46 protein-coding genes (2 of these 46 only partly in view) are annotated in these 57671 nt (G+C 40.2%); 29 read left to right on the top strand and 17 right to left on the bottom strand.

Translation table 11 applies throughout. The features are described 5' to 3' along the window. The 9 genes from MTN96_RS06690 to MTN96_RS06650 form a co-directional block, all read left to right on the top strand. Positions 1 to 25: the final stretch of a hypothetical protein gene (locus MTN96_RS06690; RefSeq protein ID WP_248531030.1), read on the top strand. It extends 119 nt beyond the left edge of the window; only the last 25 of its 144 coding nucleotides appear in the window; its start codon lies beyond the left edge, outside the window; it ends in the stop codon at positions 23 to 25. Between the two features lie 270 nt (positions 26 to 295). Further along, the gene (locus MTN96_RS06685) at positions 296 to 3082 is read left to right on the top strand and encodes a hypothetical protein (RefSeq protein ID WP_248531029.1); all 2787 of its coding nucleotides are present in this window, start codon (positions 296 to 298) and stop codon (positions 3080 to 3082) included. Between the two features lie 15 nt (positions 3083 to 3097). Next, positions 3098 to 3724, top strand: coding sequence for a hypothetical protein (locus MTN96_RS06680; protein ID WP_248531028.1), 627 nt, complete (start codon positions 3098 to 3100; stop codon positions 3722 to 3724). A 1-nt stretch (position 3725) separates the two neighbouring features. Further along, positions 3726 to 5009: a hypothetical protein gene (locus MTN96_RS06675; protein ID WP_248531027.1), complete on the top strand. Its 1284-nt coding sequence runs from the start codon at positions 3726 to 3728 to the stop codon at positions 5007 to 5009. A gap of 15 nt (positions 5010 to 5024) precedes the next feature. Beyond that, positions 5025 to 6728 (top strand): ATP-binding protein, encoded by a 1704-nt coding sequence (locus MTN96_RS06670; RefSeq protein ID WP_248531026.1) that lies wholly within the window; start codon positions 5025 to 5027, stop codon positions 6726 to 6728. A 14-nt stretch (positions 6729 to 6742) separates the two neighbouring features. Beyond that, on the top strand, positions 6743 to 7393 hold the full coding sequence (locus MTN96_RS06665; RefSeq protein WP_248531025.1) for a hypothetical protein: 651 nt from the start codon (positions 6743 to 6745) through the stop codon (positions 7391 to 7393). Next, positions 7394 to 7864, top strand: coding sequence for a hypothetical protein (locus MTN96_RS06660; RefSeq protein WP_248531024.1), 471 nt, complete (start codon positions 7394 to 7396; stop codon positions 7862 to 7864). 2 nt (positions 7865 to 7866) lie between these two features. Beyond that, a complete protein-coding gene (locus tag MTN96_RS06655) occupies positions 7867 to 8682 on the top strand; it encodes a hypothetical protein (protein ID WP_248531023.1) in 816 nt (271 codons plus the stop codon). Positions 8683 to 8745: 63 nt separating this feature from the next. Beyond that, entirely contained in the window at positions 8746 to 9438 is a 693-nt protein-coding gene (locus MTN96_RS06650; RefSeq protein WP_248531022.1) for an amino acid adenylation, read from the top strand. 183 nt (positions 9439 to 9621) lie between these two features. Here MTN96_RS06650 and MTN96_RS06645 read toward each other — a convergent pair whose 3' ends face one another. From MTN96_RS06645 to MTN96_RS06635, 3 genes are read right to left on the bottom strand one after another with little or no spacing between them, the layout of a single operon-like run. Then, complete coding sequence (locus MTN96_RS06645) at positions 9622 to 10689, bottom strand: ABC transporter substrate-binding protein (RefSeq protein WP_248531021.1); 1068 nt, start codon at positions 10687 to 10689, stop codon at positions 9622 to 9624. Next, positions 10686 to 12131 carry a sensor histidine kinase gene (locus MTN96_RS06640; RefSeq protein WP_248531020.1) on the bottom strand — a complete coding sequence of 482 codons (1446 nt, stop codon included), beginning with the start codon at positions 12129 to 12131 and terminating at the stop codon, positions 10686 to 10688. Before MTN96_RS06640 ends, MTN96_RS06645 begins: the two co-directional genes overlap by 4 nt. Next, complete coding sequence (locus MTN96_RS06635) at positions 12124 to 12795, bottom strand: response regulator transcription factor (RefSeq protein WP_029774040.1); 672 nt, start codon at positions 12793 to 12795, stop codon at positions 12124 to 12126. The genes MTN96_RS06640 and MTN96_RS06635 overlap by 8 nt, the downstream gene beginning before the upstream one ends. Positions 12796 to 13067: 272 nt before the next feature. Here MTN96_RS06635 and MTN96_RS06630 point away from each other — a divergent pair, with 272 nt between their 5' ends. The 7 genes from MTN96_RS06630 to MTN96_RS06600 all read left to right on the top strand — a co-directional run bounded on the left by MTN96_RS06630 (position 13068) and on the right by MTN96_RS06600 (position 21362). After that, on the top strand, positions 13068 to 14393 hold the full coding sequence (locus MTN96_RS06630; RefSeq protein ID WP_248531019.1) for an OprD family outer membrane porin: 1326 nt from the start codon (positions 13068 to 13070) through the stop codon (positions 14391 to 14393). 189 nt (positions 14394 to 14582) lie between these two features. Beyond that, positions 14583 to 14765: a hypothetical protein gene (locus MTN96_RS06625; protein WP_121637297.1), complete on the top strand. Its 183-nt coding sequence runs from the start codon at positions 14583 to 14585 to the stop codon at positions 14763 to 14765. 42 nt (positions 14766 to 14807) lie between these two features. After that, a complete protein-coding gene (locus tag MTN96_RS06620) occupies positions 14808 to 15911 on the top strand; it encodes a 4-oxalomesaconate tautomerase (protein WP_031289665.1) in 1104 nt (367 codons plus the stop codon). A 332-nt stretch (positions 15912 to 16243) separates the two neighbouring features. Further along, complete coding sequence (locus tag MTN96_RS06615) at positions 16244 to 17356, top strand: tripartite tricarboxylate transporter substrate binding protein (protein WP_121637298.1); 1113 nt, start codon at positions 16244 to 16246, stop codon at positions 17354 to 17356. Between the two features lie 74 nt (positions 17357 to 17430). Further along, positions 17431 to 19419: a tripartite tricarboxylate transporter permease gene (locus MTN96_RS06610; RefSeq protein WP_248531018.1), complete on the top strand. Its 1989-nt coding sequence runs from the start codon at positions 17431 to 17433 to the stop codon at positions 19417 to 19419. Between the two features lie 84 nt (positions 19420 to 19503). Then, positions 19504 to 20367 carry a universal stress protein gene (locus tag MTN96_RS06605; RefSeq protein WP_248531016.1) on the top strand — a complete coding sequence of 288 codons (864 nt, stop codon included), beginning with the start codon at positions 19504 to 19506 and terminating at the stop codon, positions 20365 to 20367. 125 nt (positions 20368 to 20492) lie between these two features. Continuing rightward, positions 20493 to 21362 (top strand): alpha/beta fold hydrolase, encoded by an 870-nt coding sequence (locus tag MTN96_RS06600; RefSeq protein ID WP_248531015.1) that lies wholly within the window; start codon positions 20493 to 20495, stop codon positions 21360 to 21362. 55 nt (positions 21363 to 21417) lie between these two features. Here the strand turns inward: MTN96_RS06600 and MTN96_RS06595 are convergent, their stop codons facing one another. After that, on the bottom strand, positions 21418 to 21810 hold the full coding sequence (locus MTN96_RS06595) for a DUF2750 domain-containing protein (RefSeq protein WP_004588808.1): 393 nt from the start codon (positions 21808 to 21810) through the stop codon (positions 21418 to 21420). Positions 21811 to 22180: 370 nt separating this feature from the next. Here MTN96_RS06595 and MTN96_RS06590 point away from each other — a divergent pair, with 370 nt between their 5' ends. The 10 genes from MTN96_RS06590 to MTN96_RS06545 all read left to right on the top strand — a co-directional run bounded on the left by MTN96_RS06590 (position 22181) and on the right by MTN96_RS06545 (position 40999). Continuing rightward, positions 22181 to 23224 carry an alkene reductase gene (locus tag MTN96_RS06590; RefSeq protein WP_248531013.1) on the top strand — a complete coding sequence of 348 codons (1044 nt, stop codon included), beginning with the start codon at positions 22181 to 22183 and terminating at the stop codon, positions 23222 to 23224. Between the two features lie 509 nt (positions 23225 to 23733). Then, the gene (locus MTN96_RS06585) at positions 23734 to 26007 is read left to right on the top strand and encodes a TonB-dependent receptor domain-containing protein (protein WP_055255334.1); all 2274 of its coding nucleotides are present in this window, start codon (positions 23734 to 23736) and stop codon (positions 26005 to 26007) included. A gap of 71 nt (positions 26008 to 26078) precedes the next feature. Continuing rightward, the gene (locus tag MTN96_RS06580; protein WP_248531057.1) at positions 26079 to 27206 is read left to right on the top strand and encodes an alkaline phosphatase family protein; all 1128 of its coding nucleotides are present in this window, start codon (positions 26079 to 26081) and stop codon (positions 27204 to 27206) included. After that, a complete protein-coding gene (locus MTN96_RS06575; RefSeq protein ID WP_064386492.1) occupies positions 27203 to 28264 on the top strand; it encodes an alkaline phosphatase D family protein in 1062 nt (353 codons plus the stop codon). The genes MTN96_RS06580 and MTN96_RS06575 overlap by 4 nt, the downstream gene beginning before the upstream one ends. A gap of 160 nt (positions 28265 to 28424) precedes the next feature. Continuing rightward, positions 28425 to 31718 carry an exodeoxyribonuclease V subunit gamma gene (gene recC / locus MTN96_RS06570; protein WP_248531011.1) on the top strand — a complete coding sequence of 1098 codons (3294 nt, stop codon included), beginning with the start codon at positions 28425 to 28427 and terminating at the stop codon, positions 31716 to 31718. Then, positions 31705 to 35268, top strand: a complete 3564-nt coding sequence (gene recB, locus MTN96_RS06565; protein ID WP_248531009.1) for an exodeoxyribonuclease V subunit beta — start codon at positions 31705 to 31707, stop codon at positions 35266 to 35268. The genes recC and recB overlap by 14 nt, the downstream gene beginning before the upstream one ends. After that, positions 35265 to 37223: an exodeoxyribonuclease V subunit alpha gene (gene recD / locus MTN96_RS06560; RefSeq protein WP_248531008.1), complete on the top strand. Its 1959-nt coding sequence runs from the start codon at positions 35265 to 35267 to the stop codon at positions 37221 to 37223. Before recB ends, recD begins: the two co-directional genes overlap by 4 nt. A gap of 695 nt (positions 37224 to 37918) precedes the next feature. After that, a complete protein-coding gene (locus tag MTN96_RS06555; protein ID WP_096042570.1) occupies positions 37919 to 38317 on the top strand; it encodes a hypothetical protein in 399 nt (132 codons plus the stop codon). Between the two features lie 466 nt (positions 38318 to 38783). Continuing rightward, positions 38784 to 39845, top strand: a complete 1062-nt coding sequence (locus MTN96_RS06550; RefSeq protein WP_248531006.1) for a hypothetical protein — start codon at positions 38784 to 38786, stop codon at positions 39843 to 39845. Between the two features lie 86 nt (positions 39846 to 39931). After that, complete coding sequence (locus tag MTN96_RS06545; RefSeq protein ID WP_248531005.1) at positions 39932 to 40999, top strand: hypothetical protein; 1068 nt, start codon at positions 39932 to 39934, stop codon at positions 40997 to 40999. Positions 41000 to 41063: 64 nt separating this feature from the next. On the opposite strand, the gene ttcA is transcribed toward MTN96_RS06545, so the two are convergent. The 11 genes from ttcA to ccoN form a co-directional block, all read right to left on the bottom strand. Then, positions 41064 to 41981 (bottom strand): tRNA 2-thiocytidine(32) synthetase TtcA, encoded by a 918-nt coding sequence (gene ttcA, locus MTN96_RS06540; RefSeq protein WP_096739781.1) that lies wholly within the window; start codon positions 41979 to 41981, stop codon positions 41064 to 41066. A gap of 103 nt (positions 41982 to 42084) precedes the next feature. After that, a complete protein-coding gene (gene uspE / locus MTN96_RS06535) occupies positions 42085 to 43011 on the bottom strand; it encodes a universal stress protein UspE (RefSeq protein ID WP_024032584.1) in 927 nt (308 codons plus the stop codon). A gap of 106 nt (positions 43012 to 43117) precedes the next feature. Further along, positions 43118 to 43855, bottom strand: a complete 738-nt coding sequence (locus MTN96_RS06530; RefSeq protein ID WP_248531003.1) for an FNR family transcription factor — start codon at positions 43853 to 43855, stop codon at positions 43118 to 43120. 68 nt (positions 43856 to 43923) lie between these two features. Then, the gene (locus tag MTN96_RS06525; protein WP_248531002.1) at positions 43924 to 44595 is read right to left on the bottom strand and encodes a sulfite exporter TauE/SafE family protein; all 672 of its coding nucleotides are present in this window, start codon (positions 44593 to 44595) and stop codon (positions 43924 to 43926) included. Next, complete coding sequence (gene ccoS / locus MTN96_RS06520; RefSeq protein WP_002963071.1) at positions 44588 to 44755, bottom strand: cbb3-type cytochrome oxidase assembly protein CcoS; 168 nt, start codon at positions 44753 to 44755, stop codon at positions 44588 to 44590. Before ccoS ends, MTN96_RS06525 begins: the two co-directional genes overlap by 8 nt. Next, positions 44752 to 47127 carry a heavy metal translocating P-type ATPase gene (locus MTN96_RS06515; RefSeq protein ID WP_248531000.1) on the bottom strand — a complete coding sequence of 792 codons (2376 nt, stop codon included), beginning with the start codon at positions 47125 to 47127 and terminating at the stop codon, positions 44752 to 44754. The genes ccoS and MTN96_RS06515 overlap by 4 nt, the downstream gene beginning before the upstream one ends. 8 nt (positions 47128 to 47135) lie before the next feature. Beyond that, positions 47136 to 47627 (bottom strand): FixH family protein, encoded by a 492-nt coding sequence (locus tag MTN96_RS06510; protein ID WP_004588822.1) that lies wholly within the window; start codon positions 47625 to 47627, stop codon positions 47136 to 47138. A 141-nt stretch (positions 47628 to 47768) separates the two neighbouring features. After that, complete coding sequence (gene ccoP / locus MTN96_RS06505; protein WP_248530998.1) at positions 47769 to 48803, bottom strand: cytochrome-c oxidase, cbb3-type subunit III; 1035 nt, start codon at positions 48801 to 48803, stop codon at positions 47769 to 47771. Next, a complete protein-coding gene (locus tag MTN96_RS06500; protein WP_004588824.1) occupies positions 48800 to 48985 on the bottom strand; it encodes a CcoQ/FixQ family Cbb3-type cytochrome c oxidase assembly chaperone in 186 nt (61 codons plus the stop codon). The genes ccoP and MTN96_RS06500 overlap by 4 nt, the downstream gene beginning before the upstream one ends. 5 nt (positions 48986 to 48990) lie before the next feature. Then, complete coding sequence (gene ccoO, locus MTN96_RS06495) at positions 48991 to 49665, bottom strand: cytochrome-c oxidase, cbb3-type subunit II (RefSeq protein ID WP_004588825.1); 675 nt, start codon at positions 49663 to 49665, stop codon at positions 48991 to 48993. Between the two features lie 12 nt (positions 49666 to 49677). Further along, positions 49678 to 51111 (bottom strand): cytochrome-c oxidase, cbb3-type subunit I, encoded by a 1434-nt coding sequence (gene ccoN, locus MTN96_RS06490; RefSeq protein WP_004588826.1) that lies wholly within the window; start codon positions 51109 to 51111, stop codon positions 49678 to 49680. Positions 51112 to 51450: 339 nt separating this feature from the next. Here ccoN and MTN96_RS06485 point away from each other — a divergent pair, with 339 nt between their 5' ends. From MTN96_RS06485 to MTN96_RS06475, 3 genes are all read left to right on the top strand, one after another. Beyond that, positions 51451 to 51876: a hypothetical protein gene (locus MTN96_RS06485; protein ID WP_054982344.1), complete on the top strand. Its 426-nt coding sequence runs from the start codon at positions 51451 to 51453 to the stop codon at positions 51874 to 51876. An 891-nt stretch (positions 51877 to 52767) separates the two neighbouring features. Further along, complete coding sequence (locus tag MTN96_RS06480) at positions 52768 to 55212, top strand: TonB-dependent receptor (protein WP_096041901.1); 2445 nt, start codon at positions 52768 to 52770, stop codon at positions 55210 to 55212. 103 nt (positions 55213 to 55315) lie between these two features. Beyond that, complete coding sequence (locus tag MTN96_RS06475; protein WP_024032591.1) at positions 55316 to 56668, top strand: hypothetical protein; 1353 nt, start codon at positions 55316 to 55318, stop codon at positions 56666 to 56668. Positions 56669 to 56735: 67 nt separating this feature from the next. On the opposite strand, the gene MTN96_RS06470 is transcribed toward MTN96_RS06475, so the two are convergent. Both MTN96_RS06470 and MTN96_RS06465 read right to left on the bottom strand, forming a co-directional pair. Beyond that, positions 56736 to 56987, bottom strand: a complete 252-nt coding sequence (locus MTN96_RS06470) for a hypothetical protein (RefSeq protein WP_004588905.1) — start codon at positions 56985 to 56987, stop codon at positions 56736 to 56738. A 17-nt stretch (positions 56988 to 57004) separates the two neighbouring features. Next, positions 57005 to 57671, bottom strand: partial view of a peptidoglycan binding protein CsiV gene (locus MTN96_RS06465; RefSeq protein ID WP_096739777.1) — the 3' portion only. It continues 170 nt past the right edge of the window; 667 of the gene's 837 nt are visible here — the last part of the coding sequence; the start codon falls outside the window, past its right edge; its stop codon occupies positions 57005 to 57007.

Here is a 57671-nt window from a genome sequence, read left to right as displayed (position 1 = left end):
AGCGTCGGGGATTACACGCGGTTAACGTTTTTACTGTGTAAACAAATAACTAATAACGCGACCTTCAATAATAAGTATTAGTGTACTGGGTTTAGTTTGTTGAGCGTAGAGTGGTATAGGCAAATGGCTAATGCTTAATGCCATAATAGAGTTGTAAAAGGAGTTTGATTTACAAGCTTGTGAAAATAAACTCACATTAAAAGTTTAGTAATCTATTTAGTTTTCTTAAACTGCTGCAATATGTAACTGTTAAATAGGTCATTTTCAGAATAAAAAATTTAGTCAAGGATAAACAATGGATACAAAAATAATTTCTCAATGGACATTGTCGAATAAAGAAGCACAGCAAAGAGGGTTAGATGGGTCATTTGACAATATGGTGGCAAACCTAGATGAAACAATACAAGCAGAAATCGCTGCATTTATTAATAATGGTCAAGCTAATAAAAATAAGCCATTACTTAACGCTTTAAATTCATGTTTTTCGACTGTTGAGAGTGAATTTAAGGCAGCCCGCTGGATAAGCTTTGAAGGTGATATTTTCTTTGATAAGGATGCCAAAGGTTTTTGGATGCTTTGCGAAGATAAGATAAAAAACTTCAATAAAAATAATGGCTTTACTTCTGGGGAGCTTTGTGCAGATGTTGTTGAAATTATAAATTCAGAGCTTGAAGATGCGTTTAATGAATGGGGTGTGCCAAGCTTATCAATTTTAAAGTGTTTAACTAATTTATCTAATACACCTTTTAAAATTTCTAACGGTCGCTATAGCTTTTCCGCCTATAGTTTATATAAAAATGAAAATAAGGTGCAAGGATTTGATTGTGATCGCTCAATACTTAAAGTTTCTAGCTTTGGCCGTTGTTTACCGTATTTACCTCAGAGTGATGTAGCTGAGCTAGGCGATAAAGGGGTGTTTATTAATGCTATATACAGCGGCTTTATTCCACCTAAACTCAAAGATAATGAATTGTATAAATCTTTAATTGTTGCATTAAATTACAGCAAAAAAGCGGCGATTGAAGGGTTTAAAGATAAAACACAGGTTTTAGAACAACTTATACAGCAAAAAATATTTAACATATTGCTTTTAGAGGATTTTATTCGTGCTGATATTGCCCCTTATCAAGAAAAAATACTCGAAGATACTGAGCTTGGTCATTGGTCTTTATGGACCGAGGAGCTAGATAGTGATGCTGAGCAAGTTATTGACTTACCCACCCCGATGGTCGCGCGAGATCCAAAGTCGAGTATTAATGATGGTGTGGTGGCAATCGACTTTGGCACAAAAAGTACTGTTGTGGTGTATCAAAAAGATAATGTGAATATACATCCAATGCGTATTGGAACAGGCGATTTAAGCAAAGATATACAAGCTCATCATTATGAAAATCCAACTATTATGGAATTCAGAGATCTTGACGCCTTTATAAGTGCTTATAGTGCAAAAGCCAACAAGCCTTATACACGCTGGCAAGATTTAACCATTTCACATACAGCAAAAAATGCATTGGAAGGAACGGATTCTAGTAAATTCAATACATTTTTAGATGAAATAAAACAGTGGGCAGGTGATAAAAACAGAAAACTAAAAGTAGTTGGTCAACAAGGTAAAGTGATTGACTTACCTCCGTTTTTAGAACTCACAAAGGACGACTTTAACCCCATTGAAATTTATGCCTACTTTTTAGGTTTGTATATTAACAACTTAAATAATGGCATTTTTATGGATTACATTCTTTCATTTCCTGTTACTTACGAAATGCCAGTGCGCGATAAAATAATCGAAAGCTTTGAAAGAGGCATTAAAAAATCCCTCCCGAGTGAGCTAGGCGCTGATACTATTGAGCACTTAACAGTAACAAAAGGGGCGAGCGAACCGGCAGCCTATGCACTAACAGCATTTAAATCACACAACTTTGACCCCGTAGACGATGAACATATTTTTTATGGTGTATTTGATTTTGGTGGTGGTACCACTGACTTTGATTTTGGTGTTTTTAGAGAAGCGCAAGGTGCCAAAGAGCGCCGTTTTGACTATGTTATAGAGCATTTTGGGGCGGGTGGAGACAAATTTTTAGGCGGTGAAAATTTACTTGAACTTTTGGCGTTTGAAGTGTTTAAGAAAAATAGAGTAGCACTATTAGAAGCCGGTATTCAATTTGAAAAGCACCCTGAAAAAGATGCGTTTGCAGGTAGTGAGCAGTTATTAAGTTATTCCCAAGAAGCCAAAAACAATACAAAGAAGCTGTGTATTGCGTTACGTCCATTTTGGGAGGAGCATGACGATTTTAGTATTGATTCATCGAGCTCTTTAAGTATTACACTAACTGATAGTCGTGGTATTCAGCATTCAGCTTTTAGCTTAGATGTTGATGAAGAAGAGTTAAGGCAATTACTTTCAGATCGAATTGAACGAGGGGTCGAAAACTTTTTTGATGCTTTGCGTTTGGCATTTAGCCACAGTGAAGCGCAGCTTAGTGGCATAGAAAATGTAAATATATTTTTGGCTGGTAATTCAAGTCAATCAAGCTATGTGACAGCGTTATTTGAAAAGCATATTGCGCTGCAAGATGAAGAAATTGGATCTGAGGGGCAAAGTCATTTTAAATTATTTGCACCACTTGGTGCAGATAAAACGAATATAGAAAAGCCTACGGGCAAAACTGGCGTTGCCTTTGGCTTAATTGAATCACGAGAAGGCGGCAATATTAAAGTTATTGATCGTAATGTTAGTGGTGAGGATATTCGTTTTAAATATTATTTAGGAGAAAATAGGAAGGGTAAATTTAAACCTATTGTTGACCGCGAAAATAAGTTTAATGAATGGGTAGAGTTTATTGATGCGGGGTATCAAAAATTTGAACTTTATTACTCAGAACAACCTACATCAAGTACTGGTAAGGTACTTGCCTCAGATGACAGTATTAAAAAGAAGAGTATTAAACTTGATTTAACTGATGATGAAGCAATGGTCTACATAAAAATTATATCACCTACTCAGATTGAGTACGTGATAGCAGATGAGCAGGGTATTAAAAATAACATTTATCTAAATGAACCTCAAAGCATAGAACTATAATATTTAAGGAAGATTATGTTAGCACCCACACTTATCCCTACAATAATAACAGCGGTTAGTAAATTAGCTTCAACTTTAGGGCCAATGATAGCTAGAACCGCACCTATGGTATTAAAAACAGTAGGTGAAAACTTACCTAAAGTGATTCAAGCCATTGAGCAGTTGAGCATTGCATCGAGCGTTCTTAAACCGAATGAAAGCGTTAATGAGCTGGGCGCTAAAGCTATCGCTGCTGATAAAACACCTGAAGACTTTAATGAAATTAATGATTATATCGAGTATTTACGAAATGATGTAGCAGAAGTAACTCTATCTGATGAACCAACAAGTGTTTTAGCTCGTCAGGCGATAGGGAGTGCCATTTTACTGCAAGGTTTGAACACGGAATTGAGTACCAACATTTCTTTACCATTTTTAAATAAAGTAGCAGAGATAGGTGTAGGCTCGAAAGTGGTTTTCGAGATTATTAAAGCGTATTCAGACAGTGGCTTAAATATAGAGCAAATAGAAGCTTACAGTGACGGGCAGTTATCATTGAATGAAACTAAATGCCATAGTGATTGCTTGGTTAGCGCTTATCAAAATGCTGAACCAACAATGACTCAACAAGAAGCCGAACAAGCTGTAATGAAGGACTTTTAAAATGGCAAGGATAAAAAAATCGCTAGTTGAGCTTTTAAAAGCAAATAGTGTAGATGGAAAAGTGCAAGTACCAGCAATTGAAAAGCCCTTTTTATTAGCTGAGCATGAATTTTCACTTTACCATATTAAAGAAGTAACCTTTGATGAAGAACTTCCTCGAAAAGAGGGGTTTGAGAATGTGTTAAATTCGTTAAATATTGAAGGTATTCTCTTTCTTTATTTACTCATTGGCGATGGAGAAAGCGTTAAGTTTTTATTTGGTATTGCAAAAGATAAGCGCTATAAGGGAGATTTATTGCTTGATGTTGACGATATAGGCGAAAGTATTTTAAAACCCTCTTTAGAGGGGAATTTTAGAGGAAGCATAGTTAAAAAGCTTGATAAATATGAACGCAAGCAAGTTAAAAGCGATGTGGATGCTTTTTCTAAAGTCTCTAAGCTTGAAGGTGTGCCAAGCGTTCATGAAGATAACGAACAGTTTCAAGGTGTTGACCGTTTGGTTGATATAATGAGTGGCGATAAGTTTTGCTTAGCTGTTTTGGCTGATCCTCTTTCACTGACTGAGGTAAACGAACTTGAAGGGCAATTACATGAAATTTATGACAAATTACTGCCCTTATCTAAAAAAAGCATTCAAGACGGAACAAATAAGGCTAAGACAGAAGGAGCCTCTGAAGGTTCTAGTACCACTAAAACAACGAGTGAAAATGACGGAAAATCTATAACAACGAATACAGGCAAATCGGTTAGTACGACAAAAGGGACAAATGACACTGGAGGTAGTAAGCAGTCATCATCAGGTTTTTCTGAGACCGACCATAATCGTCATATAAATGGAAATGAAAGTACAACGAAAGGCACTTCAGAGTCAACGGCTACAGGCAGTAACCGAGGTACAAATACATCGGAGCAGACAGGTAGTTCATCGAGTGAATCTCGAGAGTTTTCTGATAAAACATTACAGGATTGGGTAAATTATATTGATGAGGTATTATTAAAGCGTATTCAAATAGGCAAAAATAAAGGACTTTACCTATCTAATATCTACTTATTATCGAATTCTGAGGCTAGTGTTTTAAAGCTAGGAAATACAGCAAAATCAATATTTTCGGGTGAAGAAGCAAATAAGTCACCTTTACAACTTAAAAAATTAACGATTAAAAATGAGATTTCTACATTAAAGAACTTTCAATTGCCTGCTTTGCAAGCATCAAGTGCTGATGTTGCGAAAAGTGATAATACTCACCAGTTAAATTTGTTGCTTTCTAAAAATCCTTTTAATTGATACTTATGTAATTGGTTGTCTACTAATGAATTGAGTGTTGTTGCTGGCTTACCTCAAAAAGAAGTCGTGGGATTAACTTTAAAAGAAGAAGTTGAATTTGGCTTGAATATGACGCAACAGGCCAGTGATGAAAACAAACTCTTTTTGGGTAACTTAGTTAAAAGTGGTTTAAAGCAAAAAACAGAGGTGAGTATAGATAAGCGTGATCTAGACAAACATACGTTTATAGCAGGTGTTACAGGCAGTGGTAAAACGACAACCTGCCATCGATTATTACACTCAGCTCAAATGCCATTTTTAGTTATTGAGCCAGCTAAAACAGAATATCGAGTACTAACAAAAAAAGATAATAGCATCTTAATTTTTACCTTGGGTAATGACAATGTTGCTCCTTTTAGGCTCAACCCTTTTGAATTTTTCCCGCATGAAAATATCACCTCTAGAGTCGATATGATAAAGGCGAGCATAGAGTCGGCATTTGATATGGAAGCTGCAATACCACAGTTAATAGAAGCAGCTATTTATAGGTGCTACGAAGCTAAAGGTTGGAATATTGCTAACTCTAAAAATAGCTATTACGAAAACCCATTCGCGCCTGGGGTGTATGCGTTTCCTACACTTGCAGAATTGATTGATATGACAGAGGTTGTTGTAAACGATCAAGGTTTTGATGATAGGTTGAAACAGGATTATGTAGGGTCAATAAAAGCCCGCTTACAAGGATTATTAATTGGCTCTAAAGGCCAAATGTTAAATACACCACGGTCTATAAACTTTAAAGATTTAGCTAAACGCAATGTAATTTTAGAACTTGAAGAGATACGCAACCCAAGTGAAAAGTCTCTAATAATGGGGTTTGTTTTAGCTAATCTAAATGAAGCTATACGTGCTAATTACGAAGAGTATCGTAAACGTGGTGAAAAGTTTAGACACATTACACTAATTGAAGAAGCGCATAGGTTATTATCTAAATTTGAGGCTGGGGATAGCTCGAATAAAAAACAGGGGGTTGAAACCTTCTCTGATATGTTGGCAGAAGTGCGTAAATATGGAGAGTCGCTAATCATTGTTGATCAAATTCCAAATAAGCTAACGGCAGAAGTTTTAAAAAACACGAATACAAAAATTATTCATAAACTTTTTGCTCAAGATGATAAAGAAGCAGTTGGGAATACTATGGCTTTATCTGATGAGCAAAAAGACTTTTTATCTAACCTTGAACCAGGGCGCGTAATTCTATCGAGTTCGGGAACGACAAAACCCTTGCAGGTACAAGTTAAAGAGTTTGTTAGTACAACAGAGGAAGCAGATGTCGATCCCGATAATATTAGAAAAATAGCACTTCAATATTACGCAGATAATTACAAATCGGGTTTGATAAAAGGTTTAGAATTACTTGAGAGCCCTCCTTCAGGTGATGTTATTGAGGATATTCTTCAGGGGAATCCGCTATTAGCTTGGGTTGAAACATTAAAGAAACGTAAATCAAATAAAGCGCTACATAACTGTATACAAAGTTATGGCGTTGGGTTTATGCACCAATATATTCTTGCCTCTTGTTATAAACCTCTTGCTGAGTCAAAAGAAAATATAAAAGAGCTAGATTTTAGAAGTAATTGTTTAGGTCACTACTTATCTGAGGTCAAGCTAAACCCTGATGTAGCATTTACTTTGGAGCAGAAAAATGCCCTTTCAACTAACAAAAGTATAAATGTTTAACTAAGGAAAATTTTATGGGACTTTGGAGTAGTGTGTGTAGCGTTGTTAGCAGTGCATGTAGTGCTATTGGTAGCGCTGTATCACGTATCGGTAATAGCATTGCAAGTACAGCAACGAGTATTGCTAGTTTGGGTGTTTCCCTTGCGGCTAAAGTGACAGATGCAATAAGAAGTGTAGGTGTTTCGTTAGGTATTATTAGACCAGAAGATAATCTCGAAGAGTTAGGTGAAAAGGCCATTTTAAGTGAAAAAAAGCCTGAAGATTTTGACTCAATCAATGAATATATTAATCACCTAAACAATAACGTTACCTTTGATAAGGACAAATTTGACAGATTAGATGAAAAAGAACTTTTAGCTCGCTCTTCAATAGGGGCTTCAATAACCTTAAAGGGAATTAACGAAAAATTAGATTCAGTAGTAACGCCTGAATTTATGGCTACGGTGGCTTCGCAAGAGCTTGAAACGAAAGAAATAGTTAGCACTATTAAAGCCTACAAAGAGAACGACTTAAAACTAGAAGATTATGATCTTTATTTAAACGATGAGCTTACTCTTGATGAAACAACTAAACATAGTTCAGCTTTGGTAGAAGCGTACCAGAAGTTGGAGCCAGAGTTATCTATAGAAGAAATTGAAAATAAAGTAATGGGACTAAGTAATTAAATGACAGACTTTTACGTTGAAAATAAAAATTGCAAAATTAGAACGTGCAGAGTTATTGAAGGTGAGTTAGAGGATGTTCGGTTTTCAGGTGAATTATGGATTGATAGTGCTGACTTTTGGGAACAATTTAAACGTAAAGTTGAGTACATTCAGAATGAGCGTTTAGCATTTATTGTTGTTTCTGATGACGAAGAATTTGATGTTGATCCTGATATATTTATTGCTGACGATTTTGCAACTGATAAAAGTGAATTAAATAGGCTATTAGCGCGAGTAAAAGCTAGTTTGTTTTTTGTTAAATTTCATCCAAATGTACCTGAATTACAAAAGTTTAACGAAAATACTGAAGATCATAATGTCCTTGAGGGTAGTATGAGTTGCGAGGCGAAAAACACTTCGATAGAAGGCAGTTCAAATGGTTTACAAGCTCATTACCGTAAAAAGACTAATGAGCTAAAAAAGGAAGGTTAGTTATGGAGAATAGTAGTTTAAAAACAGAGATCTTAATTCTTCTAGAAGATGAAGACATTAGAAGTAAAGTTTGTGAAATAGCATTCGAGCATTCAGAGAAACACTTAACTACTTTGTCGCCAAATAAGATTGAAGAATCAAGCCAAAATGAGTGTCATGGTCTACAAGCTGAAAAGGATACGTTAAAAGAAGAAAATGCAAAACTTAGGTCTATGCTGGGACTAAAAGAATCTGCTTTAGTGGAAAGTGAAAATTTAATTCAGTCTTTAAATGTTGAAAAATCAGGTCTTGAGGAAAATTTATCTGTAGTTCTGAGTGATGTCGAAAAAAGTGAAAAAACACTTACAGAAACTTTAAGTTTATATGAAGAGCTAAAGAGAAAAATTACATTTTACAGAGATAACTTTGAGGAAGACCTAAGGATTAAAGAGGTTTATGAGGATCTCTCATCACAAACTAAAGTATCAATTAAAAATATTTTTAAAGATACAACACCAAAAGGGTTGGTTGTTTGCGGGACTCAAGAAAAGTTTATATTTAGCTTCTGGGACTATATTAAAGCTGAAATAAACAATAGTAACAATCAAGACGATAAAAAATTAGTTTGTTTATTTGAGTTATTGTTTGCTCGTTTCAAGTTAGCCTTTCCTATGTTTGAGCTACAAAAAGTTAAAGTGGGTGATATGTTTGATAATCAAAAATTTGTAAAACATCACAGTAGCCAAAATATGAGTGGGTCGATACAAGCATTATTATTCCGAGGCTGTGTAAATAACCAAACTGGAAAAGTAGTTAAGCAATCTATAGTAGTACTTTAGCTGCCAGATTATATGCTCATCAAAGCGGTTATTTAATGTGTTTTAGCAGAATAAGTTTAGTTTATGAAATTTCAACTTTGTGCCTCAAACGCACTTAATAAATACCTAAAAGTTGATTTACCTCGTTTGCCACATGAACCCGGTAAACAAGCGGGGGTAAATACCCTTATTAGTGACGGCGATAATTTTAACTGGCAATTACAGATTATTGATAACAGCTATAAATCTCGTGAAAAAACAATCATTGTTTGTGAAGCGAATAGCCGTTTTACGTTTTTTATACCGGTTAGTTTAAAGCTATCGCAAGAAGAGTTAACCCAACGTTTGCAGTACGAATGGCAATTAATAATGGCTGAAACGCTTGAGGTGTATCAGTTAATACCACGCAGCGATATTGCGGTGCTGTTAAGTGAGCTATCTAAAATAGAGTTTATGCCGCACTGGGTTAAAAATACCGATTTAAGTATAAGCGGGCATATTAGCGATGCCGCACTTTGGGTTACTCAAACACTACAAGAAGAGGGGCTTTATGATTTACCTAAAGACCTTGCCATTGAGTTAGCTATTTATTTAAACACCCAACCTAAACGTATTACTAATAAAACAACTGGCCGCAAAGAGAAGTTTATACCCATAGAGCGTTTATTACATTATTGCCAATCACTTATCACTGCACGTAAGCTTGATGATGGCTCATCAAACGAAATAATCGATAAAAGTAATATCATTAACTTTAGTGATTATAAAAAAGATTAAAGCCAGCTAGATTAAATTTTCACAAGCTTGTGAAATTATATTTTTGTATAGCATTACAAAAAATAAAGCAGTAATAACAAACACCTAATTATTAGTTAAATTCTTTAGGAACCCTATAGGGAGCGAAAAGTCTTAGACTTAAATATTAACAATTAGCCAGACGTACTTTTTAAGCACATTGGATTATTGGTACTCAAATAACGCGTTTTCCCATTCTTGAATGATTATTTGGCGCTTCATCTGATCGTCTATCACTAATATTTCTATGCCAAGGGGGACGGGGCGCAGCTGACCTTCTGATATATCAAGTAAATGTTTTTGTTTAATTCTTACTTCGTTATTTATAGGCTCAAAATTAGTGAAGTTGGCCATGTCTGTTTGTCCTTGTACAGACACTAAGTAATCAATAAACAGCTGTGCACCAATGACATTTTTAGCATGTTTAGGAATAATGGCGCTGCGCATAATAACCGAGGTGTAGTCTTTAGGTTGCACCACAATAATATTAGGGTGCTGCGCCGCCCATGTGCGCGCATAAGAGCTTAATATGTTATAGCCAACAGTGAGCTCGCCCGTTGAAAGTGCTTTAAGTATGTCGGCGCTGCGTCTAAATACACGTGTGCTGTGATAGCCAAACGATTCTAGCATTCGGCCATAGCTTGAGCTTTGCTCGCGGTCATGAGCCCACAGCAAATAGCCTATGCCCACTTGAGTAATATCGTAAATGCCAACGCGGCCTTTAATTTGCTCACTGCGCCGGCGAATTAGCTCTAATAATTCGTTGCGGCTACTTGGTGCGACCTCTTCGCCTAAAAATTCTTTATTAAATGCAATTACTGCTGTTTCATAGGTAAAGCCAAATACTTCATTTCGCCATTTAGCCCATGCAGGAAGCTTATTTGTTTGCTCAGAGCTATAAGGCTGTGCGTAACCGTCGTTAACTAACTTTACCTGCAAGTTCATTGCTGAACTTAATAATACGTCGGGCGGGTTTTTAACGTCGGCTAAAAATTCGCTATACACTTCGAAAGTACTCAGCTCGTAGTAGTCAATTTGTACAAAAGGGTATTTTTTTTGAAAGGCCGATAAAAAAGGGGCAATTTCCATTTTATCAGCGCCGCCATATATTTTAAGCACGGATTTATTTTCGCTTTGTGCCGGAAATACTAAAGGAGTTTTTGCAGCAACGAATGGCGAGCCTACAAAGCACGTTAAAACAACGGCAATATAAATCAGCGATAAAAGTTTCAATGTTCGTCCTCGGTCAGCATTAACGGAAAGTTTATTTCAAAAATAAGCCCCGACGGGCTGTTATCAAGCAGCTTGATAGCAGCGTTATGATGCTCTGCTACCTCTTTAGCAATGCTTAAGCCTAGGCCGCTGCCGGCACGTGGGTCGCCTTTGCTTTTGTAAAACCGCTCAAACACATGTTGCTTTTGCGCATCGGGTACACCTACGCCTTGATCAGCCACGCATAATCGAGCTATGTAACCACTGTCTGTACTGTGAAGCTCGGTAGAGACATTAACTTCTTTATTTTGCGGGCTAAATTTAATCGCGTTTTCTAAAATGTTGCGTAGCATTTGGCTAAGTGCAAACGAATCGCCATTGATCATTAAATTATCGTCACCTTGATATGTGATGATCACGCCGCGTTGAATCGCCGATACCGCAACATCTCTACACACAGACTTTACCAGCTCCGGTAACGAAAGCGTTATTAAAGGCTGGCTATGAAAACGGTGCGCAAGAGTGGCTTGGTTTAACAGTTGCGTAACGGTGCTGTCGAGTAAATCTGTTGAATATAAAACACGATTTAACTGCTCTGTTCTTATTTTTTCATCGGTTTCTTCAATGGCATTTTGCGCCTGGCTTTTAAGGCCTGCAAGGGGCGTTCTTATTTGATGGGCCACTTCGCCAGTAAAGCGCTTTAAATGATTAAGCGAGACTTCTAATTGCGATATAAAATGGTTAATGGTTGAAATTAAGTCGGCCATTTCTTTGGGAACCGACATATCAATAGGGCGTAGATCAGTGGGGGAGCGCCGACGTATTTTTTTATTTATGCTGTAAATAGGGCGCAAAATTTGATTCACTCCTAGTAATATAAGCACAATAGCTATTACAAACGTTAAAATAACCATTTGTATTACATTCAAATTCATTTCATAGGCGAGCTGATCGCGAGCTTGGGTGGTTTGGCCTATTAAAATATTTACATCAAACGATTCACCCACTTCATAAAGCTTATCTGAGAGTAAAATAAAGCGGTAGTTTTCGCCTTTGTAATCACCTTCCCAAAACTGTATCAGTAGGTTATCTCGTGGGTCATACTCTGCACGTTGCCACTGAGTGTCGGCTTTTTGCAAAATGTGTTGATATAAGCCATTGTAGCCAGTTAAGTGCTCGCCTTGATTTTGTGTTATTTGATACACCAATCTGTCATTTGAGGCCATCGAGAGAGTTTCGAATGTAGCGCTGGGTAAATCAACAATAATTTCGTGGTAATCAATGTGGGTATTTTCAAAAATTTGTAAAGCAGCACTGGCAAGTAGTCTATCGTATGAAATTTGGGCGGCGTTTTTACTGTAATTATTAGCCATAAAATAGGTTATAAGTGTAATTATAACCATTAAAGCAATGGTTATTGTAAGCAGCTGCCGGCGAATTGAGGGGAGGGTTTTGCTACTCATTAGGCTCTGCTAAAAGATAGCCTAAACCACGCAGTGTTTTTATATCAACACTGCTATTTACCAGCTTTTTACGAAGCCTTGCTACGTAGGTTTCTATGGCGTTGGGGCTGGGTGAGTCGTCAAACGAATATAAGTGATCGAGTAACTCATCTTTATTAAGCACTTTACCTTGATGCGTTAAAAATATTTCTAGCAACCTAAATTCTCGTTGTTTTAAATCAATAAGTTCTTTAGCAATAGTGACCGTGCATGATTTTCGGTCAAAATCGAGGTTGCCATAACTAATAATGTCTTTACCAAGGCCTTGGTTACGCCTAAGTAGGGCGCGGCAACGGGCTTCTAATTCGCCAAAATCAAAGGGTTTAGTGAGGTAATCGTCGGCGCCTAAGTCGAGTAATTCTATACGGTGCTCTACTTGAGCGCGTGCCGTTAAAATTAATACAGGCGTATTTGATGAGCGAGCCCTGAGCTTTTTTAATATTTGCTCACCGTTTAAATTGGGCAAGTTTAAATCAAGTAAAATAAGGTCGTACTCATGGCGTTTTAACAGCGAATTAGCCACATCACCACTGGTTACAAGGTCTATACCTTGGCCCATTTTGGTGAAGCGTTGGCAAATTGCTTCTCCTAACACTTCGTCGTCTTCAACTGCTAAAATTCTCATTAAGCACACCCGCAAAGTCGCAATTAAAAAATATAATTTTAAGTTGTGCAAGACACTAAACAATTACTGCAACGTTTACAATACGCAAATGCCTTCGTTTATAGCAAGATAAGCTATAGTTTTAATTTAATAGCTAAAAAATACAATTGCCTAAAATGTAATTATCTTGTGACAGGTTTGTGACAGCTTTGCCGTGTAAATTGCAACATGAATAAACTTATACACACTACACACAACTATAAATTTAATTAAACAAGGTAGCGGAGACAACTATGGCTCAACAGTTCTCTAAAATATTTGCAGTAACAGGCGCAGTATTAACTTGTGTTTCTATTCCTTCGTATGCTTCTTTTAATGGGCTTACAGAGCAAGACGAATTTAATATTAAGCTAAGGTCAATTTACTTTGACCGCGATTACGATAACGACGCCAGCGACGACTCAACGTTTGCACAAGGCATAGAGCTCAATTATCAATCGGGCTATTTTAATGACTTAATTAGCATGGGTGTCTCTACTTATACGGTACTTAATTACAACTCAACCGGCAGCGCACAAAATAATATTTTACCCGCAGGGGATGAAAAAGGCGGCGTTGACGATAGTTTTTCTAAATTTGGTCAATATTTTATCGACGTTAAACTTGGCGACAATGGCCATGTAAAAATAGGCGGGCAAAAAACCAAAAGCATGTTGTTAAAAAGCTCAGGTAGCCGCGCAATTCCCAATACTTTTAGAGGTGTATTTGGTGACTACAAGTTTGGCAATACCAAAGTATATGGTTACGCCTACGATAAATGGAGCCGCCGCCACGATGACAAGTGGGAAGATTTTTCTACCGACCAGTCAGATAACGGCGCAATTAGTGTTGTTTGGGGTGTGGGCGCAAGCTACAAAAAAGACGCGCTAAAAATAGACGCAGAATATTTAAACTCTCATGACTACTTATCAAAGCTTGGGCTTAAAGGCAGCTACGCTATAAAGCTCGATCAAAGTAAGTTAACCCTTTCAAGTGGCGTATTTACCTCACAAGACGATGGCGATTTATTTGTAACCGGCGCAGAGGGTGGCGATTTAGATGATGAAGATGCACTCGGTGCGGTTTCAGGCGTTACTAAAAGTGAAAACGATGGTTTTGCCTATTACCTAGATGCTAATTGGAAAAAAGATATTTGGACACTGGGCGCCGCATTTACCAAAGTGAACGATGCTTGGATTGAAGATAACTTTAGTGGCGATCACGGGACTAACCCGTTTCCCACGCGCTCATTAATTGGTGCCGATTTAACAAACCAAAATGAGGCAACCTGGCAGGCTCGCTTAGGCATTGATCTAAAAGCAGTGGCACCGGGTTTAACCACAAAATTTTATTACACCAGCGGCAGCGATGCAGAAAATTCAAGCTTAGGTAAAGCAGGTGGCACAGCCGATGAAAAATATTGGGCCATTGATACACGCTACAAAGTAGCGGCTGTAAAAGGCTTAAGCCTACGTTGGTTATTTTTAGATTACACCACAGATGAAACCGGCAGTGTTGATGGTGTAAAAGGAGATAGAGCAGATCACCGTGTATATGTAGATTACACCATTAAGTTTTAAACGCCCCTTCGATTGGCTTTTAACGCGCAGCATGAAAATGCTGCGCGTTTTTTAATGTTTAAAAGTTATTTTTTAATCAATTTTTATTTCGTGACAGGTTAGTGACAGTTTGGCTCCTTACTCTTAAAAAAAGGGCAACGTTTTGATAACGACGTTACTTGTTTTTAATTGCATTGAAAGGGCGAAACGATGAACTCAACACACGCTACACCTCAGTTAAAACCTACGCCGAGAGCCATTCACTTTCGTGCAAATAGCCACCAAACGGCCATGGCTGCTAGTGCAACAAGTAATACTAATTTTGCCCCTCAATCTTTGCAAAGTAAGCAAGAGCAAGTACAAGAGTGCGTGGTTATTTTAAGTAATAACTAACCCGTTACTGCTCATTTAAATTGATTTAGAAGCTGGATTATTATGACTATTCAAAAAAAAATACCTTGTGTCATTATGCGCGGCGGAACGTCTCGCGGGACTTATTTTTTAGCCAACGATTTACCGAGAGAGTGGGATAAACGCAAAGAAATTTTAACTGCAGCTATGGGCTCAGGCGATCCGCTGCAAGTAAACGGCGTAGGTGGAGGAAACTCACTAACCAGTAAAGCGGCCATTATTTCACGCTCAACTGACCCCGATGCAGACATTGATTACTTATTTGCGCAAGTTGCTATTGAGCAAAATGAAGTCGATATAACCCCTTCGTGTGGCAATATTTTATCTGGTGCAGCACCACTGGCAATTGAATACGGATTGGTTACTGCAAATGACGGTGAAACAACGGTACGGGTTAAAAATGTAAATACCAATACCCTGATTGAAGTTGTGGTACAAACGCCTAACGGCTTTGTAGAGTACGAAGGCGATGCCACCATTGATGGCGTACCAGGCTCTGGGGCGCCTATTTTACTTAAGTTTTTTGATGTGTGTGGCACTAAAACCGGTGAATTACTGCCTACTGGCTCTGTACGCGATACCTTTGATGGCGTAGAGGTAAGTTGTGTAGATGCTGCCATGCCAATGGTACTAATACCTGCTCCATCACTGGGTGTAAAAGGCTCTGAAACTAAACAAGAGCTTGATGCAAATACAGAGTTACTGCAAAAAATAGAAAGCATTCGCCTGCAGGCGTCACTAAAAATGGGCCTTGGCGATGCAACCGGAAAAGTCATTCCTAAAGTCGGTTTACTGTCGGTGCCGCAATTTGGCGGTACGATAACTTCGCGCTACTTTGTGCCGCAAAACTGCCATACCAGCCATTCTGTTACTGGGGCAATTTGCGTGAGTGTTAGTTGCATGTTGCCAGGCAGTGTGGCGTACGACTTAATTACCCCACAAAGCTCAGAGCAGCAAAATATAGTAGTTGAACACCCCAGCGGTAAAATAGATTTACTACTTGAGGGGCGCTTTGAAAACGACACGCTAGATATAAAGTCGGCGGGGTTAATGCGCACCGCCAGAATGTTATTTAAAGGTGAAGTACACATACCTGCAAAAGTATGGGATGAAAGCAAAATAGCTTAACTTATACCAATGGGCAAAATAGCTCACTTAATTAAGCGAATTGGCGTTAAGCCTTAGTAAACCAACCGAAAATGCGATAGCAGATTGTCTGTTATCGCTTTTTTTATGCTTTAAATAAATAAAACTAAATATATTTTTATTTAAAAACAACGCCTTATAAATAATTTTAAATTAATGGATAGTTTGGCATCGATGACAGGTAGATGACAGTTTCGGCTATTAGTCTAGCTGTTGTTAACTTCTTTTAACGAAATACTTTCATCTACGTAATAGATGCAATGACGTTATTAGGACCTATTTAAATAATTGCAGCGAATAACAGAGGTCAAATTATGAAGATTAAATTAAGTACTTTTGCACCTAATCGACTAAAAGCAATGCTTGTTGTGTTAGCAGCAAGCACTTGTATCAGCTCAGCTTATGCAAACAATAACGACGAAGTAAGCTTTGATGGTGAGCGAGTAGAGTGGGTTGTGCCTTTTAAAGAAGGTGGCGGCTCTGACACATGGGCACGTTTTTTTGGTCCACGTTTTTCTCAGCATTTAAATGGTAAACCTGTGGTTGTAGTTAAAAACATTCCAGGTGGTGGCTCTACCAAAGGCGCTAACCGCTTTGAACGCCGCGCTAAAGCAAATGGTTTAAATGTATTTAGTACTTCTGCCTCTACACAAATCCCTTACTTACTTGGCGACTCACGCGTTAGATACGAAGTAAAACGTTGGAACGTGATTATGGCCACACCGACAGGTGCGGTGGTATATGTGCGCCCAGAGCTGGGTATTAAAAACGCATCAGAGCTTGCCAAATTGCAGGGTCAAAAACTTAAATTTGGTAGCCAACGCGCCGCGTCAATGGACTTGGTTGGGTTATTAGCCTTCGACATGCTTGATTTAGACATTCATGCCATTTTTGGTATGAAAGGCCGTGGCAGTGCGCGTTTATCGTTTGAGCGTGGCGAGGTGGATATCGACTTTCAAACTACCTCTGCCTACTTAAAAAAAGTACAGCCGCTAGTTGATGAAGGTAAAGCGATTCCGCTTATGTCGTTTGGCGTACTTAATAAAGAAGGCAAAATTGTACGCGACCCAACGTTTCCTGACTTACCACACGTAGGCGAAGTATACGAAATGATCCACGGTAAAAAGCCAACAGGCGTTGAATACAACGTATGGAAAACCTTTTTTGTAGCCGGTTTTGCCGCGCAAAAAGGACTGTTTTTACCTAAAGGCACCCCTGATGCCGTTATTGCAGAGTGGCGCAATGCAGCACAGCGCGTCATTGATCAAGACAACTTTAAAGAAGAGTCTGAATTAGTACTTGGCCAATACCCACAACTTGTAAACGAAGATGCAGTAAACACACTGAGCTCAGCACTGACAATTTCTGAAACTGACAAACAATGGGTAAGAAATTACCTAACCGAAAACTACAACGCGCGTTTTTAAAAACCCATGTTGATTTGTTGTACACACAGTGGCTCGCATTTAGTGAGCCACTTTTTTAATCTAAGGAGAGCAGTATGTTAGATGCATTTTTAATTGCGCTACAAACTATTCTTACCCCCACACACTTAATGTATTTATGCGGCGGCGTTTTTTTAGGCTTGCTGATTGGTATTTTTCCGGGTTTAGGCGGCATAGCGGGTTTATCGTTATTACTGCCATTTTTATATGGTATGGACCCAATTTCAGCGCTTGCTATGCTTATTGGCCTAGTGGCGGTTATTCCAACCTCTGACACCTTCACCTCTGTATTAATGGGTATTCCAGGCTCCAGTGGCTCACAAGCCACAGTGCTTGACGGCTTCCCACTGTCTAAAAAGGGTCAAGCAGCGCGTGCGCTTTCAGCAGCGTTTGCTTCGTCATTATTTGGTGGCCTTTTTGGCGCCATTATTTTAACGCTGTTTGTACTGATTGCCCGCCCCGTTATTTTAGCGTTTGGCTCGGCCGAATTATTTATGCTTACTTTGCTAGGTTTAAGCATGGTGGGTGTATTGGCCGGTAATAGCCTAGTAAAAGGCTTAAGCGCATGTGGCTTAGGTTTATGTTTAGGCTCACTTGGCGGTGCTCCTGCAACCGGTGAATACCGTATGGTATTTGATAACGGTTACCTTATGGATGGTATTCCGTTAGTGGTTGTTGGTTTAGGTATATTTGCGTTACCTGAAATTATCGATTTACTGCGTCAAAACCGCTCTATTTCAGAAGCTTCTGAGCTGGGTCGTGGGTGGTTTGAAGGCGTAAAAGATGTTGTTAAAAATAAATGGCTAGCTACGCGCTGTGCTGCCATTGGCTGTGTTGTTGGCGCACTACCTGGCCTTGGTGGCAGCGTAGTTGATTGGATCTCTTATGGTCATGCGGTACAAACCTCTAAAGACACCGAAAACTTTGGTAAAGGCGACATACGCGGTGTTATTGCCCCTGAGTCATCAAATAATGCCAAAGAAGGCGGTGGCTTAATTCCAACTTTATTATTTGGTATTCCAGGTTCTGGCAGCATGGCTGTATTTTTAGGTGGTATGGTATTAATTGGTTTAGAGCCAGGCCCTGCGATGATCACCACTGACCTTGATGTTACTTACACCATTGTATGGTCACTGGCGCTTGCTAATGTAATTGGCGCGGGCGCGTGTTTACTTATTTCTAAAAGGGTAGCAAAGGTAACAACTATTCCTTACACGCTCATGGCACCATTTATGGTTATGGTGATCTTTTTTGCGGCGTTTCAGGCAACCCGTGATTTAGGTGATTTAGTCGCACTTATTGGTATTGGTATTTTAGGCATATTAATGAAGCGCTTTGGATGGCCGCGTCCGGCATTTTTAATTGGCTTTGTACTAGCAAGCGGCATGGAAACTTACCTTTATCAAGCTATTCAGTTTGACGGCATAGAGTTTTTATTAAAACCGGGTGTGATGATTATTGGTGCATTAACCGCGCTTTCTATTTTCTTTGCAGCACGCCACTCTATTAAAGCTGCTAAAAAAGAAAAAGCCAATAAAAACACAGCTAATGCTGAGGTAAAACCAACTAACCTTAAACCACAAATCGCATTTTCTGGCTTTGTTTGTTTAGTGTTTGCATACGGTTTGTATGACTCGTTCCAACGCACATTCTTAGGTGGAGTATTTCCTGCTGTGGTGTGCTCGTTCATGTTAATACTCTCTGCGGTTGTGCTGATCAAGCTGCTACTTAATAAAGTAGACGATGCTGTAAATTACGATAATGAGGTCTCTGCGGGGTATGTAAACGACTCAAGCGTGACTGGCCTTTGGCATTATGTATTTTGGCTGTGTGGCTTATTAGCTGGGTGTTTTTTACTGGGCTATGTGATTTCGATAGCGTTGTTTTTCATAATATTTTTACTTGTAAAAGCACGTATATCAATTGCTAGAACATTAACACTGACAGTGTGTGCGTTAGCATTCTTACTTACTTTAACGCACTTTATGGTATTAGACTTACCAAGCGGTTACCTACAGGAAGTGGCAAGCTTTACGCAGCTGTAAACGCCGCCGTGCTAAGCAAAACAAGCAGCGCTTAGCACGGTTTACATTCGCTCTAAAAGGCACTGGCTTAAGAAGGATATAATTATGATTTCACCTAAGCTTATTTTAATGCCGCTTTCTACAAGTGGGCATGTAACAGAGCGCTTAAAAGGGGGCTTAGCCGTTGCTAAGTATTTTAATGCGCACCTTGATGTTTATCACACGCACTTAGACCCAAAGCGCTTTTTGCCAACAGGGCAGCTGGGCTTACCAACTAAATTGGTAAAAGAGTTAGACTCTGTAGCAGGGCGCTTTGCAACAACCGAATCGGCAAATTTAAAAACCGAATTTGTTAGTTTATGTGCCCAGCAGCAAGTTAAATACACTGACGACAGCGCAGAGCATCCCACGCACCCAAGCGCTTCATGGCATATTAATATAGGTGTGCGCAGCGAAATAATTGCAGAGCAAGGCAAAGTTGCTGATTTAATTATTATTCCGCAGTCTAAAAGTGGTAAATCAACCTCGACCTTTGAGGCATCGGTAATGCGAAGTGGTAAACCTATATTATTGGTACCACGGCAAATGATCCACTTTGATATAAAAACAGTGGTGATTGGCTGGAACGCCAGTACCGAGGTATCGCGCGCGCTCACTTATAGTTTACCGCTTTTAAAACAAGCTAAAAAGGTTGTTATTTGCACCAGCGCAAGCAGCGCCGATAAAATGCCAAACGGCCATGAAGTGGTTAAATATTTAGCTCAGCACGATATTAAAAGTGAGTTTGTAACATTTAATAATGGCAGGCAATCGACCGCTAAAGCGTTTATGTCGGTAGCGCAAATGCATAACGCTGATCTAGTGGTGATGGGCGCATTTACTCACAGGCGAATCCATGAGCAAATTTTTGGTGGTATGACTAACTACATGCTAGCAAACACCACCTTGCCAATACTTATGGCGCGATAACACTTAAAGCTTAAAAACTAAATTTTACCCAAAAGCCGATATTTACGTTCAATATCGGCTTTTTATTAAAGCTCAATGTGATAAAACTAACCATTACAATAATAAAAGTTAATGGGTAGCAGCCTATGTATACGCTTTCGCAGTGGCAATCAAGCGGGCAGTTTATTGATATAAATGCCAAGCAAATTTTTACTCAAACAGCGGGGGATGCTAATAACCCCGCGCTCCTTTTGATACACGGCTTTCCTAGTGCAAGCTGGGACTGGGAAGGTATGTGGGATGAGCTCAAAAAACACTACTTTTTAATTACACTTGATATGCTGGGGTTTGGCCTTTCGGATAAACCAATAAATGCGGCTTATAACATTACAGAGCAAGCTGATTTATACACGCAATTTTTAAAGCGTTTAGATATTACCAATGTACACCTATTAGCCCATGATTATGGTGATACCGTGGCTCAAGAGCTATTAGCAAGGCAAGTTGCTGCTCAAAGCGACATACGCATACACAGTGTATGCTTTTTAAATGGCGGGTTATTTCCACACATACATAAACCTTTATTTATCCAAAAGCTGCTACTTTCAAAACTTGGTTGGCTAGTACCTAAGCTAATGAGCAAACAAAAGTTTGCTAAAAATTTAATCACTATTTTTGGCAAAAACACGCCACCAGCCCCTATGGTAATTGATACCCTTTGGGCGTTGTTAATTTATAACAAGGGTTTACGTGTAATGCCCAAGCTAATTAAATATATTACACAGCGAAAACAAAACGAGCAGCGCTGGGTTGGGGCAATGATTAATAGCGATATACCGCTTACGTTTATTGCAGGTGAGCAAGACCCAATATCGGGTAAGCACATGCTTGAGCACTATAAAAAAACAATACCTAATGCGCGCGTACAAGGGTTTGTTGAGCTTGGACACTACCCACAAATAGAAGATGCCAAGGCTATAACCGAGGCTTATTTAAAATTTAGAAAGCAGATATAAAAAACGCGGCTATTTTAGGCCGCGTTTATAAACTAAATAACGTGATGCTGGCTACTTAGTACTTTCTTTTTTTAGGAATTTTTAACTGGCTTTCAAATTCATCAGGAAAAAGCACCGTGCCGTCGTCCTCTTCGGTAGGGAACACCGCAATCAGTAAGTCGTCTTCTTCAAGGCCGGGTGTCCAGCGGCTAAACCAATCTTTAGTCGGAATGGCTTTTGGTGTACAGCCTTCCCATTCGCCCGTGGCCCAAGCTTGTGCAAAATCGCGGGTTGGCCACACTGGTACACAGTCGTCATCTTCGTTGGCAAGCATTACGCAGCCATCATCGTCGTTTAAAATCCATACTTGTTTGTACTGTTGTACGGTTTCAAACATAAAAGCGAGTCGTTTTTTTGCCCCTAGCCCTAAAATTACGGTTTGTTCTTCAGTCGCATTTGCAGTTGTCATAATTGGCTCACTCTTTATTGCTTCAAATTTGAATTTTACTGCTACAAGTATATCGAGTTATGTGACAGTGTGTTGAAAAATTATTATTTAACCTGAACTCTGGATAATAAATCTATCTCTAGCAGCTATTTTAAGCGCTAACTGCGTGGAATTTACTGAAAATCTCTGGCTAGAGACAAAATAAGCTTAACCATCATCATGATAAAATATGTTAGTAAATCTCTTAACCAGAGTTCAGGTTATTTTATTTTGTAATTCAGATCTGTTTTGGTACTCCCTAAGTATATTTTGAGCGAGCATTCAAAATTGCCCTTGAATGTTGTTAAAAAGGCCGCATCTCATATGCATACTCTTAATGAAGGATTTAACAATGACCACAGATTTACTGGCACCGTATAAATTAAACGACTCACTTGAACTTAAAAATCGCGTTTTTATGGCGCCTTTAACCCGTTGTATGGCTGATGATAATTTAGTACCTACGCAAGATATGGTCGAATATTATGCGCGCCGTGCCGATGCCGGTTTAATTATTAGCGAAGCCACTATTATTCGCCCAGATGCACAAGGCTACCCAAATACACCGGGGTTATTTACCAGCGAGCAAATTCAAGGCTGGAAAAAAGTAACCGACGCCGTACATGCAAACGGCGGTAAAATGTTTGCACAGCTTTGGCATGTTGGCCGTGTTGCTCACCCTCACTTTTTTGACGGCGAAGTATTAGCGCCATCGGCAATTGGTGTTGAAGGCTCTGTACCACGTATGCGCGAGCTAACATACATTACGCCAAAAGCGGCCACTAAAGAGGATATTAATTCACTGATAGCCGACTTTGCTAAAGCGGCCGAAAACGCCATTGAAGCTGGTTTTGATGGTGTAGAAATTCATGGCGCAAATGGTTATTTAATTGATCAGTTTTTACATTACGCTGCAAATGAGCGCACAGATGAATATGGCCAAACACCTGAAAATATGGCGCGTTTTGCAATAGAAGTGACCGATGCGGTTATTAATGCAGTAGGTAATGAGCGTACGGCAATTAGGTTATCGCCAGGTGCTTATTTTAATATGGAAGAAGATAAGCGTGATAAAGCGGTATTTGATTATTTATTAGCGCAGCTAGATGACAAAAAACTGGCTTACATTCATGGCGGTATTTTTGATGACAGCACTCAATTTGACTCTTTAGAAGGTAAAACAACCTCGCAGTATTTGCGCGCTAACACTCAAACCAGCCTTGTAGGGGTAGGTAGCTATAGTTTTGATGATGCAAAACAAGCAATAAACAATGACCAGTTTGATTTAATTGCGATTGGTCGTCCATTTATTGCTAATCCAGATTACATTAGTAAAGTGGCTAATAATGAAGAACTTGTTGCTTATAGTGACGAGATGTTAGCTAAACTATTCTAATTAATTAGGGCGTGTTGACCTTTGGCGTTTGAATTTGCAGCAGTATGTTTGGTTTTTAGGCAAGGCAGAGCCTATGAAGTGTGGTTACTCCCCATAAATAGGCGATAACGCAGCATAAATGCCAAACATGCGCTGCCCTTCGGGTTCTGCCTAGGGGCGATAAACTCTTTGTTGCCTACATGGATGTAGGTAAGGGGCGTGAGCAGGACGCGGAAGCTTTACTCGGTTTTTACTTAGCCCACTAGGTTACAAACCTCGTGCCGCGATTTAATCACCCCTAGATTGAACAAATTTCAATCCGCAAAGATCAACACGCCCTAGTATTTATATATAATTCAGCCTAGGTTTTTGTGCTTAGGCTGACTTACAAATGACATAACAAAGCCATAAAAACCCCACATTTTTTTAACACCCCTGTAAATAAACTTCATTTTTGTTGTCATAATTCGAAATCATACTGTGCCCGCTTTCATAATTACTTTAGATAATTAAAACCAAACGGGATCACAATGTACGCTTTAACTAATAAATCGATTTTGAGCATGGCAATTGCTATGGCTGTATCAACGTCAGCTTATGCAAATGACAACGAAATAGAAGAAATAACCGTTACTGCAAAACCAACCAGTTACGCAAATAATGTGATTGAGCCTGCAATGCTTGATCAACAAACAACGGTTTCGAGTGTGTTATCGGTTATCGATAACTTACCTGGCATTAGCATAAACGAAGGCGATGCATTTGGTGGCGATGACTGGTCTACCACAATTACTATGCGTGGTTTTAGTATTGACTCGAACCAGCAGCAATTAGGGATGACCGTTGATGGTATTCCTAACGGTGGCTCAAACTATGGTGGTGGCGCTAAAGCAAACCGTTACCTAGACACTGAAAATTTAGCCACTGTAGAAGTAGGCCAAGGCACCTCAGATATTAAATCGGCATCGCTTGAGGCACTAGGCGGTACATTTAACTTTGTAAGTAAAGCGCCAAGCCTTGATAGCAGCACCACTTTTGCTTACACCTCGGGTAGTCACGATGCGACCCGCTTTTACGTTAAGCACGAAACGGGTACTTTATTTGATAATACACAAGCGTATGTAAGTTACTCGCAAACTGATACTAGCCGCTGGATTGGCTCGGGTAGCAATGGCGGAAAAGATAATCAACACGCAGAGCTTAAATTTGTAACAACGCTTGCTGATTTAACAATTACAGGGCGTTTATCTTACGATGATGTAAGCGAGACTAACTACAACAGTGTAAGTCTTGCGCAATTTGAACAAACGCCAGAGTGGGATCAGCTAACGTGGAACTGGACAGGCGTTCCACATTACGACCAAATGTTTGCTGAGGGCTGGGGTACACTGCGTGAAAATACGTTAGCGTATTTAAAGTTTGAATATGCGCTTTCGCCAACATCGCTTATTACAGTGAGCCCTTATTATCATAAAAACTCGGGCCGTGGCGATTGGATCCCACCGTATTTAACAACTCCAGTAGATGAAAACGGCAACCCAACTACAGAGGGCGGCACTAACGCAGGCTCTTACGGTTTTGTAGATAGCGCAGGTAACGCACTGGCACCAAACGAAGGTTGTACGGCAAGTTTAAGCTGGCCGTGGGAGTCGGGCCCTGGTTTAAATCCAGCATGTTACGATGATACGGCAATACCTGTAATGTCGTATCGTCATACGCATTACAAAAAAGACCGCTTAGGGGTTACTGCCAACTACCAAGCTACGTTTGGCATGCACGACATAGAAGCCGGTTTTTGGTATGAGCAAAGCGACCGTGACGAGTCTCGCGATTGGCACAAAGTAATTAATGCCAGCATTTACCACCACTTTGATAGCACGCCATACTGGACCCAGTATAAAAACACCTTTGAGACCGACACACTTAAATGGTACGCGCAGGATTCAATGGCCCTTGGCGATTTCACGCTTAACGTAGGTGTTAAAAAGTACCTTGTTGATATTGAAAAGTACGACCATTATCAAAATGCCACAACCGCTAAAGTTAATAGCGACTCTGATGTGTTATTTAGTGGTGGTATTTTGTATCAATTAAATAACTCAACCGAGCTATTTACCAGCTACAGCGAAAACTTTGCAGCTATTAAAGACGGGGTGCTTGAGCGCGACAGCTCTGATTTATCAGCCATTGAAGCTGAAACCGCTGAAAACATCGATTTAGGTGTACGTTATCAAAATAACGCGTTAAACCTGACCGCAACAGCGTATTCAATTGAATTTGATAACCGTATTACGTTTATTGCCCCAGGTAGTGACACCGGCGGTATTGATTACACCATAGGTACAAATGGCTCTTACTTAAATGTAGGGGGTATTGAATCGCAAGGTTTAGAGCTATCGGCAAGTTACATGCTAAGCCCACAATGGAGTGTATATAGCTCGTACACGAATAATGACTCAGAGTACAAAGGCGATGCACCCGGGTTTGAAGCCGGTGAAAAAGTAATAGACTCAGTAGATGACTTATTTGTCCTATCGACCGATTACTTTAGCGGTGATTTCCGCTTTGGTTTATCGGCTAAATACACCGGTGAGCGTGGCGAAGTTGATGGCTATACCGTGGTTGATTTAAACGCAGGTTACGCAACCGATATAAACGCAGGACCATTTAAAGCTATTGATGTTGCCTTTGTTGTTTATAACGTTACCGATAAAAGTTATTTAGCGGGTGGTACGGGCAATGGCAGCACTTACTTTATTGGTGCACCACGTACAGCAGCACTGACGTTATCGGCTACGTTTTAATAGCAATAATGTACAGTAAATAATTAAAAGCCCATCTTTGATGGGCTTTTTGTTAAAGGTACACAGTAATGATGAACTCAATTATAAAAGCCACGGTATTTAGCATCATTGTATTAATCAGCAATACCGCAAGCGCAGCGCAAAATGTAGTGCTAGTGACCCTTGATGGTGTGCGCTGGCAAGAGGTGTTTAGCGGCGCAGATAAAAACCTCATTAATAATGCCGATTTTGTTAAAAACCCAACGCAATTAAATAAGCAATTTTGGGCGCCTACCGCCAATGAGCGCCAGCAATTACTCATGCCATTTTTAACTCAGCATGTGGCTAAAAAGGGCGTAATTGTAGGTGATAGAGCAAAGGGCTCTAATATGTCGGTGAGCAACCCTTGGTATTTTTCATACCCTGGGTATAACGAAATTCTCACCGGCGAAGTAGATGAAAAAATTAATAGCAACAATAAAGTATTAAACGCGAATAAAACCATTTTAGAGCGCCTAGATGAGCGTGCAGACTTTAAAGGTAAAACCGCTTTGTTTGGGAGCTGGGATGTATTTCCTTACATTGTGAATACTCAGCGTAGTAACGTGTATGTGAATGCGGGTTTTATGCCCATAGAAAACGATTTATTTGCCGATGCTAAGCTTTTAAACGCGTTGCAAAATGAAATTCCAAGCCCATGGGAAAACGTACGCTTAGACAGTTTTACTTACCGATTTGCTAAAGCGTATATGCTGGCAAAAACGCCGCGCTTATTAGTTATTAGCTTAGGTGAAACCGATGACTTTGCGCACGATGGCCATTACGACCAGTATTTAAAATCTGCAAGGCAAAGCGATGCGTTTTTAAAAGACTTATGGAACACAATTCAAACTACACCGGGCTATAAAAACAATACAACGCTTATTGTTACCACCGACCACGGCCGCGGGGGCAGTGCAAGTGACTGGCAACATCATAGCTCTAAACGTGCGTTGGCTGAGCTGCATTTAGCAGGTAATAAATTTCCTGAGGGCATTGTCGGCTCTGAGCATATTTGGCTTGCTGCCATTGGCCCTGCAATAAAAGGGCACGGCTTAATTAAAACACAAAATGAGCTTAAACAAGCACAGGTTGCAGCCACTGTTTTAAGCGCATTGGGTATAAACCCTAAACACCTAAATTCAAACATGGCATCGCCAATAAGTGAGATTTTAAAATGAAGCAGTTAGTAAAACCTATTACACACGCCGTATTAGCATTAGGGTTAGCGTTTAGCGCAAATACTATGGCAGCCCCTTCAAAAATTTTATTTGGCTCGTGTGGGCATCAAGATAAAGACATCCCAATATTTGACACCATAAATAAAGAGCAGGGCGATTTATTTATATTTTTAGGTGACAATATTTACGGCGACACCAACGATATGACGGTACTTGCCAATAAATACCAAAAATTAGGTGCAAAACCAGGCTTTAAAACACTAAAAGCGAATACGCCAATCATTGCGATGTGGGACGATCACGACTTTGGTCAAAACGATATTGGTAAAGACTACCCACATAAAGAGCAGTCTCGCCAAATTATGCTCGATTTTTGGGGTGAGCCTAAAAGCTCACCCAGACGCACCCGCACGGATGGCATTTACACGTCGTATATGTATGGTGAGGATGAGCAAACCGTACACGTAATAATGCCCGATTTACGCTGGAACCGTGATGCACTTAACCACGTAAGCGAGCTTGAATATTACACTAAGCGTAAGCTTAATAACCAAGGCCCGTATAGCCCAACAGAGGTGAAAGGCGCGTCTATGCTAGGTGAGGCGCAGTGGCAATGGCTTGAGCAAGAGCTTAAAAAGCCTGCGGCTATAAAGCTAATTGCCTCAAGCTTGCAGTTATTACCCGATTTTACAGGGTGGGAGTCGTGGGCTAATTTCCCAGAGGATCGTAACCGTTTATTTGCGTTAATTAAAAAGCATCAAGTGAATGGGGTTATTATCATCAGTGGCGATACGCACTGGGGCGAAATATCAAAGTATCAACAAAACCTTGATTACCCTTTAATAGAAATGACCAGCTCAGGCCTCACTGAAAAGTGGAAAGACGTAAGCCCAAATAAACACCGTGTAGGTGATTACACCCACAATGTTAATTACGGCGATTTAAGCATAGATTGGCAACAAGCAGATCCGGCCATCTCACTTAAGCTTAAAGGGATAGATGGTAAAGTGATTATGCAAAGCGCATTTAGCTTATCAAGCATTAGCCCTTATAAATAAAATGGCCTGAGCAATAAAACGCACAGTGATTAAAATTAACGCTGTGCGTTTAAACTCCCTGCTAACCCGCTGATTTATTAGTGCCAATTTGCTGATTGCGCTACCCCTATAAATGAAAATATCTTAAACTGGTTTTACTTCAAGTAAGGACTCCAGTTGTATGCTCAATATTATTCAATCAAACCGTATGGAAGCGCTGCAGGCTCAGTTTAATCAGCTATTAAAAGTAAACCCATTGCAAAGCCCATTCGATAAAGAAGTGGTATTAGTGCAGTCGCCGGGTATGTCGCAGTGGCTTAAAATTGGTTTAAGCGAAAACCTAGGGTTAGCCGCGCAGGTCGATTTTCCGCTGCCATCGAGCTTTATATGGCAGTTGTATCAGCAGTTACTGCCCAATGTACCTAAAGAGTCGGCATTTAATAAGCCTAACCTTGCTTGGAAATTATTTGCAATACTGCCCAGCTGTATTGATGAACCGCTTTATTTGCCCTTAAAAACCTATTTAGAGGGCGACCTAGACGGGCAAAAAACCTTTGCCCTGTGTGAAAAAATTGCCGATGTGTACGACCAATATTTAATGTACCGCCCGCATTGGATTGCCACTTGGGATAGCGGCAAAGACGAACTTGACGATGTTGATGTAAGCATTGCTCCGTGGCAAAGCGATTTATGGCGAAAGCTGGTGGCGCACAGTAAAGCGCTTGGGCAAAGCCAATTCCATCGTGCCAATATGCAAGGGCAGCTACTCGCCGCCCTTGAGAATATGGATAATAGCTTACTACCTAAGCGCATTAGTTTATTTGGTATATCGGCGATTGCGAGCTCGCAGCTTGAGGTGTTTGAAGCGCTGAGCAAAAAAACAGAGGTGTTTTTATTCTTTTTTAATCCTAGCGAGCATTATTGGGGCGATGTGGTTGATGAAAAAACAGCAGCCAAAATAAATGCCAAATACGCCAAAATGCCGCTTTTAGAAGCGCAGCAAAAAAAACAAACTAACCCTGATGAAGAATACTACTTTATAGGTAATCCGCTTTTATCGTCATGGGGAAAACTAGGGCGCGATTATTTTGAGCAACTCGTACAACTTGATGCGCGTTGGATTGATGGCTTTATAGATGCGTTTGACGATAGCCTACTGGGTCAAATTCAAAGCGAGATTTACCAACTGGCATTTAAAGGTGAGTCACTTACCGATAACAAGCAGTGGTTTATAAATGATGAGGGCAAATTGCCCATTAGCGACAGCGACACCAGCATTACTTTAAGCGATTGCCACACACCGCTTAGAGAAGTTGAGCGCTTACACGACTATTTGCTTACTTTGTTTAATCAAAACCCGTCGCTCACTCCTAAAGACATTATTGTAATGATGCCTGATGTAGGTACGTACAGCCCGTATATTGAAGCGGTATTTGGCGGCGCGCAAAACACCAGTCGCTTTATTCCTTATGCATTGGCCGATTTAGCCATAGAGCAAGAAAAACCGGTGCTGAGCTCGTTTGCCAGCTTAGCCAATTTGCCGTTTTCGCGTTTTGGTGTTTCGGATATTCTTGATTTATTGCAAGTAACACAAATTGCCGAAAAATTTGCGCTAGAGGCGCACGAGTACGAACAAATTCAATATTGGCTTGAGCGTGTAGGGGTTAAATGGGGTATAAATGCTGAGCACAAAAGCAGCTTTGACTTACCCGCAATAGATTTAAATACCTGGCAGCATGGTTTAAACCGTTTACTGCTAGGCATAGCCCAGCGCGATGAGCAATGCCCGTTTAACGGCATTTATAGTGCCGATGAAGTAGAGGGCATGGCGCTTGATACCCTTAATAAATTGGTGCATTTTATTGATGTACTGCAGCGCTTTAAAGATGAGCTAACCCCTGATGATACCCTTAGCAATAAAGCGGATATTTTATCTGAGCTAATAAATGCTATTTATTTCAATGAAGGCGAAGACAGCTGGGATTTACTGGTACTGCAAAATGTTTTAGAGGAGCTTAAAAAGCACCACGATAATGGTGATTACGATAAACATGTATCGCAACGAATTGTAAGCTACCTGATAAAACAAGGCATTCAAGAAAAAGGGGTAGGGCAGCGCTTTTTAGTGGGGCAAGTTAACTTTTGTACACTAATGCCTATGCGCGCCGTGCCGTTTAAAGTGGTGTGTATGCTTGGCTTAAACGATGCCGATTACCCACGTACGGTGCAGCCAATAGGGTTTGACTTAGTGCCGTATTCTAAAAAACAAAAAGGTGACCGTTCACGTAAATTAGATGATCGTTACTTATTTTTAGAAGCCCTCCTGAGTGCCCGCGAAAATTTATACATAAGTTACATTGGCCGCTCGTGTTTTGACAATCAACCGCGTATGCCATCGACCTTAGTAAGCGAGCTTTTAGAGTACATAGGCCGCAGCTTTACGTTAGCAAATGAAAGCGAAAAAACGCTGCCTGAGTGTTTAATTAATCAACAGCACTTACAGCCTTTTAATCGTGCGTATTACACAGCAGCTGATGAAAAACTGAGTAATCACAGTTTTAATCCTATTTGGCTGCCAAGCGAGCGCATAGACGCGCAGCCGCTAACAGCCATTGATGTAACAGCGCCCGCGCAATTAGAGCTTGATGTATTTATTCGCAGTGTGTGCAACGCCCAAGAGAGCTTTTACCAGCAAACATTAGGTTTACGCCTTCCTGAATTTAACGAAGTAGCAAAAGATGAAGAGCCTTTTAGCCTAGATGCGCTGCGCCGCTACTTTTATTTAGACGAAATACTGCAAGCTAACATTAATGAGCAACCTTTAAGTACAGAGCAAATATTGCAACGGGGGGAGCTGCCACAAGCCAATGTGGGCAATTTAGTGTATGAGAGCATGGCGCACCGAGTAGATGCACTAGCCGGGCAAGTAAAAGAGCATATTAAAAGCGGCAAAACCGACCCGCTTGAGGTGTCTTTACGCATAGAGAACACCACCATTGAGGGCTGGCTTAATCATATTTACCTTCAAAAACAAGTGTTTTACCGAAGTGCCAGTATAAAGGCCAAAGATTTAATTAAGGGCTTTATATATCACCTTGTTGCACAAAGTATGGAGCAAAATGTTGAAACCCTTTTACTGGGGCTCGATAAGCAAATTAGCTTTGCACCGCTGAGTAAAAATGAGGCTGATGCCTTGCTCAGTGATTGGTTTTCGTTATACCAAGCCTTGCGCAAAGAGCCTGTGGCATTTTATCCGGTAAGTGGCTATGAATACGTTAAAAGTGGTGGCGATATTGGCAAAGCCATTAGCAAGTTTAACCCACAATACATAGGGCGCGGCGAGGGCGAAAACCCGTATATTCGTTTAACGGTGCAATCGCTCAATGACTGCCAAGAAGAATTTATTAAGTGGAGCGAAAAATTACTCTCCCCATTACATGCACATGCAAAGGAGAGTGACCATGCAAGCGCTTAACCCGCTAACAATGCCGTTAAAAGGGCAAAGTTTAATAGAAGCCAGTGCGGGTACAGGTAAAACCTACACCATTACAGGGCTTTATTTACGTTATTTATTAGGCTTGCAAATACCAGGGGAGATAAACACCCCGTTAAGCGTTGAGCAAATACTTGTGGTGACATTTACCGATGCTGCAACGCAAGAAATAAAAGACCGCGTACGCAGCCGTATTATTGCTGCGCGCGATGCATTACTTGGCCAAAACCCAAATGATGAATTAATAGAAGGCGTAATAGCCGCAGTAGATGATAAACACCGTGCCTTTGATTTACTCGATGCCGCCGCTAAATCTATGGACGAAGCCGCTATATTTACCATTCATGGTTTTTGCCAACGCATGTTAAAGCAGCATGCGTTTGAATCGGGCGTTGCTTTTAATCTTGAATTTATTTTAGATGAGCGCGACATACTGCTCGACACAATTAAGGATTTTTGGCGCGCCTTTGTATACCCACTTAATAAAGAACGCACTGATGCTATTTTAGAGGTGTTTGCAGCCCCTGAATCGCTATTTAGCCAAGTTAGTAGTGTGCTAAATAAAGCCAATGCGAACATAGTGCCGCAAATAAACTTAGATGACGTATTTAAAGCTCGCGATGAGTACATTGCTAAAGTACCCGCTTTTAAAAAAGCAGTGCTGGAGCAAGAGTTTATAGCTGCAATAAAGGGCTCGGGTTTAAGTGGCTCTAAAACACCCGGGCGAAAAGGCAGTTTAACGGCCCTTGAAGCATTTTGTTTAGGTGATGAGTTATTTTTTGAATTTGGCACCAATAAATACTCGTTTGAGGTGTGGAGCAGCGAAAACTTAAGTGATGCCAGTAATTATAAAAAAAATCAGCCATTATTTAGCCACCCTCTGCTTAGCCTGTTTGATGAGCTTAGCGCACTTAATACTAAAATTAATCAGGGCCTTAAAATTGCCGTTGTACAAACCGCAGCTCGGTGGGTTAAACAGGCAATTGTAAAACGCAAGCAAGAGCAAAGTGTGATCACCCCAGATGATTTACTGACTAATTTACACAGTGCTTTAAATGCCGAGCAGGGCGAGGCTTTATCGCAAAAAATAGCGCAGCTATTTCCTGTTGCCATGATTGATGAGTTTCAAGATACCGATCCGATTCAGTACGGAATTTTTAGCAAAATATACGGCCAAGAAAAAACGACGCTTGCCATGATAGGCGACCCAAAACAGGCTATTTATGGCTTTAGGGGCGCAGATATTTTTACCTATATTGGCGCAAAAGAGTCGGTAGAGCCTGAGCAGCAATTTACTTTAGGTACTAATTTTCGCTCAAGCACCGATATAGTAAGCAGTGTAAACAGTTTGTTTTCTAAACATGCTAATAGCTTTATTTATAACGATGCCATACCGTTTAACGCAGTAACAGCAAAAGGCAAAAAAGCCGATGAAACATTTACAATAGATGGCAAACCTGCCACCGCGTTTGAATTTAATGTATTTGTAGATGAAGCTGCAGATGAAAAAAACAAACCCACCAGCAAAGGCGTTGGGCAAGGGCATTTGGCCAGTTATTTTGCCAATAAAATAGTGACATTGCTTGAGCAAGCCGAGCAAGGGCGAGCGTGCATTGGTAACCATAAGGTGACCGCTGCCGATATTTGTATATTGGTGCGCGACCGTGTAGAAGCGCAAATAATGAAAAAAGCACTGAGCAATGCCAATATTGCTAGCGTGTATTTATCGCGCGACAGTGTTTTTAGCCAAGAGCTTAGCCACCATTTACTTAATTTTTTAACGGCATTGCATGGGCAATACAACGAGTCGTTACTGCGCGGCGTATTAGCTGGGCCGTTATTTTGTTTAAGCTACAACGAAATTTACGCCCTTGCTGATGATGAAAATAAATGGCAAGAGCACTTAAACTTTTTTGCTCAACTTAGCCATATTTGGAACAAGCAAGGCGCAATGGCGATGCTTGAACGTTTGTTAAGCCATAATCAGCTGAGCGCTAAGTGGCAAGGCCTTGGCTATAACGTTGAGCGCTGGTTAACCGACTTTAGACACTTAGGTGAAATACTGCAGCAAAAGCAAATAGAGCTAGAAGGCACTTTGCGCTTGCTACGTTGGTATGCACAAAAAGTAAGCCAGCAAGATGGCGAAACCGTGCAAGTACGCCTAGAGAGTGACGCCAACTTAGTTAAAATTGTGACTATGCATGCCTCAAAAGGGCTCGAGTATCCGCTGGTATTTATGCCTTTCGCCAGTGGCTATCGCGAAACAAAAGAAGCGCTTTATCACCAAAACGGCCAGCTAGTTTACGATTTAAGTAAAAACGAAGACGCCTTAGCACAAGCCGAGCAAGAACGCCTAGCTGAAGACTTACGCTTACTTTATGTTGCCCTTACCCGCGCGGTACATTTTTGTGCACTTGGGGTGTATAACATAGGGCAAGGGCAAAGTAGCCGTTTGGCTATACAAAGTAGTGCATTAGGGCATGTGTTATTTGCAGGGCTTGAGCTTACAAGTAGCCAAACGTGGCGCACCCACTTAAGTGAATTTTGCGACGCTCACACCGAAATGCACTATCAGCAATTTACGGCTGAGCAATTGGCCGAACAAGGCCAATTAACACTTAATAGCGCAGTGCAGCAAAGCCAAGCGTTAAGAGTTAATACGGTTACAGCTAACATAGAGCGAGATTGGCGAGCAACCAGCTTTAGTGCGCTGAGCTTTAAAAAGCACACCGATCATATTGAGCCTGGGCGCAGCGATGAAGATCATGAAAAAGATGAATTTGCTAACAGCCAAGATGAAATACCATCGCCTTACAGTTTCCCCAAGGGGGCGAAGCCTGGAAGCTGTTTGCATGAAATATTTGAGCAAATAGACTTTACCAGTGCGCAAGTACACCCTACAAATCCAGAGCAAAATTTAGCAGAGGTAGTTAAACATGCACTGGATAAATACCATATTAGCGAAAGCTGGCAACACGTGACCGAGCAATGGGTGCTTGATTCGTTAACCTGCCCTTTAAACAATGAGGGGTTAAGCTTAAGTCAATTAGCCCCGACAGATTGCCTAGTCGAAATGGAATTTAACTTACCTTTAGATAGTTTAAGCGCGCCTAAATTAAACGAAATACTGGTTAAGCATTTTGGTTTTACCCAAAGCAAACTCGAGTTTTCTCATGTAAAAGGCCTGTTAAAGGGATTTATAGATTTAATTTTTTGCTATCAAGGGAAGTATTATATTTTAGATTATAAGTCTAATTACTTAGGTAATACGCCCGCTGACTATGAAAGCGACCTGCTAGAGCAAGCCATGAATAGCCATCAGTATCATTTACAGTATTTAATTTATAGCGTTGCGCTGCACCGATTACTCAAACAACGCATTAGTGATTATGCAATAGAAACCCATTTAGGCGGGGTTTATTATACGTTTTTACGCGCCATGCCGGCGGGCAAAGGAGTGTATTTTAATAAGCTTAGCGCAGAGCAAATCACACTATTAGATGGCTTATTTAGCCAAGGAGCCATGTTATGAGTGACTACCCTATGCAGCAAAGCCTGTTTGATGAGCCGCCAGCACCTGCCCAACCGTTAAATACGGTGGAGCTGCTTGACTACTTATTAGATGAAAAACGCATAAGAATGGTAGATGTAAAGCTTGCCTTAATGCTGTGTGATAACCAGCAAAACGACGTGTTTTATATAGTGTTATTGCTGTGTTTAGCACAGCAAAGCCAGCATAGCTGTTTAACATTAAAAGAAGTCGACTGGCAAAACCCGTTTAATTTACGCCAAAGCGACTTTACTAAAACCGAGGGCAATGTACCAAATATTACATCGCCTTTTAACGAAGCCTTTAACTACCTCGATGCGCTTAGCTGTTTAAGTGCCCATAACAGTGTGGGCGAGGCCAAACCCTTACAGTTATTTAACGAACGGCTTTATTTTGCGCGCCTAGCTGATTATGAGCACACCTTAGCTACACGTTTACTTGCGATGAGTGAGCGCCATTTAAATATAAATACACAGTTACTCAGCCAGTTGTTAAATGACTACTTTGTTGATAATTCAGCGCTTGCGATTGATTGGCAAAAAGTAGCTTGTGCTATCGCCGCAACAAAAGGCTTTAGCGTTATTACGGGCGGGCCAGGGACCGGTAAAACCACCACCGTGACTAAGCTATTAGCTATTTTACAGTCGCTTTATAAAAGCGCACCTTTAAGCATTAAACTGGTGGCGCCTACAGGTAAAGCCGCAGCCCGTTTAAGTGAATCAATTTTAGGGGCAAAAGAGCAACTTAAAAATATTCCTGAGGATATAAAGGCCTTAATTCCCGATAGCGCGCAAACTATTCACCGGCTTTTAGGGGTTAAACCCTTTACTAATAAATTTAAGCATAACAGCACCAATCCGCTGCATTTAGATGTACTTATTATTGATGAAGCCAGCATGGTTGATTTATCGCTCATGGCTAAATTAATAGAAGCACTGCCTGCGCATGCGCGTTTAATATTGCTTGGCGATAAAGACCAACTTGCCTCGGTAGATACCGGCAGTGTAATGAGTGATTTATGCCAAGGGTTAGCATTGGGTGAAACGCCTAATTACTCGCAAGCACGATGTGATGAGCTCAATGCTTTATGTTTTAAAGGAGAGGCTAAATTAGCGGCGCCTGGGCATAGCGAATTTAAACTAGCCGATTGCATTGCGTTTTTACAACACAGCTACCGGTTTGATACACAAAGTGGCATTGGCCAGCTTGCGCTGGCGGTTAATACTAACCATAACGGTATTTTAAAATACGTAGAGCAGCAAAGTACCCAAGGGAAATTTAACGATGTTATTTTAGATTATGACTTTGTTGCAAAACCCATAGAAAAATTAATAAACAGTGCTGCTAAGCACTACGCTCATTATTTAAATTTAATCGCCCAAGGGGCAAGTGTTGCAGATGTTCACGCGGCGTTTTCTCAATATCAACTATTAGCGGCCGTGCGTGAGGGGGATTACGGCGTAAATAGCTTAAACAGCCGCATTGAGCGCGCACTTGTGCAACAAGGGTTAATATCGGTAAGCCCAAATCAGCGCCATTACAGTGGTATGCCCATTATGGTGAGCCAAAACGATTATCAACTTAAGTTGTTTAATGGTGATATTGGTATCTTAATGCCCGATGAAAGCGGGCAGTTAAAAGCGTTATTTATTGATGAGCAAAACACGGTACGGGCGTTTTCACCCGCGCGCCTGCCTGCTCACGATAAAGTGTATGTAATGACCATACATAAATCGCAGGGCTCGGAGTTTAGTTATACAGCTATGGTTTTACCGCCGCTTAAACACGCCAGTATGGGCGTAAATAGGCAGCTGGTGTACACAGGCATAACACGTGCTAAAAACACCTTTGAGCTGGTGGCCGATAAAAAAGTACTGCAATTGGCCATGAGCAAAAGCGTATCAAGAGCCTCAGGATTGTATGAAAGACTAAAGTAGTTAACCTACTTTACTGATGATTATTTATTCTAATTACCTTTTATAATGTGGGTTAATGCTTTAAAAAATGTAGTAGTAAATTTAATGTTTCTCGGAATCAGAAAAATAGCGACTTCTGTACTTTAATCTTCATAACAGTTTGATGGGCTTAAAATCATTCAAAAATACTGTAGTAATGATTGGTTTGGTTATAAGCGAAGCTACTAACGAATTATAATTAACTTAGAAAAAAGGGGTTACGATAAATTATAACTTTGGTGATTTTTAAAAGCGAAATATGAGTTGCATCTAATAAGCTGTATAGGGAAACATCTACGGCAATATGTATAACTAACCCGCAGCACTCATTGGAGGCATCTCTAGCTGTGTAAAACTCTTATTTAGAACAAATTTTTGTCTGACTATTAACGCAATCACCCTAGCCCAGCATAGCTTACTTAATTAGCAAGTTAGTATAAGTTTATACTGAACTTACTCTTTTTATAAAGCCGGTTTATTTATAAAATTTTTAAGAAAAGTTAGTTTTATACTGCTGTAAGTTTAAAGCAGAGAGAAAATTATTTTATTAATGGCTCTCAAGGTTGTTTATTGTTATGTTTATATATAATAAATAATAAGAAAAGACTCTATTGAAAGTTAATATTCATTAGGGTATATTTTTCGCTCATTTAATTTATATGGAAATTTATTCAGTTATGCTAAAAAAAATTATTATCAGTGTTTTACCCGTACTTGCTCTAGCTGGTTGTGGGTCAACACCGCCGATTCAAGCACAAGAAAAAACTATTGCATATCAAGGACAAACTTATGTGTTTGGTGGTCAGTATGATGAGAATCGCAACGAATTACAACTTACTGTAAATGGAGATCCTTTATTGAAAGGGCGCTTTCCCCCATATACTCCTACACTAAACTTAGCAAGTGACTATCAAGATGTACATATTTCTAGTTATTGTTACTTTGGCTCAGTTTTGAGTAGCAAAGGAGGGGTTTTTGGTGCAGTGGCTGGTGCAATTCAGTCATCAAACTCAAAGTCTGGCGATAAGTGTGATATTAAAATCGGTGGTGAAACAATAGAAAGCCTATATTTTTAGTTCAGCTTAAGAATTATCATCTTAGATCAAGTGTTCTGCTTGATCTATCAACTTAGCACTTCCACTTCGATATTTCCTTCAAAATACAATTTAGATAGCTTTTATTAATGTAAGCTTCTCTTAAAAGAGTAGATTTATTAGTGACTTAGATTACTAGTAAATATTAGTCATTTTAAAAAAGAAAAATATATTTAAGTATACATTAATTCATTCACCAAAGTGTTAAAAATAGATGGTAATTCTATTATTATAGAATCGTTACAGTCCTAAATATTGCAATTATTTAAATTTAAGTAATTGAATATACGGTCAATATAGATTTAGTAGAATTTAAATGATAATAAATTGTTGCATTTTTGAGCGTTGTTCCTAATACTGGTCAATGCGTGTGCGCCTGCACATGTGTAAATGAATACCTTAAGTACATAGGCATAAAAATAAAACACTGAACACATTAAGGATTTATATGAACAACTCTAAACGAACACACACACTTAAATATCTACTTTTTGCCAGCGCTGCGTTTTTAATGAGCTTTTCTGCACTGAGTAAAGATCACAAAATTATACTGATCCACGGCTTGCAGGTATCGCAAATAACCAATAAGTCGGGCAGCGATGTAATACACGACGGTGAAACCTATTGGCAAACCTATTGGAATAACCGTGCTGATGAACGTATTGATTGGCCTGCCTATGAGCGCATTGAAGGTAAAATTGCGACCGATTGGGTATGGCCTAAATTAAAGCAAATATCGCGTTCTAACTTATGTGCTGATGGCTGTGTGTTAGTGACGCATTCAACAGGCGATTTAGTTGCTCGCCATATTATTGATAACCAAGCTAATTGGCTTGAAAATGCAGGCCTGACACCACTTAATATTGTGGCGACCTTTGATTTAGCGGGAGCAGGGGGCGGCAGCGAGCTTGCCGATATTGCTGTAAGTGCTTTAACTGGCGCAGCATGGAACTTTGCAGTGGATGCTGCACTCAAATGGTGGTTAGGCAGCGATGTAACAGAAGCGGTGGGCGTATTACACGATTTAAAAGTAAATAACGCACGCAAAATTTCGCCGTTTCCAGATGCGCGTACGCCGCGTTTACGTTTTGTAGCCGATGGTAATGAGTACCTAGGTTTAACGGGCGGGTTTTTAAAAGGTAATGATGATTCGGTGGTGGCATCGCATTCATCGTGTGGAGCAAGCGCAGCTAAATCGTTTGGTAGTTGTAGTAGCAGTATTGATACTAACGGCCAGTTAAAATCGCAAGGCGATGCCGTTAATAGCTTTATGCCGAACCATTACCCAATGATGATGAGCGACAGCTACAGCCACAACGAGATCCACAATGCGCAGCGCAAAGGGAATGTCACAATTGCCATGAACAATATAAATGTAGATGGTCAAAATGTTGGCTTTAACACATTTGATAAAACAACGGGTACTTGGTTTTGGAAAAAGCACTACCGCTATATTAAGGATTCAAACACGCAAAGTGCCTCGGCACTTATTTATAACGTGATCCCTTAATAAGTACTTAAATTTATAAACGCGTTAGGTATTAAACGCTAGAGCGTGTAGTTATTTGCTGCACGCTTTGAAAGGATTGATGCAACATGAAAAAGTTTTACATTGGTGCCGCTGTAGTCAGTATTGCGATGTTTTTACTGTGGTTTACAAATAAAAATGAAGTTAAAACGCTTGAGCCTCCCGCTGCGCTGGCAATAAAAAACAAGACAGATCCAGCAAGCCCAGATAAAAACACCGTAATAACCATTGATGTGCCAAAACAAAAACAGGTAAAAAGCCCTCCCAAAATACATTATGATCAGCACTTGGCCAGTGCCGCTGAGCATGTGGCAATGCAATACCAAAGCGCACTAAAATACCCGCCTTATTCGCAGCCTTTAAGCGCACTTGATGAAGACCGTTTAAAGCCCAATCAGTTTTACCCAGTTACAAGCCCCATTGACGATGCGGGCAATGCCCTCGTAGTTAGTTTAGATAAATATCGGTTTGTATACCCGCAAGAAATAACCGTTAATATTGCTGCGCAAAACCTAGCAGAGGTAAATGTAGCGCTAAGCAATACCGATACTAAAGCGTCAATCAGTTCAAAAAACACCACAGCACAACAGGGCGAAGCCACAGTGCGCTTTAAAGCCAGTGAAGACTATCCGCGAAATTTACAGCTATTTGTAGAGGCAAATATTGCAGGTAAAAAGGTGCCTGCAGTTGCGCAAATACAGTATATGCCACCCAGTGCGACGCTTATTGATTTTGATAGTGCCTATGCACAAAACGAAAACATGATAGCTACAGCTCATTTAAAAGTGCTTAAAAGTGGCTTATATAGAATTAGAGCTAATTTATACAGTGATACGAGCCCACTTGCACATTTGGTGACTAAAAAGAAACTTTCACAAGGCAGTCAAACGGTGGATTTAAAGGCGCATTGGTCGGTATTACCACAAGGGGTGGTTAACATGCGTTTAAGTGACTTTGTGATAGAGCGCATGTCGCCAAGCCCAGGTGAGCGTAATAGTTTTGGTAGCAGTGAGATTACTGAGTTTGAAATTACAGATTTTGCCTACGATAGTTTGCAACAGTTGCCTTATCAAGCAAACGAGCAAGAGAGAATGAGTTTAGAGTTTTTAAAAGGGTTAGCTGATAAAGGCGCTTAGCAGGATTAATGAGTATAAAAAAAGGGGCGAGTAGCCCCTTAACTGTATTTTTAAAACCGTTAGCTTAGCTTAGGTTAATAGTAACCACATCAGCTTGTTGCTGTTGGTTTTCATCTTCATCGCTGACAGGCGCGTTAGGTATATCTGGTTTATCGAGTGCTATATCGCCGCCATCAATAACGTCGCCGGTTTTTAGGTTTTCAAAGTCAAATAGTTCTGTATCGGCTAAATGCGAAGGCACCACATTTTGCATTGCAGTAAAAATACTCTCAATACGCCCAGGGTGGTCTTTATTCCATTGCGCTAGCATGTTTTTAGTGTGTTTACGTTGCAGGTTTTCTTGTGAGCCACATAAGTTACACGGAATAATAGGGTAGCCTTGGCTAAATGCGTATTTACTTATATCGGCTTCTTTGCAATAAGCGAGCGGACGAATAACCATATGCTCGCCGTTATCGCTCATTAGCTTAGCCGGCATGCTTTTAAGTTTACCGCCGTAAAACATGTTTAAAAAGAGTGTTTCGATCATGTCATCGCGATGATGGCCAAGGGCAATTTTAGTTGCGCCCATTTCTTTGGCTGTACGGTACAAAATACCACGACGTAGGCGTGAGCAAAGCGAACACGTGGTTTTACCCTCAGTAATGATATCGGTAACAATGCTGTAGGTGTCTTCTTCTACAATTTTGTATTCAATATCTTGTTTATCAAGGTACTCAGGTAAAACGTGTTCAGGAAAGCCTGGTTGTTTTTGATCGAGATTAACAACAAATAAATCAAATTTAATGGGCGCCACACGCTTTAAATGTTTAAGCATATCAAGCATGGTGTAACTGTCTTTACCACCCGATAGGCATACCATTATACGGTCGCCTTCTTCTATCATGTTAAAGTCCATGACGGCTTGGCCTGTAAGACGGCGTAAACGCTTTTGTAGCTTATTTAAGTTGTATTGAGCTTTGGCTTGAGCTGAGTGAGACACTACGCCCCCTTATAAAACAATGCGGCAAATTATTTGCTGAAAATAAAGGGGCGTATTATATACCCAAGTACTATGGGTATTAAAGCGCTAGTTAAGGCTTTGTTTAACTTTTGGCAAGCGGGCTTACGTAGCCATCAGGTTTTAATGCCAAGACATCGCAATCAAGGCTATCAATTACGTGCTCGGCAGTGTTGCCAACCAATGCGGCACTGAGCCCCGTGCGCCCTACGGTGCCAATCACCACCAGTTCGCTATTTAAGCGATTTGCTACATCGGGGATCACATCCTCCGGTAGGCCTTCTTCTATAAAGCATTGCTCATTAGTTAAACTAAAAGTTTTAGCAAGCTCGTTGGTGGATTCTATGTGGTGTTTTTTTACAGATTCGTTATAAAGGCCTGGGTTAAATTCTGGTATCTCTATGGCAATATTAATGGGTGTAGCAGGGTAGGCATTAACTAAGTTAAGTTTAGCGTTGGCAAGTTCACATAAAAATTGTGCATCTTTAATAATGCGTTTATTAAGGGCTACATGCTCATCGTTTTCACTAACCGCATTGACCGCGGCTAAAATATTACCTTGCTCAGGCCAGGCCATTTCTTTTACAAATAAAACAGGTGTGGGGCATTTACGTACTAAGTGCCAGTCGGTAGGGGTAAAAATAACCGATTTTAGCGCACCATGCTGATGGGTACTTTTAACAACTAAATCGTATTCTTGTTCAATCACGGTATTAATAATGGCTTCAAAAGGGCGGTTATGCCAGACCACTTGGGTGGTGATATTTACATCTGGGTAGGTAGAAATTATATCCTTAAGCCATAATTCTCTATCGTTTATAACGGCTTTTCGCATTGCTTCGCGCTCTTCAAACGACAACATAGTGGTCATTTCGTAAGAAAAGTCGTAAACAGTCATAAAGGCGGTAATACTGGCGCCTGACTTTTTGGCTAAATCAATCGAGCGAGCTAAACCGTGATGGTCATCCTTAGTGGGATCAATAACGGCTAAAATACGTTTAATAGTGTTCATATGCTACTCCCTTTTTAACTTACTTTCAGTGTAACGTAAATACACAGTAGTTAAAGGGGTAGCACACAAATTGTTGTTCTAAATCAAAGTTACAACACCTATTAGCTTAGCTAGGCTTAATTATTGCTGCCGTTTTGGCGAGTGCGTCGCTGTCTAAAATAGTAATAAATTTACCTTCTACCTTTATTAAGTCCGCTTTTTGAAAACGACTTAATAAGCGGCTGATGGTCTCAACGGTTAGGCCTAAGTAGTTACCTATTTCACCACGAGTCATGGTAAATCTAAACTCTTTACGCGAGAATCCGCGCTCGCCAAAGCGCTCCGAAAGGTTATAAATAAAGCTCGCTAGGCGCTCTTCTGCCGATTTTTTATTAAGAAGTAGCAGCATTTCTTGATCGTAGGTAATTTCGCTACTCATTAAACGCATAATTTGTTGGCGAAGTTTGGGTAATTTACCTGCTAACTCATCGAGTGTATCAAACGGGATTTCGCAGACCATTGACGTTTCTAGTGCTTGCGAAAAGCTCTGATGAGCCATTTTACTAATAGCATCAAAGCCGACTAAATCGCCGGCTAAGTGAAAACCGGTAATTTGCTCATCACCTTGTTCAGACAATGTGTACGATTTAAATGAGCCTGAGCGTACTGCATAAATTGCATTAAGCGCAGCACCGGATTCAAACAAGTAGTCGCCTTTGTGCAGGGGCTTTTTGCGTTCAATGATTTCGTCAAGTTTATCCATTTCTTGGCCATTTAACGAAAACGGCAAACACAATTGGCTGATGCTGCAGTTGTTACAGCTAATTGCACAATTACTTTTAGCGCGACTTTGAGAGAAATCCATAATTTAATCCGTTTTAATTTTTATACACAGCAGTGAAAATAAACCGAGTGGCTTAATGCCGCTGACGATTAATGTACTAGTTTGTCGATGGCAATGATCAACAGGTACATACCATACCAAATTATAATACTGCCTAACACAATTCGCGTCCATGGGTGGTTAATAACACTATTAAGTTTTTGGGCGGCCAGGCCTAAGGTGATCATGGCCGGAAAGGTGCCAAGCGCAAAACAAAGCATCACTAGGGCACCATCAAATGCGCTAGGGCTGGTCATTGCCCATGTTAGCGCTGAATAAACCAAACCACAGGGTAGCCACCCCCACAAAGCGCCGTAACCCAATGCTTTAGCCGTTGAATCTACTGGCATTAAATATTTATTAAGCTTAACTATATGCTGCCAAATAAGTGTTTTGCCTATTTTTTCAAGCCATTGCAGAGTGGGGCCTAAGCGCATTATATACACGCCTACCAGCAGCATAAAAATAGCCGCAATGAATGAAAGGGTTACAGAAAAAAACGTATTTTGCTTTGCAAATTGGCTACTTATACCCGCAACGAGTGCGCCAGCCAGCATGTAGCTACAGGCTCGGCCAAGGTTATAAGCAAGTGAATAAATAACAGATTGGCGTTTGTTACTGGCCAATTGCAATGAGCTGGCAATACCACCGCACATGGCAAGGCAATGCCCGCTACCAATTAAGCCCATTAAAAAGGCGCTGGTGTAAAGTGGGTCAATCATTACTTTTGTTGTGTTGTTCTTTATCATCTTCAAACAAAATACTATGACCTTGTTTGTTTAAATCAGAGAATTGCTCGCTTTTAACGGCCCAAAAAAACACGCCAATGGCAATAATCACAAATAATATGGCAATCGGGATTAAAATATAAATTATGCTCATAACTTTAAAAGCCTTAGTGAATTACTAATCACAATAATTGAGCTGGCAGACATACCAATAACGGCCATCCACGGGGCAACAAGCCCAAGCGCTGCAAGCGGTAAAATAGAAGCATTATACAACAAAGACAGCGTCAGGTTTTGCTTAATGATTCGCCTGGTTTGCTTAGCAACATTGAGTAGGTGCGCAATTGAGGCTAAATCACTGTTTAACAGCACTACATCGGCACTGTTTTTAGAAATATCAGCGCCGGTTTCCATTGCAATGGATAAATGAGCACTGGCAAATACTGGGCTGTCGTTAATGCCATCGCCTACCATGGCAACTACTTCGTTTTGTGATGACCATTGCTCTACGGCGGTTTGTTTATCTTTAGGCGACAGGGCGCTTTGGCTGCTGTTGAGCTTTAATTGTTTTGCTATTTTTTGTCCGGCGTCTGATGCATCGCCTGTGAGCATATGACAGCTTAAGTTTTGTGCTTGTAAGGTACTTATAAGCTCATTGGCACCGGGTTTTACTTTATCTATAAAGTAAAAACGAGCAACTACGCGTTTATTTATAAATAGGCTTGCTTGGGCATTTGTTTTTTTACTGTCAAACCAGCCGCTTTTACCAATAGCGTAATGTTCATCCGCGCTTTGTGCACTAATGCCCATACCTGGGTGTACAGTAATGTTTGTAAGGGCAAGCTCGGTGGTGGCGTATTTATTAAATGCACTGGCTATGGGGTGCTCAGAATAACGCTCTAACTGGGCTGCAATATTAAGCGCTTGCTCTTTAGAGATTGTGTCATCGAGTATATCAATGGCATCTAAGCTAAATTTACCTTGTGTGAGGGTGCCTGTTTTATCAAAGGCAAACAGTGTTAATTGCGAGAGGGTTTCGAGCACATGTGCTTGTTTAATTAACACCCCTTTGCGGGTGAGCGTGGCTACAGCGCATGTTAATGCGGTAGGTATAGCAAGGCTAAGCGCGCAAGGGCAAGTGGCAACCAATACAGAAATAGTGATCCAAAACGCGTGCTCTGGGTCAATTTGGTACCAGCCAATGGCCGTTATAGAGGCAAAAACTAGCAAGCAGGCAATAAACCACTGGGCAACTTTATCGGTAATTTCTACCAGTTTAGGGCGCTTGGTAAGCGCAGTGTGTTGTAAGTGTATAATTTGGTTTAGTAGGGTGTTTTGGCCAATTTTATTTATTTTTATTTCTATTACGCCATCATGATTAACACACCCGGCATACACATTGTGGCCAATAAACTTATTAACGGGCTGATGCTCACCGGTCATCATCGACTCATCAACGCTTGTTTGCCCCTTGATAAGCTCTCCGTCAGCGGGAATAGTTTCGCCAGCTTTTATGAGTACAACATCATTCAGCTTAAGTTTTTTTGCAGCAATAATATGCTCTTGGCCGTTATCATCAAGGGTGCGGGCGGTTAAAGGTAGCAGCTTTTGTAAGTTGGCGGTAAACTCGCTGGCTTTTAATCGGGCCCTAAACTCAAGGTATTTACCTAATAATAATAAAAAGGTAAACATACATACCGATTCAAAATACACTTCGCCTACTTGCATAAATGTGGCATAACAGCTGGCGCTATACGCACCAAAAATAGCCAGCGAAACAGGTAAGTCCATATTTAACTGTTTTGCTTTTAAGCCATTAATAGCATTAGTTAAAAAGGGTAATGCGCTGTATAAAATAACGGGGGAGGCAAGCACTAGGCTTATCCACCTAAAGTATTGCTCAAAGTTATTATCCATACCCGAGAACATGCCAAAGTACATGGCAAAGGCAAACATCATCACTTGCATGGTCATTAGCCCTGCAACACCTAAGCGGCGTATATAGGCTTTTGCTGTTTGTTGCTTTTGTTGGGCTTCGTCATCGGCTTGAAACGGGTAAGCTTTATAGCCAATTTTGGCTAAGGAAGTAATAATTTCGCTCAGCGGGGTTTGGGTTTTATCCCATTGGATCATGGCACGGTTAGTTGAGGTATTAACATCAACGCGCTTTACCGTTTTTAAGCTAAGTAATTGCTTTTCGATAAGCCATGCACACGCGGCGCAGGTAATGCCTTCAACACTTAAAAGTACTTGGGATAAGTTATCGGTTGTGGCTATAAACTCATCTTGTATGTCTTCGTTGTCGTAGCTTTTAATAAACGCGAGTTGCTCAGGGACTAACTGCTCTACTTTACCAGCGCGTACGGTGCGGTATTTGTAATAGTCGGTCATGCCTTGGTCAACAATGTTTTGCGCAACCGCTTGGCAGCCAATACAGCACATAGGCTGTGGCGTGTTATCTATTGTTACGGTTGCGCGAAATCCATTTGGCACACTTTCAAGGCAATGAAAGCAAGAAACGCTCATAGTGGTGGCTACTTATAATTTGGGGTAACTAACAAAGGCTGCTCTGTAGGAAGAGTAATGTTTTCTTTTAACTTCCAACTACCATCCACCGGCTCTATAAATACAGAGTAAGCACCTGGTGTGTAGTTATCTAAAAGGGCAGTAAATTCTTTATTTGCATTAGGGGTAAGCGTTGCTTCAAAGTCATGCGCTTTGATGGTGCGATGATAAAAAGACAGCTTTAAAGCGTGTACGTTACTATAATCGCCTTTGGTAAAGGCAAAACTGGCACGCTCGTTTGTAACATTAAGCTTGCCATGTAAAAACAGTGCTTTGGCTTTTTCAAACTTAGTAAGTTCTAAGTTTATTGCTTTGCCTTTTTTATAGTAATCATCAACCACCATATCTGGGCCGTTGCCCACAGCAGTAATAATTAAGGTTATGCACCCGATAATGGCCGCTAGCGGAAAAAAGATTAAAAACCAAGGCCAAAAATTTTTATACCACGGAGTAGGTTGCATAGTTGCTCTAAAATTAGTTTAGGTAGGGCTATTTTATAGCAAATATTTGTAAAAGACTAAAAAAAAGCCTCCGACTGGAGGCTTTTTTGATCTGGATTAATCTGTTGAAATAAAAAGATTAATTAATAGTTAACTCGGTGTTTATTTATCTTGCGATAAACTGTAAACATAGGCAGTTAACAGGTGAATTTTTTCTTCACCTAAAATGTCTTTCCATGCTGGCATTACACCAGCGCGGCCATGGTTAAGGGTTTCTTCAACAGCGCGTTGAGAGCCACCGTATAACCAAATGTTATCTGTAAGATTTGGTGCACCAAACGGTAGGTTATGTGCAACAGAGCCTTTACCATCTGCACCGTGACACGCGGCGCACATCGCAAACTTAGCGGCACCCGCAGCGGCATCTTTTTGGTTAACAGTACGACCAGACAAGCTAAGTACGTGCGCTGTCATTTCTTTAACGCCTTGCTCACCAAGTGCTGCACTCCAAGAAGGCATTGCGGCTACACGACCATAAAGAAGCGTTTCTTTAATTTTGTCTGGTGAGCCACCGTATAACCAATCTTTGTCAGTTAGGTTAGGGAAGCCAGTTGCACCACGTGCATCTGAACCATGACATTGCGCACAGTTTTGCGAGAATAAACGCTGACCAATTTCAAGTGCTAACTGGCCGTCTGTTTGTTCATGCTTTTCGCCATTTTCAAGGGCTACTTGCTGCGCTGCATCACCTTCAAATTTAGAGTTAACTAAATCTAATACTGGTACTTGTGCAAGCTTGTTAAAAATAGGACCAAAGCGCTCTTGTGCTGCTTCGTATTCTTTATCAAGCTTTACATAGCGGCCTTCTTCTTTTGCTTTAGCCGTGGCTTCTTTAGATTCCGCTAAAGAGGTAATACCTTGGTTAGAGCTTGTCCATTTACCTAAGCCTTCCCAGTTACCTAAACCTGGATAAGCTGCTAAGTAATATACCGACCAAATAAATGTTGCGAAGAACATGTACGTCCACCATTTTGGGAGTGGATTATTTAGTTCGGTAATGCCGTCATATTCATGTCCGCAGTCTTCACCTTCTTTTACGCCAGCATAGTTTTTAAGGTTCCAAACTAATAAGCTAAAAATGATGATTAAGCAGGCTAGGGTTAATACAATAACCCAAATACTCCAAAAGCTAGTCATTTTTCAGACTCCTTTTCCTCGTTAGAGAGTGTGTTGTTATGTTTTTTTTCATCTTCGAAAATGGCATTAGCAGCGTCATCAAAACGATTTTTGCTACGCTTGCTGTATGCCCATACAACAATCACAATAAACAATACTAAAATTACCAGAGTCAAAATGCCTCTGTATGTTCCGTAATCCATAATAATTACTTCAAGTGGGTGCCAAGTTGCTGTAAATACGCGATTAGGGCTTGCATTTCTGTTGCGCCTTCGCCGTTATTCATAGCGTTAACTTTATCAACATCTGCTTGTAGCTCTTCGTCGCTGCCATAACCTAAACCCGGGTGTTTAGGGTTTTCTGGGTTAATAGCAAAAGTATCACGGAAAATTTGTAGTTTTTTCAGAGTCAGGCTGGTATCAACCTTTGTCTCTGCTAACCAAGGAAAACCTGGCATGTTCGACTCAGGAACCACGGCGCGTGGGTCAACTAAGTGTGCATAATGCCAATCGTCCGAGTAACGGTTACCTACACGTGCAAGGTCAGGACCAGTACGTTTAGAACCCCATTGGAAAGGGTGATCCCATACTGATTCGCCCGCTACAGAGTAGTGACCGTAACGCTCAACTTCATCACGAAAAGGACGAATCATTTGTGAGTGACAGTTATAACAACCTTCACGTACATAAATGTCACGACCTTCCATTTCAAGCGCGTTAAGTGGGCGCAAACCTTCTACAGGTTTTGTTGTATCGTCTTGGAACATTAGCGGAGTAATTTCAACTAATGCACCAAAACTAATAGCAAAAACAGTCAGAATAGCCATTAGGCCAACGTTCTTTTCTACTATTTCATGTTTGTTTTGTGAATTTTTATTGCTCATCATCTCACTCCGTTATGCTAATTGTGCTTGCGCGTCTAACTTCAGTGATTCTTTCTCAGCTGAAATTGTACGCAGAACGTTGTAAGCCATAACTAACATACCTGTAACGATGAATACACCGCCTACAAAGCGCATAATATAGAAAGGATGTGATGCTTCTAAAGACTGAACAAAGCTGTACATTAATGTGCCGTCAGAGTTAACTGCGCGCCACATTAGACCTTGCATAACACCTGAGATCCACATTGCAACAATGTAAAGTACAACACCTACTGTGTGTAACCAAAAGTGCGTGTTAACCAATTTAACGCTGTACATACGACCTTGTGCGAATAACGCAGGAATAAGGTGGTAAATAGCACCAATTGAAATCATCGCAACCCAACCTAGTGCACCTGAGTGTACGTGGCCAATAGTCCAATCTGTGTAGTGAGATAATGCATTTACAGATTTAATTGCCATCATTGGGCCTTCAAACGTAGACATACCGTAGAAAGACAATGAAACAACTAAGAAACGCAGTACTGGGTCGGTACGTAGCTTATGCCAAGCGCCAGAAAGCGTCATTATACCGTTAATCATACCACCCCAAGACGGTACAAACAGGATAATAGACATAACCATACCTAAACTTTGCGTCCAATCAGGAAGCGCAGTGTAGTGAAGGTGGTGAGGACCTGCCCAAATGTAAAGTGAAATAAGTGCCCAAAAGTGAACTACCGATAAACGGTAAGAGTAAACTGGGCGACCTGCTTGCTTTGGTACAAAGTAGTACATCATACCTAAGAAACCAGCCGTTAGTAGGAAACCTACAGCGTTGTGACCGTACCACCACTGAACCATAGCATCTACCGCACCTGCGTAGATTGAGTATGATTTAGTTAACGACACAGGCACTGCCATGCTGTTTACAATGTGTAGCACTGCAACAGTAATAATAAAGCCAGCGTAGAACCAGTTAGCAACGTAGATGTGCGATACTTTACGTTTGATCAGCGTACCAAAAAATACCACTGCGTAAACTATCCATACTACCGCGATTAAAATATCGATTGGCCACTCAAGCTCTGCATATTCTTTAGAGCTAGTAATACCCAGTGGTAATGTAATTACGGCTAATACAATAACAAGCTGCCAACCCCAAAAAGAAAAAGCGGCGAGTTTGTCTGAGAAAAGGCGCGTTTGACAAGTACGTTGAACGACGTAATAAGACGTCGCAAAAAGTGCACTGGTACCAAATGCGAAAATTACTGCGTTCGTGTGTAACGGACGTAGTCGAGAGTATGTTAACCATGGTGTATCAAAGTTAAGTGCTGGCCAAGCTAATTGGGCAGCAATCAGAACCCCAATACTCATGCCAACGATGCCCCAAATCACTGTCATAATAGCGAATTGGCGTACAACTTTATAGTTATACTCAGTTTGTGATGCTACTGTTTGGCTCATTTTCTGGCTTCCGCTGCAATAAATGCGTTTAGAAATGAATTACCCACCGTTTAAAGTGGGGCCTACTATTTTCCCCAAGCGTATTACCTAAAACGTTCAAAGCCTGAATGCTTCAGAAAACAAACTCGAGAAACCCTTATTTTTTGCGGGTGAAATGATAAATTTTTTGGCCTAAAAAAGATAGGTCAATTACATAAAATTATGACATCAATCAAAGTTTGTGAGTTTGTTGTTTATTTTTTGATACAGATTGTACCTATATTAACCAAACATCACACTGGCTATTGTTATTTCAAAGCATGCTAATTAAGATTTGTTTTTATTTAGCGCGGATTTGTTATGCATATATATAGATTATCTTTGTTTTTAATGCTGTTTTTTGTATTAACAGGCTGTGACAATGCCAACCAAAAAGATCAAAAAGCACTGTTAAAAACAAATTGCGACACGAATCAGCGCTGTATTTATAATACCGGTGTTAAAGTATGGTTAAGTGATAAAAATATTACCCCCGAAACCCCCTTTAGTATTTACCTTGATTTACCCGCCCACCTAAAAATAGATAACGCTAAGCTTGAAAGTATAACCATGTATATGGGTTTTATTCCGCAAAAGTTCACTAAAGAAGCAACTATTTATAAAAGTGACACTATGGTGGGCATATGCTCTGAGAAAAATATGCTATGGCAACTGGTGCTTAATTTAAGCAATGTTCAAACTGGTGAGCAAATCACTCATTTTTATAATTTTTATGTTACGTATTAAGGTACCTTTTTCCTGCCAATCATTTTTTTAGCTGGCGCATAACAAAAGTCAGCTATTAATAAGCTATTCCTATAATAAGGCATTACTTAGCGGTACGTCTTATATATGGCAATAGCAGGTGTATAAAATTGTATTTAAAGCACTAACACATTTAAACCTCTTTGCTGCCTTGTATGCTGTAACCTTTTTTTTCATTCTCATCTGTTTATGTTGGTGTGCTTACTCGTTCTTGTTATGGAGTGAACTGCCTTACGGTAATAGGGTGTATTTTACTTGTTTATAGTAAAAGCGTATTGCTTGCATTACCGAGCATGTAAAAGTAGATCCTGCTTAGTTTCATGATAACTATTTTAATAAGGCTAAACGCCCTCAAATTAAGACCCTCTAATGATTTACTAAATCAAATAACTCCTCCCGTTCCGAGCAAACGTTGAAGTCTCGCTGAACAAAAAATATTACCAAAAAGACTAAATAAATAGCTTAATAAGACTATTTAAGCGGTAAATCCGCATATTTATGGTTATTAATTTTATTACAGCTTTACGGTTTTACTAATGCGCTGTGATTAATATGTTAATTTTTCTAAAAAGGGTATATTTATCTATTAATTACATTTGATTACAATCTGCATAACTTTGATTTCAGGTGTGTTTTAATTTCTTTCCGTTGGTTGTATGTTTATGATTTTTAATTGTTTTTTTTAGTTAACACTGCAACAAGTTATAACCTTTGTACCTTCTTTGGTTATTCTTTTTTGGTGTTGTATATATAGTAGTCACCCATTAAGTTTTTGTTCAGTTAACTCAGCCTAAGTTGCCCCCCTGACTCACAATTCTTATAAAAAGTGAGCATTACCAATCAAGGTAAATTTCCAACAAGTAGGGTTTATTCATGAAAAAATCAACTCTTGGTTTAGCTGTAATCGCAGCAATCCCAATGTTCTCAAGTATGCAAGTAGTAGCGGCCGAAGATGGCGCAAACGCTATTGAAAAAATTCAAGTAACGGGTTCTCGCATTAACCGTACGGACATGGAAACGGCTAGTCCAATCACTATCATCGGTGATGATTTTATTGCTAAAAGCGGTTACACATCAGTTGCTGATGTGCTTTCAAACCAGCCATCAGCTGCTGGCATGAGTTTAGGTGGTTCAAGCAATAACGGCTCAGGTGGTTCAGCTACTGTAAATCTAAGAGGTATGGGCGCACAACGTACTCTAGTACTTTTAAATGGCCGTCGTATGGTTTCATCTGGTACTGGTGCCGATTCTTCAGTTGATTTAAATACCATTCCAGTAGCAATGATAAAATCTATCGAAATCTTAAAAGATGGTGCATCAGCGGTTTATGGCTCTGACGCTATCGCTGGTGTTGTAAACATCATTACTAAGAAGGATTTTGAAGGTACTGAACTTAATATTGAAGGCAGCCGAACGACTAAAGCTGATGGTAATAACTACGGCTTTAGCTTACTTCATGGAATGCAAGTTGCTGATGGTAACTTAGTTGTTGGTGCACAATTTTCAAGTCGTGGAGAAGTGATTCAATCTGACAGAAGTTTTGTTGAACCAGGTCAATCTTCTTTTATCCCTGAAGGGACTTTAGGTGGAAAAACTTACGAAGGAAATGGTGTTTTTGAAGATAGAACAACATCATATGATTACACTACGTCTAGTTATGCACAAACACCTAATGATTTATACAGTGTTTTTACAAGCTATGACACGGAGCTAGACTCTGACACTACATTAAATGTAGATTTAATGTATACACGCCGCGAGTCAACTCAACAGCTAGCTCCTCAACCAGCAAGTGTAGATCTTCAAACTGCTAATTTAGATGCCGAGTATACTTCAGCATTTGTTGAAGACGGTGCCCTTGCTGATACTTTAGAATACCGACGCAGAATGGTTGATGCTGGTCCTCGTATTTATGAGCAAGAAACTGATACTTACCGTGCATCTTTAGCGTTGCAAGGAACATTAGATAACGATGCTAGCTGGGATATCAGTGCAACATACGGTCGAAATGATTCTAAAGATACTGTTCAAAACTCAATAAATGCTAGCCGTGTTGAAGAAAGTATCTATGCTAATCAAGATTTGTGGTTTAGTGGTGACTCATTAGAGCGTAACTTCTTAACCTCAAATGACTCTATTTACACTGAGCAAAATGAAGGCGGAAATGAGCAGTTTATCCTTTCAGCTGGATACAGTAACGTAACTGAAAATGATATCGGCTATGCAATAGGTGTTGAGAATCGCTATGAAAGTGGTTTTTATACTCCAGATTTAATTACACAGCTAGGCGAGAGTACAGCAGCTCAACAAGACCCAACAGAAGGTGATTACTCTGTACAGTCGGTGTACTTTGAGACGTCTGTTCCTGTTTTAGAGAGTGTAACCTTAGAAGGTGCAGCTCGTTATGACAATTACTCTACTTTTGGTGGCGAAACAACGTGGAAATTGGGCGCTACTTGGAATGTTACAGATACCTTCATGGTGCGCTCAGTACTTGCAACAGGTTTCAGAGCACCGAATGTAGCTGAATTGTTTGGTGGTAACTCAGGTTCTTATGATTACCTTGCAGATCCATGGGGTAATGAGCAAGACGCTCAGATTTTGGTTAACTACACAAGTGATCCAGATCTTCAGGCAGAAGAGAGCCGCTCATTTACGTTTGGTACTGTATGGGAAATTACTGATGGCTTATCAACGACTTTAGATTACTGGAAGTTTGATATTACTAACGCAATTACCCGTCTTGATGTTCAAAATGAAATGAACAACTGTTTTGCAGGTGATGCTGAGTCTTGTGCTTCTGTGAATATTACGTCATCTGGTGATTTATCTGATTTAAGCTCAGCTCTTACAAATGTCGGAGCTCAAGAAACGTCAGGTATTGACTGGAATATTAGCTACACAGCCGATAATTACCGCATTAACTTAGATACGACCTACCTTATCGAGTTTGAGCAAGATGATATTGACTACACAGGCACTATTGATGGTAACGTTGGTGGATACTCTAAAGTAAAGTCTAACCTTTCTGTAAGCTATGATATTACCGATGCATTCAATGTTCTTTATAATGCACGCTTTATTCGTGGTATGGATGGTGATTACTACGGTGAGTCGTTTAGCACTGATAACGTTATATACCATGATATCTCGATGAGCTATAACATCAATGATGCACTTCGTGTTACTGGTGGTATGAACAACATCTTTGATAAAGAACCAGAAGAAGTACTAGGTGGTAATGATATGGGCACTGTTCCAGAAATTTACGATGTAGTGGGTTCTCGCGTGTTTGCTAGCGTAAACTACAAGTTTTAATTAGCACATTAATCGTATTAAGGCTCAGTGTTTACTGGGCCTTTTTTATTGAACAAAATTAAGGAGACCAGTACACTTATACACTCAATAAAAGGAGAGTTGTTTGATAAAACAAGACGAAAATTTATCTTTTGTCATAGAACCAGAGTTATCCCCTCGCTCTGAGCAGCGTATCGACCTGTATTTTTCTATACCCAATGAAATGGGTATAAACGTGCAAACCCTCAGTGAAGAGTCTTATTTTAATAACCACTTTAAATCGCACTTAGCTTATAACGCTAAAAACATACACTTACCCTTAGTGCGTAGCCGCTTTGTTAGTAAAAACAAAGGTGAGCAACAAGATTACCGCCAAAACCTTAATTTGTACTGTTATCAGGTGCGTTTAGCGCTCGACGCTGATATTAAAGATGCATTAAAAATTCAAGAAGTGGATGCTTTTTATGCCCGTGCACAAGAGCTGTTTGAGCAAAGTGAAGGGCTGCTAAAAAAGCTGCGCAGATATACCCCCGATGATGAAAAGCTGGTGCCGTTTTACACCAATGCCGATAACTATTTAAGTTGGCATGTTGAGCAGTCGTTTTTAAAGCTATTAGATGAAGGCCCGCGCAGCAGTGACTTTGCGAAAGAGCGCAACGACTTACTGCAATTTTGTAAAAACGAAAATACATACCGGTTTGAGCAAAATTACAACTCAGAAACCACGTTGCAAGATGGTAACCGCATCACGAATAAAATGCGTTTACTGCAGCGCCTTATAGAGCACGGCGTTATTTTGCATCGCAATACGCGTTATTTAAATAGTTACTTAAAGCGTTTAGTAAAAGGCACGGTTACAGCTGTCATTATGGCATTTGTAATGGTGGTTATACTTAATGCGCGCTCAACCTTTACCGAAGTAACCGCTACCCTTATTTTAATATTAGGGGTTATTTACGGCTTGCGAGAAATATTCAAAGAAGACATTACACGGGTAATTTGGCGCGCTATTGTGCGGGGGCGTCCTAAATGGCGGTTTGTATTTAAAAACAGCATCACTAAAGACCGCGTTGCAAGTCAGTTTGTGTGGCTTGAGTATATGCGTTTTAAAAAAATCCCTAGTGAAGTAAAAACAATATTTTCAAAAAGGCGTCAGCAAAACAAGCTAGCCGCGCAGTGGCTGCATTTTGCCAGTGAAACACGTGTTTCAGCTAAAGAGTTTTTACCAGGCTACGATACTCTACAGCAAAGTATGCGTTTTAATTTGGCGCCTTTTGCACGGTATTTAAAACGCGGCGAGGGCAAGCTGTATCATCTAGATGGTAATAAAATATCAAAGCAAGCGGTTGAAAGGCGCTACCAGTTAAATTTGGTGATGGTATTAAAAGATGAGGAAAGAACCTTATACCAGCGTTACAAGATAACCCTCAATCGCAGTAAAATAGTTAATATTGAACTTATTTACTCTAAAAAATAGAAAATAAAAAAGGGATAGCAACGGCTATCCCTTAGTGTCATGTAAATTTAACTAATTTAGCGCAGTATTACTGTGTAATACCGTGCTTAGAATAAATAGTTACCTTGTCTGAAACGAGTGTTATTTCAATGTTTTTAGACTCATCACCCCATACACAATTAGTATGTAGGGTTTTTTCTACGCAGTTATCAGCAGAGCCTAAAATAGCTTCTACTTCGGCTTTATCCATGCCAACTTCAATTTTTTCGTAGTTTTCTAGGCTTACTTTTGAACAAGCTGCCAGGCTTAGCGTTGCTGCGATGATCAGGAGTTTTTTCATTGTTATGTCCTATTGATTTAGTGTTTATACTTTCGTATTTGTACAATCATGCCCATACGAGGATGATCAAAGTAATGGATTTCACCACTAATTACACGTTTAAATTGTGAAAAGCGGGCCGATTCTATATCCCCATTAGGTAGTTTTTCGTTTACGTCAAAATCAGCGGTTATGTACAGGTAGTGGCGTAAATGTATTTTAAATAAACCATCTAGCTCCCAATAGCTTAGGGGCTGCTCTGAGGTATTAAATAGCTGTGGCTTACTTTGTACTAGGCTAATAAAGTCGGGATTTGAATAATTAGGCGTAGTGTTAACGTCGCGTTTTATACGATCCCCAGAAATTAAATGTATGCTTGGCGCACGCGATTTACTTGCCCCTTCAAAGCGCCAGCCGGTATGTAGTAGCGGGGCTAAACCTTTTCTGTCTAAAGCGCGGCGCTGGGCAGTAAATTGTAATTGCTCAGGTGCGAGTAAATAGGGCTCATCCATCGTATCTTGTGCCGGTGCTAATGGCGTAACGGGCAACTCGTCGTAACTTTTCATAAAGTCGATACTGTTATCACACACACCCGATTGTGGGTTGGCATTAACTAAAGAATCGGTAAACGAGCGTTTTTGAAAGCGACTATCGCCATCTATACATGCCTGCATAGCTTGCTCTGTGTATAAAGGGGTGAGTAGC

It is taken from the genome of Pseudoalteromonas sp. 2CM28B (genome assembly GCF_023161935.1).
This window is presented reverse-complemented; position numbering and strand designations above follow the sequence as displayed.

Excerpts from the sequence above, each read along its gene's own strand:
- MTN96_RS06550 (WP_248531006.1), top strand. The coding sequence starts at position 38,784 with ATGAACAACTCTAAACGAACACACACACTTAAATATCTACTTTTTGCC.
- MTN96_RS06585 (WP_055255334.1), top strand. The coding sequence starts at position 23,734 with ATGTACGCTTTAACTAATAAATCGATTTTGAGCATGGCAATTGCTATG.
- MTN96_RS06500 (WP_004588824.1), bottom strand. The coding sequence starts at position 48,985 with ATGGATTACGGAACATACAGAGGCATTTTGACTCTGGTAATTTTAGTA.
- ccoS (WP_002963071.1), bottom strand. The coding sequence starts at position 44,755 with ATGAGCATAATTTATATTTTAATCCCGATTGCCATATTATTTGTGATT.
- MTN96_RS06615 (WP_121637298.1), top strand. The coding sequence starts at position 16,244 with ATGAAGATTAAATTAAGTACTTTTGCACCTAATCGACTAAAAGCAATG.
- MTN96_RS06485 (WP_054982344.1), top strand. The coding sequence starts at position 51,451 with ATGCATATATATAGATTATCTTTGTTTTTAATGCTGTTTTTTGTATTA.
- MTN96_RS06635 (WP_029774040.1), bottom strand. The coding sequence starts at position 12,795 with ATGAGAATTTTAGCAGTTGAAGACGACGAAGTGTTAGGAGAAGCAATT.
- MTN96_RS06590 (WP_248531013.1), top strand. The coding sequence starts at position 22,181 with ATGACCACAGATTTACTGGCACCGTATAAATTAAACGACTCACTTGAA.
- MTN96_RS06575 (WP_064386492.1), top strand. The coding sequence starts at position 27,203 with ATGAAGCAGTTAGTAAAACCTATTACACACGCCGTATTAGCATTAGGG.
- MTN96_RS06650 (WP_248531022.1), top strand. The coding sequence starts at position 8,746 with ATGAAATTTCAACTTTGTGCCTCAAACGCACTTAATAAATACCTAAAA.
- MTN96_RS06605 (WP_248531016.1), top strand. The coding sequence starts at position 19,504 with ATGATTTCACCTAAGCTTATTTTAATGCCGCTTTCTACAAGTGGGCAT.
- MTN96_RS06510 (WP_004588822.1), bottom strand. The coding sequence starts at position 47,627 with ATGCAACCTACTCCGTGGTATAAAAATTTTTGGCCTTGGTTTTTAATC.
- MTN96_RS06675 (WP_248531027.1), top strand. The coding sequence starts at position 3,726 with ATGGCAAGGATAAAAAAATCGCTAGTTGAGCTTTTAAAAGCAAATAGT.
- ccoN (WP_004588826.1), bottom strand. The coding sequence starts at position 51,111 with ATGAGCCAAACAGTAGCATCACAAACTGAGTATAACTATAAAGTTGTA.
- MTN96_RS06660 (WP_248531024.1), top strand. The coding sequence starts at position 7,394 with ATGACAGACTTTTACGTTGAAAATAAAAATTGCAAAATTAGAACGTGC.
- MTN96_RS06480 (WP_096041901.1), top strand. The coding sequence starts at position 52,768 with ATGAAAAAATCAACTCTTGGTTTAGCTGTAATCGCAGCAATCCCAATG.
- MTN96_RS06525 (WP_248531002.1), bottom strand. The coding sequence starts at position 44,595 with ATGATTGACCCACTTTACACCAGCGCCTTTTTAATGGGCTTAATTGGT.
- uspE (WP_024032584.1), bottom strand. The coding sequence starts at position 43,011 with ATGAACACTATTAAACGTATTTTAGCCGTTATTGATCCCACTAAGGAT.
- MTN96_RS06680 (WP_248531028.1), top strand. The coding sequence starts at position 3,098 with ATGTTAGCACCCACACTTATCCCTACAATAATAACAGCGGTTAGTAAA.
- recB (WP_248531009.1), top strand. The coding sequence starts at position 31,705 with ATGCAAGCGCTTAACCCGCTAACAATGCCGTTAAAAGGGCAAAGTTTA.
- MTN96_RS06610 (WP_248531018.1), top strand. The coding sequence starts at position 17,431 with ATGTTAGATGCATTTTTAATTGCGCTACAAACTATTCTTACCCCCACA.
- MTN96_RS06625 (WP_121637297.1), top strand. The coding sequence starts at position 14,583 with ATGAACTCAACACACGCTACACCTCAGTTAAAACCTACGCCGAGAGCC.
- MTN96_RS06620 (WP_031289665.1), top strand. The coding sequence starts at position 14,808 with ATGACTATTCAAAAAAAAATACCTTGTGTCATTATGCGCGGCGGAACG.
- MTN96_RS06630 (WP_248531019.1), top strand. The coding sequence starts at position 13,068 with ATGGCTCAACAGTTCTCTAAAATATTTGCAGTAACAGGCGCAGTATTA.
- recC (WP_248531011.1), top strand. The coding sequence starts at position 28,425 with ATGCTCAATATTATTCAATCAAACCGTATGGAAGCGCTGCAGGCTCAG.
- MTN96_RS06555 (WP_096042570.1), top strand. The coding sequence starts at position 37,919 with ATGCTAAAAAAAATTATTATCAGTGTTTTACCCGTACTTGCTCTAGCT.
- MTN96_RS06640 (WP_248531020.1), bottom strand. The coding sequence starts at position 12,131 with ATGAGTAGCAAAACCCTCCCCTCAATTCGCCGGCAGCTGCTTACAATA.
- MTN96_RS06655 (WP_248531023.1), top strand. The coding sequence starts at position 7,867 with ATGGAGAATAGTAGTTTAAAAACAGAGATCTTAATTCTTCTAGAAGAT.
- recD (WP_248531008.1), top strand. The coding sequence starts at position 35,265 with ATGAGTGACTACCCTATGCAGCAAAGCCTGTTTGATGAGCCGCCAGCA.
- MTN96_RS06600 (WP_248531015.1), top strand. The coding sequence starts at position 20,493 with ATGTATACGCTTTCGCAGTGGCAATCAAGCGGGCAGTTTATTGATATA.
- MTN96_RS06595 (WP_004588808.1), bottom strand. The coding sequence starts at position 21,810 with ATGACAACTGCAAATGCGACTGAAGAACAAACCGTAATTTTAGGGCTA.
- MTN96_RS06545 (WP_248531005.1), top strand. The coding sequence starts at position 39,932 with ATGAAAAAGTTTTACATTGGTGCCGCTGTAGTCAGTATTGCGATGTTT.
- MTN96_RS06665 (WP_248531025.1), top strand. The coding sequence starts at position 6,743 with ATGGGACTTTGGAGTAGTGTGTGTAGCGTTGTTAGCAGTGCATGTAGT.
- ccoO (WP_004588825.1), bottom strand. The coding sequence starts at position 49,665 with ATGAGCAATAAAAATTCACAAAACAAACATGAAATAGTAGAAAAGAAC.
- MTN96_RS06685 (WP_248531029.1), top strand. The coding sequence starts at position 296 with ATGGATACAAAAATAATTTCTCAATGGACATTGTCGAATAAAGAAGCA.
- MTN96_RS06515 (WP_248531000.1), bottom strand. The coding sequence starts at position 47,127 with ATGAGCGTTTCTTGCTTTCATTGCCTTGAAAGTGTGCCAAATGGATTT.
- MTN96_RS06580 (WP_248531057.1), top strand. The coding sequence starts at position 26,079 with ATGAACTCAATTATAAAAGCCACGGTATTTAGCATCATTGTATTAATC.
- MTN96_RS06470 (WP_004588905.1), bottom strand. The coding sequence starts at position 56,987 with ATGAAAAAACTCCTGATCATCGCAGCAACGCTAAGCCTGGCAGCTTGT.
- MTN96_RS06530 (WP_248531003.1), bottom strand. The coding sequence starts at position 43,855 with ATGGATTTCTCTCAAAGTCGCGCTAAAAGTAATTGTGCAATTAGCTGT.
- ccoP (WP_248530998.1), bottom strand. The coding sequence starts at position 48,803 with ATGACTAGCTTTTGGAGTATTTGGGTTATTGTATTAACCCTAGCCTGC.